At 48.8% G+C, this 57,671-nt stretch carries 43 protein-coding genes and 1 tRNA gene (1 of these 44 running past the window's edge); 15 read left to right on the forward strand and 29 right to left on the reverse strand.

Annotated features, from left to right (window positions below):
* The 9 genes from IM638_04225 to IM638_04265 form a co-directional block, all read right to left on the reverse strand.
* Positions 1 to 1,677: tail fiber domain-containing protein (locus IM638_04225; protein MCA6362218.1), on the reverse strand; the 1,677-nt coding region annotated here is incomplete at its 3' end.
* 260 nt (positions 1,678 to 1,937) lie between these two features.
* Positions 1,938 to 3,935 carry a tail fiber domain-containing protein gene (locus tag IM638_04230; protein ID MCA6362219.1) on the reverse strand — a complete coding sequence of 666 codons (1,998 nt, stop codon included), beginning with the start codon at positions 3,933 to 3,935 and terminating at the stop codon, positions 1,938 to 1,940.
* 277 nt (positions 3,936 to 4,212) lie between these two features.
* Complete coding sequence (locus tag IM638_04235) at positions 4,213 to 4,842, reverse strand: hypothetical protein (protein MCA6362220.1); 630 nt, start codon at positions 4,840 to 4,842, stop codon at positions 4,213 to 4,215.
* A complete protein-coding gene (locus IM638_04240) occupies positions 4,817 to 5,401 on the reverse strand; it encodes a sigma-70 family RNA polymerase sigma factor (GenBank protein MCA6362221.1) in 585 nt (194 codons plus the stop codon). The genes IM638_04235 and IM638_04240 overlap by 26 nt, the downstream gene beginning before the upstream one ends.
* A 119-nt stretch (positions 5,402 to 5,520) precedes the next feature.
* On the reverse strand, positions 5,521 to 6,180 hold the full coding sequence (rnc, locus tag IM638_04245; GenBank protein MCA6362222.1) for a ribonuclease III: 660 nt from the start codon (positions 6,178 to 6,180) through the stop codon (positions 5,521 to 5,523).
* 80 nt (positions 6,181 to 6,260) lie between these two features.
* Complete coding sequence (gene fabF / locus IM638_04250) at positions 6,261 to 7,514, reverse strand: beta-ketoacyl-ACP synthase II (protein MCA6362223.1); 1,254 nt, start codon at positions 7,512 to 7,514, stop codon at positions 6,261 to 6,263.
* A gap of 31 nt (positions 7,515 to 7,545) precedes the next feature.
* Complete coding sequence (locus tag IM638_04255; GenBank protein MCA6362224.1) at positions 7,546 to 7,785, reverse strand: acyl carrier protein; 240 nt, start codon at positions 7,783 to 7,785, stop codon at positions 7,546 to 7,548.
* A 93-nt stretch (positions 7,786 to 7,878) separates the two neighbouring features.
* The gene (locus IM638_04260) at positions 7,879 to 8,544 is read right to left on the reverse strand and encodes a nitroreductase family protein (GenBank protein MCA6362225.1); all 666 of its coding nucleotides are present in this window, start codon (positions 8,542 to 8,544) and stop codon (positions 7,879 to 7,881) included.
* A 95-nt stretch (positions 8,545 to 8,639) separates the two neighbouring features.
* Positions 8,640 to 8,804: a hypothetical protein gene (locus IM638_04265; protein ID MCA6362226.1), complete on the reverse strand. Its 165-nt coding sequence runs from the start codon at positions 8,802 to 8,804 to the stop codon at positions 8,640 to 8,642.
* A 135-nt stretch (positions 8,805 to 8,939) separates the two neighbouring features.
* Here IM638_04265 and IM638_04270 point away from each other — a divergent pair, with 135 nt between their 5' ends.
* Positions 8,940 to 10,040, forward strand: a complete 1,101-nt coding sequence (locus IM638_04270; GenBank protein ID MCA6362227.1) for a bifunctional 3-deoxy-7-phosphoheptulonate synthase/chorismate mutase type II — start codon at positions 8,940 to 8,942, stop codon at positions 10,038 to 10,040.
* Positions 10,041 to 10,179: 139 nt separating this feature from the next.
* A complete protein-coding gene (locus IM638_04275) occupies positions 10,180 to 11,280 on the forward strand; it encodes a type I restriction enzyme HsdR N-terminal domain-containing protein (GenBank protein MCA6362228.1) in 1,101 nt (366 codons plus the stop codon).
* Between the two features lie 2 nt (positions 11,281 to 11,282).
* On the opposite strand, the gene IM638_04280 is transcribed toward IM638_04275, so the two are convergent.
* Positions 11,283 to 13,382: a CotH kinase family protein gene (locus IM638_04280; protein ID MCA6362229.1), complete on the reverse strand. Its 2,100-nt coding sequence runs from the start codon at positions 13,380 to 13,382 to the stop codon at positions 11,283 to 11,285.
* A 125-nt stretch (positions 13,383 to 13,507) separates the two neighbouring features.
* Here IM638_04280 and IM638_04285 point away from each other — a divergent pair, with 125 nt between their 5' ends.
* Positions 13,508 to 16,168 (forward strand): T9SS type A sorting domain-containing protein, encoded by a 2,661-nt coding sequence (locus IM638_04285; GenBank protein MCA6362230.1) that lies wholly within the window; start codon positions 13,508 to 13,510, stop codon positions 16,166 to 16,168.
* A gap of 69 nt (positions 16,169 to 16,237) precedes the next feature.
* Here IM638_04285 and IM638_04290 read toward each other — a convergent pair whose 3' ends face one another.
* The 3 genes from IM638_04290 to IM638_04300 are packed head-to-tail and all read right to left on the reverse strand — an operon-like array spanning position 16,238 to position 22,496.
* Complete coding sequence (locus IM638_04290; GenBank protein MCA6362231.1) at positions 16,238 to 18,304, reverse strand: CotH kinase family protein; 2,067 nt, start codon at positions 18,302 to 18,304, stop codon at positions 16,238 to 16,240.
* Entirely contained in the window at positions 18,301 to 20,394 is a 2,094-nt protein-coding gene (locus IM638_04295; GenBank protein MCA6362232.1) for a CotH kinase family protein, read from the reverse strand. Before IM638_04295 ends, IM638_04290 begins: the two co-directional genes overlap by 4 nt.
* A complete protein-coding gene (locus tag IM638_04300; protein ID MCA6362233.1) occupies positions 20,391 to 22,496 on the reverse strand; it encodes a CotH kinase family protein in 2,106 nt (701 codons plus the stop codon). Before IM638_04300 ends, IM638_04295 begins: the two co-directional genes overlap by 4 nt.
* Before the next feature lie 102 nt (positions 22,497 to 22,598).
* Between IM638_04300 and recJ the strand changes: the two genes are divergently transcribed.
* Together recJ and IM638_04310 are read left to right on the forward strand one after the other, a co-directional pair.
* Positions 22,599 to 24,305 carry a single-stranded-DNA-specific exonuclease RecJ gene (recJ, locus tag IM638_04305; GenBank protein ID MCA6362234.1) on the forward strand — a complete coding sequence of 569 codons (1,707 nt, stop codon included), beginning with the start codon at positions 22,599 to 22,601 and terminating at the stop codon, positions 24,303 to 24,305.
* Between the two features lie 209 nt (positions 24,306 to 24,514).
* Positions 24,515 to 25,258, forward strand: coding sequence for a YfiR family protein (locus tag IM638_04310; protein MCA6362235.1), 744 nt, complete (start codon positions 24,515 to 24,517; stop codon positions 25,256 to 25,258).
* 98 nt (positions 25,259 to 25,356) lie between these two features.
* Here IM638_04310 and IM638_04315 read toward each other — a convergent pair whose 3' ends face one another.
* From IM638_04315 to IM638_04355, 9 genes are all read right to left on the reverse strand, one after another.
* Entirely contained in the window at positions 25,357 to 25,950 is a 594-nt protein-coding gene (locus IM638_04315) for a hypothetical protein (protein ID MCA6362236.1), read from the reverse strand.
* 280 nt (positions 25,951 to 26,230) lie between these two features.
* Complete coding sequence (locus IM638_04320; GenBank protein ID MCA6362237.1) at positions 26,231 to 29,293, reverse strand: T9SS type A sorting domain-containing protein; 3,063 nt, start codon at positions 29,291 to 29,293, stop codon at positions 26,231 to 26,233.
* Positions 29,294 to 29,420: 127 nt separating this feature from the next.
* Entirely contained in the window at positions 29,421 to 32,417 is a 2,997-nt protein-coding gene (locus tag IM638_04325; protein ID MCA6362238.1) for a T9SS type A sorting domain-containing protein, read from the reverse strand.
* Positions 32,418 to 32,713: 296 nt separating this feature from the next.
* Positions 32,714 to 33,439: a response regulator transcription factor gene (locus tag IM638_04330; GenBank protein ID MCA6362239.1), complete on the reverse strand. Its 726-nt coding sequence runs from the start codon at positions 33,437 to 33,439 to the stop codon at positions 32,714 to 32,716.
* Entirely contained in the window at positions 33,411 to 36,284 is a 2,874-nt protein-coding gene (locus tag IM638_04335) for a histidine kinase (protein MCA6362240.1), read from the reverse strand. The genes IM638_04330 and IM638_04335 overlap by 29 nt, the downstream gene beginning before the upstream one ends.
* A gap of 102 nt (positions 36,285 to 36,386) precedes the next feature.
* Positions 36,387 to 37,052: a hypothetical protein gene (locus IM638_04340; GenBank protein ID MCA6362241.1), complete on the reverse strand. Its 666-nt coding sequence runs from the start codon at positions 37,050 to 37,052 to the stop codon at positions 36,387 to 36,389.
* Between the two features lie 43 nt (positions 37,053 to 37,095).
* Positions 37,096 to 37,518: a DUF1761 domain-containing protein gene (locus IM638_04345; protein MCA6362242.1), complete on the reverse strand. Its 423-nt coding sequence runs from the start codon at positions 37,516 to 37,518 to the stop codon at positions 37,096 to 37,098.
* Between the two features lie 67 nt (positions 37,519 to 37,585).
* Positions 37,586 to 38,731 carry a hypothetical protein gene (locus IM638_04350; protein MCA6362243.1) on the reverse strand — a complete coding sequence of 382 codons (1,146 nt, stop codon included), beginning with the start codon at positions 38,729 to 38,731 and terminating at the stop codon, positions 37,586 to 37,588.
* A 33-nt stretch (positions 38,732 to 38,764) separates the two neighbouring features.
* Entirely contained in the window at positions 38,765 to 40,207 is a 1,443-nt protein-coding gene (locus IM638_04355; GenBank protein MCA6362244.1) for an aldehyde dehydrogenase, read from the reverse strand.
* A gap of 228 nt (positions 40,208 to 40,435) precedes the next feature.
* On the opposite strand from IM638_04355, the gene IM638_04360 reads away from it, so the two are divergent.
* From IM638_04360 to IM638_04380, 5 genes are all read left to right on the forward strand, one after another.
* Positions 40,436 to 40,609, forward strand: coding sequence for a T9SS type A sorting domain-containing protein (locus IM638_04360; protein MCA6362245.1), 174 nt, complete (start codon positions 40,436 to 40,438; stop codon positions 40,607 to 40,609).
* 60 nt (positions 40,610 to 40,669) lie between these two features.
* The gene (locus IM638_04365; GenBank protein MCA6362246.1) at positions 40,670 to 41,809 is read left to right on the forward strand and encodes a T9SS type A sorting domain-containing protein; all 1,140 of its coding nucleotides are present in this window, start codon (positions 40,670 to 40,672) and stop codon (positions 41,807 to 41,809) included.
* A 178-nt stretch (positions 41,810 to 41,987) separates the two neighbouring features.
* Entirely contained in the window at positions 41,988 to 42,293 is a 306-nt protein-coding gene (locus IM638_04370) for a helix-turn-helix transcriptional regulator (GenBank protein ID MCA6362247.1), read from the forward strand.
* The gene (locus tag IM638_04375) at positions 42,293 to 43,153 is read left to right on the forward strand and encodes a sulfite exporter TauE/SafE family protein (protein ID MCA6362248.1); all 861 of its coding nucleotides are present in this window, start codon (positions 42,293 to 42,295) and stop codon (positions 43,151 to 43,153) included. Before IM638_04370 ends, IM638_04375 begins: the two co-directional genes overlap by 1 nt.
* Positions 43,116 to 44,510, forward strand: a complete 1,395-nt coding sequence (locus tag IM638_04380; GenBank protein MCA6362249.1) for an MBL fold metallo-hydrolase — start codon at positions 43,116 to 43,118, stop codon at positions 44,508 to 44,510. The genes IM638_04375 and IM638_04380 overlap by 38 nt, the downstream gene beginning before the upstream one ends.
* Before the next feature lie 64 nt (positions 44,511 to 44,574).
* Here IM638_04380 and IM638_04385 read toward each other — a convergent pair whose 3' ends face one another.
* Together IM638_04385 and IM638_04390 are read right to left on the reverse strand one after the other, a co-directional pair.
* Positions 44,575 to 45,186 carry a polysaccharide deacetylase family protein gene (locus IM638_04385; GenBank protein ID MCA6362250.1) on the reverse strand — a complete coding sequence of 204 codons (612 nt, stop codon included), beginning with the start codon at positions 45,184 to 45,186 and terminating at the stop codon, positions 44,575 to 44,577.
* Between the two features lie 9 nt (positions 45,187 to 45,195).
* Entirely contained in the window at positions 45,196 to 48,657 is a 3,462-nt protein-coding gene (locus IM638_04390) for an MFS transporter (GenBank protein ID MCA6362251.1), read from the reverse strand.
* Positions 48,658 to 48,908: 251 nt separating this feature from the next.
* Here IM638_04390 and IM638_04395 point away from each other — a divergent pair.
* From IM638_04395 to rfaE2, 4 genes are all read left to right on the forward strand, one after another.
* Positions 48,909 to 48,981 (forward strand) — tRNA-Gln (locus tag IM638_04395).
* Positions 48,982 to 49,089: 108 nt separating this feature from the next.
* On the forward strand, positions 49,090 to 49,443 hold the full coding sequence (locus IM638_04400; GenBank protein ID MCA6362252.1) for an aspartate 1-decarboxylase: 354 nt from the start codon (positions 49,090 to 49,092) through the stop codon (positions 49,441 to 49,443).
* The gene (locus tag IM638_04405) at positions 49,443 to 50,456 is read left to right on the forward strand and encodes a flippase-like domain-containing protein (protein ID MCA6362253.1); all 1,014 of its coding nucleotides are present in this window, start codon (positions 49,443 to 49,445) and stop codon (positions 50,454 to 50,456) included. The genes IM638_04400 and IM638_04405 overlap by 1 nt, the downstream gene beginning before the upstream one ends.
* Positions 50,457 to 50,473: 17 nt before the next feature.
* Positions 50,474 to 50,950: a D-glycero-beta-D-manno-heptose 1-phosphate adenylyltransferase gene (rfaE2, locus tag IM638_04410; GenBank protein ID MCA6362254.1), complete on the forward strand. Its 477-nt coding sequence runs from the start codon at positions 50,474 to 50,476 to the stop codon at positions 50,948 to 50,950.
* A gap of 4 nt (positions 50,951 to 50,954) precedes the next feature.
* Here rfaE2 and IM638_04415 read toward each other — a convergent pair whose 3' ends face one another.
* Complete coding sequence (locus tag IM638_04415) at positions 50,955 to 53,075, reverse strand: hypothetical protein (GenBank protein MCA6362255.1); 2,121 nt, start codon at positions 53,073 to 53,075, stop codon at positions 50,955 to 50,957.
* Positions 53,076 to 53,212: 137 nt separating this feature from the next.
* Here IM638_04415 and radA point away from each other — a divergent pair, with 137 nt between their 5' ends.
* On the forward strand, positions 53,213 to 54,586 hold the full coding sequence (gene radA / locus IM638_04420; GenBank protein ID MCA6362256.1) for a DNA repair protein RadA: 1,374 nt from the start codon (positions 53,213 to 53,215) through the stop codon (positions 54,584 to 54,586).
* Between the two features lie 12 nt (positions 54,587 to 54,598).
* On the opposite strand, the gene IM638_04425 is transcribed toward radA, so the two are convergent.
* The 4 genes from IM638_04425 to IM638_04440 all read right to left on the reverse strand — a co-directional run.
* Entirely contained in the window at positions 54,599 to 55,933 is a 1,335-nt protein-coding gene (locus IM638_04425) for a hypothetical protein (GenBank protein ID MCA6362257.1), read from the reverse strand.
* A gap of 11 nt (positions 55,934 to 55,944) precedes the next feature.
* Positions 55,945 to 56,292, reverse strand: a complete 348-nt coding sequence (locus tag IM638_04430) for a hypothetical protein (GenBank protein MCA6362258.1) — start codon at positions 56,290 to 56,292, stop codon at positions 55,945 to 55,947.
* 140 nt (positions 56,293 to 56,432) lie between these two features.
* Positions 56,433 to 57,455: an LD-carboxypeptidase gene (locus IM638_04435; protein MCA6362259.1), complete on the reverse strand. Its 1,023-nt coding sequence runs from the start codon at positions 57,453 to 57,455 to the stop codon at positions 56,433 to 56,435.
* Between the two features lie 208 nt (positions 57,456 to 57,663).
* Positions 57,664 to 57,671: the 3' portion of a methyltransferase domain-containing protein gene (locus IM638_04440; protein MCA6362260.1), read on the reverse strand. It continues 757 nt past the right edge of the window; the window shows 8 of its 765 coding nt (coding positions 758-765); the start codon falls outside the window, past its right edge; its stop codon occupies positions 57,664 to 57,666.

Genomic DNA, 57,671 nt, shown 5'->3' on the forward strand with positions numbered 1-57,671 from the left:
GTTAAGCTGCTCAGAACGGATCTGACGGCCGTTGAGGTCGTAGATATTGAGCATGGCCACACCGGCATTTTCAACCACATTGAAGTTGATTACCGTTTGCTGGTTGAACGGATTGGGTACGTTCTGCTGCAGGTTACCCAGAGCAGGATTTACCGGAAGCTGATCCTGGAATGAACCCATGGGTACGGCATTGGTGCTGGCTTTGGTGAGTGCTGCCACCTGTGCTTCGAGGGTTTCGATGCGCTGCTGCTGGGTTTTGATGGTTTCCTGCTGTGCAGTGATGTTGTTTTGCTGCACTTTGATACCTTCCACCAGCAGCGGTGTGAGCGCGTTGTAGTTTACGGCATAAATTCCGTCGGTGCCCTGCACTACCGCTTCAGGAACAACCTGCTGCAGCTCCTGAGCAATGAAACCAATTTGCTGTGCACCCTGTTCGCCTTCTTTGGCTGTGGGGCTGTTGAAGGTGTAGCTGGTGCCACGCATTTTCATAATCCGTTCCATCGGGTTTTCAATGCTTTTCACATTGGTTTTGAGGTTCTGGTCAGAAAATGCCCAGAAACCTTCGGCACGCACACCACCGTTTACGTCGAGGAAGAAGTTGATGTTATTGCCGGCAGCAGGAGCCACGTTGGTTATACCGGCCGCAACAGGCGTGCTGGTATTAATACCCACACGGCCGTTGGCCAGAATGGTCATTACTTCGCGGCTGTTGCCGGCAACGCAGGGCCCGGGCTGGTTGTTGCGGAAATTAAATGTAAAACGCGACTCGGTACCCGTGGTGGCATTTACATTACCCGCATAGCTTAGATCCTGCCAGCTCAGTGCGGCATTTGAAGCATCTACCTGCACATTCACACCGGCCAACCCATTCTGGCTGCGGAAACCAATTACGCCGGTAGTCGGACAAACTGAACTTTCGAGCTCACCAATGGAAGCAAAAGACGCGGTGGCAGGTGATGTAAAGGCACCGTTGGTGAGAACCGAAATAGCGCGGATGCTGGCGCCGGGCAAAGCGGTGGGAGTGGCATCCACTACAAACGCTGCCGTACCCGGATCGGTATTAAAACCTACATAGCCACGCCAGTCGGCCACCATAATATCTTTCTGGAAGGTGGGCGTAGTGGTATTGGTATAGTCGGTAAGAATGCTGCGCAGATAAAATTTCTGGCGCGGCCTTACCTGTGTGGGTATGCTGGCATCATAGCCAAAACCCAGCACCAGATCTTTTGCGCCACTCGTATTATCAATGAGATTGAGATAAGCAGCCGATGCATTGCGGGTCATGGCCAAACCATACACGTTGTTAATCGGGAATGCGGCAGTGCCGGCTATTCCGAGGCCAATCCAATCGTTAAAGGCAAGAAAACTGCCAAACGTACCCGCTTCCACCTGCGAAATCTGGCCGTTGCGCACCTGAAGACGGGAGTTGGGTGTGGTGGTATTCAGTCCGAAAAATCCCTGATTGGGACCTGCTAAACCCACCAGCGTCATACGGGTTACGTTATTACTTTCGAACAATACATTCTGAGCATTGTTTGAACCCATGGCGGTTGCGGCAAAAAGGTTATTACCCCCCAGTGCCCACTGTGCTTCTGCCTGCTGCGAAAAAGCAAACATGGCCACTACCGAAGCAAAAAATGCCGTGTGGCGTACTTTGTTGTAGTTAATTTGTTTCATAATCCTGATTATTATGTGAAACATGAGGCGGCTCCTGAACCAACAGAAGCTGTTACACCCTACTGCATAACATCCCGTATTTGTTTAATGTTTTCTATTTAATTTGCAATAAATGCAAATTGCATAATTTTCATAGTACCGTAAAATACAGTATTTATCCCTATTTTAAAGCCAATGAAGATCTGTTAATATTTAAATACTTATAAAATAAAAATCTCCGCCGGAAAGCTTACCGGCGGAGATTTTGCTACCTGATTGCATTACTCGGTTACAATCATACGTTTGCTGTCGGCGGCTTTACCATCCACAATAAGTGCATAAATGTACATGCCGGGCGCCAGTTCGTTGGCGTTGATTACAAGCTGACCTGCACCACGCTGATTAAGCTGCTCAGCGCGGATCTGACGGCCGTTGAGGTCGTAGATGGTAAGCATGGCCACACCGGCATTTTGAGCTACCGTGTAGTTAATTACAGTTTGCTGATTGAACGGATTGGGTACGTTCTGCTGCAGGTTGCCCAGAGCAGGATTAACCGGAAGCGGTTCCTGAAAGCCTCCGGTGGGTGCAGTATTACCCTGCTGCGCGGCTAATTGTTTTTCGAGTTCGGCCACACGGTTGGTGAGGGTAACAATGGTATTTTGCTGCTCCTTGATGCCTTCAACCAGCAGCGGAGTGATGGAGTTGTAGTTTACAGCATACACGCCGTTGTTGCCTTGTACTACTGCTTCGGGAACCACCTGTTCAAGCTCTTGTGCAATGAAGCCAAGCTGTAATGTACCTTGTTGCCCTTCGGTATTGGAAGGTGCATTGAAAATATAGCTGGTACCTCGCATTTTCATAATGCGCTCAATGGGGCTTTCGATAGTTTGAACGTTTGTTTTGAAACGCTGATCCGAAAATGCAAAATAACCTTCGGCAAGTACACCACCAATTACTTCAAGATAGAAATTGGCACTACCTCCTACCGGAGGCACATTATAAATTCCGCTTGTATTAGGAATCCCCGGAGCTGTGTTAATACCAACCCGTCCATTAGCAAGAATAGTCATTACTTCGCGACTGTTTGCCGGGTTACACGGTCCGGGCTGGTTGTTGCGGAAATTAAAGTTCATTCGTACTTCATTGCCGGTAGTTGCACTTACATTACCCGAATAGTTTAAATCCTGCCACACTAATTCTGCTGTGCTGTTATTTACCTGAAGGTTTACACCGGACAGTCCATTTTGCCCTCTCATACCTACAACAAAATTAGTAGCGCATGAACTACTCACTAATTCACCTATTGACGCAAAAGAAGCAGTAGCGGGGGAGGTAAAACTTCCACTGGTTAATACAGAAATACCGCGAACCAATCCGGCAACTGCGGGCAGTACAGCAGGAGTTGCATCTACCGCAAAAGCAACTGCGCCCGGGTCATTTCCTACACCCACATAGCCATTCGGATTAATCACCATAATATCACGGTTTACCGGGGCTGATGTACCATTGGTGCGAATGCTTCTAATCCGTAAACGTTCTGAACTAAGCGTGGTTCCTTCATTACCAAAACCAATAATCATGTCTTTCACACTGCCGTTGTCCACCAGATTATAATATCCGGCAAATCCACCGCGCGACATTGCAAGACCATATACAGAAGTAATAGGAAATGCCGTTGTTCCGGCTACACCCATCCCAATCCATTCGTTACCGGCAGTAAACAACCCAAAACTACCCGTTTGCAACTGCGAAATCTGCCCGCCAAACACCTGCAGCCGCGAACTGGGCGCTGTAGTGCCCAAGCCCGTAAAACCATTGTCGAGAATAGTCATTAGCGCATTACTAGGGATACCGCTGTTAATTACAAATCGACCACCGGTTGCGAATGTGTTCAGGATATTGGCGGTACTGCTCACCCGCAGTTCACCAGCGGCATCAACCAATACTCTCGATCCTGCGGTAGTGGTTAAACTTGTTCCGAAAGCGGTACTTGTAACCCTTGAATTATCCAGCACCTCCAGCCGTGTGGCAGGGTTGCCAATTCCGATCCCGAAAAAGCCCTGATTTACACCGGTGGCTCCCACCAGCGTCATACGCGTTACGTTGTTGGTTTCGAAAAGCACATTTACGTTGTTGTTCGAACCCATAGCCTGAGGCGTCATAAGCGTATTGCCCCCAAGTTGCCATTGCGCCTGAGCCTGCTGCGAAAACGCAAACATTGCCACCACCGATGCAAAAAATGCGGTACGGCGTACTTTATTGTAATTTATTTGTTTCATAATCCTGATTATTATGTAAAACATCAGGCTGCTTCCGAACCGACGAAAGCTACTTAACCCACACGCATAACAACAGCATCATTCATCTTGTTGATTTAAGACTTTGCGAAAACTGCAAAACGCTACACAAATAAACCTTTCAAAATAATCAACACAACCAATCGCAACAAGCACTTGAAAGACTGTTGATAAAACAATTGATGTATATACACTATTGAAAAACAACGACCCGGCTTTATTCAAAGCCGGGCCTGTATTTAACCAAAACAAAAGGAAATTATCGCGGTGTCTGCACGTCTTCTGATGACTTGTCGTTGTTACCGGTACTTTCGGGTTTCTTGTTTAAATCGGCCGATGAATCCACCGCTTTGTGAATGAACGGGGTGAGCGACGGAGGCGACTGATCAGGTACGTGCAGCGTATCCATTTTTTCGCTGGTTGGATTTACAAAGCCGCGCAGCGGATCAATCTGATCGCCGAAGCGGAGATTGGATACATCTGGCTGGCTTTGGTTGAGATAGGTTTTTCGCTGAACACGAACGGGCAGTGCTGCCATAATACTTTCGGGCCGCACCGAGGGCGTATTATCTGCAATAGCGGGCGGTGAAGGTGTGTTTGTGTGCGAAGGCTGGGTGTATTTAGCGGCCGGTTTAGCCACTACCTCCTGCACGGCGGTATCGCTACGCGTAAGCAGCCAGGTGGCCAGCACAATGGCTCCTGTGGCACCAATAAGTGCCAGCACCGTATTCAGGCTGAACCGGAAACGGAAGCGGTTGTTTTTGGGCAGTTGGTTCAGCGAACGGTTCATGGCGTCCCAGTCGGCTCCGTCGTACGGAGTTTCATAGTCGCCCAGCCGTTCCTGCACTGCCCGGAAAAGCGGGTCATCGTGTAGTTGTCCGTTGTTCATCGGCAGATTTTCTGCTTAAATGCGTGAGTAATTTCTTGAGTTGAAACCGGGCCTTGGCCAGATTGGACTTTGAAGTCCCTTCGCTGATATTGAGCTGCTCGGCGATTTCCTTGTGCGAAAAATTTTCGAGCACATAGAGGTTAAACACCGTGCGGTAGGCCGGACTGAGCTGCTGAACTGCCTGAAGAATCTGTTCTTCGGAAAGCGCGGCAATCAAATCCTCCTCTTCCACCTCATCCGTATGATCGGGCACATCGCCGTCGCGCATGTGTACGGTTGACACGATGAGGTATTCATGCTTATTTCGGCGGAGGTGATCCACTGCGGTATTTACCACAATACGTCTCACCCAGCCTTCCAGCGATCCTCTGCCAGCAAAATTGCGGATGGTGGAAAACACTTTAATCATTCCATCCTGAAGCATATCGCGCGCCTGCTCACGATCTTTGGCATAACGCAGGCATACACCCAGCATTTTACCATAAAACCGCTTGTATAATGCCTCCTGACAGGATCTGTCCTGCCTGATGCAACCCGCGATCAGTTCATTTTCAGTCATACGTGCAGCTTGGCTCCGCCGGATTCTACGTGTAAAAGACGCTAAAAGGTACAACAGGTTGCCCCGGCCAACAGATAAAAATACGATTAAAAGGGGATAGACTTGAAAAGCCGGGGAGTTCAGAGCAGCCCCAGTTCAACCAGACAGGCGCCGGCGGCTTCCTGTTCGGCCCGCTTTTTCGATTGATGCTGGCTGCGGCCGTGTACTTTGCCATCGATGGTAATTTCGATCACAAACATGCGCTGCTGCCCGGTGCCGTTTTCCTCTACCAGATTGAAGCGAAGCTCTTTTTTGTTTTTCTGGCACCACTCAATGAGTTTACTCTTAAAATCGGTGTCCGTGCTTTCGATTTCATCAATATCGAGGTGGTGACGGATAATTTTTTCGTTGATGAAGCGGGCCGTGAAGGCATAACCCCGATCGAGGTAAATGGCCCCGATGAGGGCTTCAAACACATCGCCATTTATGGAATTGCTTCGGCCGGTAAGTCCGCTTTCGGCTTCGATGAATTTATCAAGTCCGAATTTTACGGCCAGTTTGCCCAACTGCTGCCGGCTCACAATGCGCGAGCGGAGTTTGGTAAGGAAGCCTTCGTCGCGGTAGGGGAATTTTTTGAAGAGGTAATCGGCAATTACGGCACTCAGTACGGCATCGCCCAAAAACTCAAGCCGTTCATAGCTTTCTTTCTGTTCATTGCGGTCGCGGGCCTGATTGGCGGCCGAACTATGCGTGAAGGCTTTACGAAATAGCGAGAGGTTGCGGGGATAAAATCCCAGCATATTGCGGAGGGAACGGCAGAACGCCTTATCATTTCCGCTTGTGAACAGAATGATTCTCAGTGCAGTAATCACTGGCGCAATTAAGCAGAATACTTCTTAAACACAGCTGCGGCATTATGGCCGCCGAAGCCGAATGTATTGCTGATTGCCGCACGAACCACACGCTGCTGGGCTTTGCCGAACGTCAGGTTCAGACGGGCATCGATTTCCGGATCAGGGGTGGAGTGATTGATGGTGGGGGGAACGATGTCGTTTTGTACCGCCAGCACCGTGGCGATTGCTTCAATTGCTCCGGCAGCACCAAGCAGGTGGCCGGTCATTGATTTGGTGGCGCTGATGTTCATGGCATAAGCCTGCTCACCGAATACTTTCTGAATGGCCTTGAGTTCGGCTACATCGCCCAATGGAGTAGAAGTACCGTGGGTGTTGATGTAGTCGATGTCTTCGGGCTGAAGTTCAGCATCTTCGAGGGCATTGCGCATTACAAGTGCAGCGCCGAGGCCTTCGGGATGCGGTGCAGTGATGTGGTGTGCATCGGCACTCAGGCCGCCGCCAACCACTTCGCAATAAATTTTGGCACCACGTGCAAGAGCGTGGTTCAATTCTTCAAGCACCAGTGAGCCACCACCTTCACCAAGTACAAAACCATCGCGGTCTTTGTCGTAAGGACGCGAAGCCGCTGCAGGATTGTCGTTGCGGGTGCTCATTGCCTGACAGGCGTTGAAACCACCCACTCCGGCTTCATTCACGGCCGACTCAGAGCCGCCGGTTACAATTACGTTGGCCTTACCCAGGCGAATGTAATTGAACGCATCAATAAGTGCATTGGTGGAAGAAGCACAGGCCGAAACCGTGGTAAAATTGGGGCCGTGAAAGCCGTAGCGCATGGAAATATGCCCGGCGCAAATATCGGCTATCATTTTCGGAATGAAGAACGGATTGAAACGCGGCGTACCATCGCCTTTGGCAAATGCAAAACACTCGTCCTGGAATGTCTCCAGTCCGCCAATGCCCGACCCCCAGATCACACCTACACGGGTGCGGTCAATGGTTTCGGCATTCACACCGGCGTCGCGCACGGCCTGATCGGCCGCGGCGATGCCATAATGTGAAAATGCATCAAGCTTGCGCGCTTCCTTGCGGTCGAAATACTCTTCCAGATTGAAGTTCTTCACTTCGCACGCAAACTGTGTTTTGAATTTCGATGCATCAAAACGGGTAATCGGGGCTGCGCCGCTTACTCCCGCCAGCAGATTTGTCCAATACTCCTGAACATTATTGCCCAGCGGTGTTACTGCGCCAAGGCCTGTTACAACAACCCGTTTTAACTGCATACGTTTACTTCAAAAGTTGAATCCAGTAGGATTACTTGGTAGCGTGTTCCTGAATGTAGGTAACAGCGTCACCCACAGTGGCGATTTTCTCAGCCTGATCGTCAGGAATAGCAATGTTGAACTCTTTTTCAAATTCCATGATGAGCTCAACGGTATCAAGCGAGTCAGCACCAAGATCGTTGGTAAAGCTGGCAGACTCGGTTACTTCGCTGGCTTCAACACCGAGTTTGTCAACAATGATGCTTTTCACTTTTTCAGCAATATCAGACATTGTATTAGGTTTTTGGTTATAGTTTGCGTGCAAAGATAGCCGGAGGGGACGAAAAACAAAACCTTTTTTGCCTTTCGGCTGATAATCAGCCTATTACTTATAGACAAAGCAAATCTCTTCCAGACTTTTACGCTTTAAATCGGGAACAAGGCAATTTTCGGCCACGTAACCAACCGGAATAAGCAGGAAAGGCCGCTCGTTTTCGGGCCTGTTGAGCAATGTGCTTAAAAAGTTCATCGGGCTTGGCGTGTGCGTAAGTGCCGACAGCCCGGCCTGATGAATAGCCGCAAGCAAAAACCCGCAGGCCAGTCCCACCGATTCATTTACATAATAATTGTTCTTTTTACGTCCGTTTACCTCTTCATACGCCCGCCTGAACACCACAATAAGCGCGGGTGCGGTTTCCAGAAAAGGCTTCTGCCAGTCGGTCCCGAGCGGCGCCAGATCATCGAGCCAGTCTTGCGGCATACGGCCGTTATAACTTTCATATTCTTCCTTTTCTGCCGCTTCGCGTATCCGGCGTTTCAGCTCGGCATTGGTAACAAGACAAAACGACCAGGGCTGTTTATGTGCGCCCGAAGGAGCGGTGGATGCCGTAAGGATAAGTTGTTCGAGCACCCCTTCCGGAATGGGATCGGGCAAAAATTCGCGCACCGTGCGGCGGCTGTCCATATAATGATAAAAACGGGCAGCACGCTCCTGCATTTCAGCAGGCAACAACCGGGGGCGCGAATAAGGAATGTGCGGATAATCAGACATTATAAAAATAACGGCAGGGTGAATAGCATGACCTGCACATCAGGCACAAGTTCGTAATTATCGGGAGAATTGAAAAAAGGGGAATCGGCAAGGGGTTAGCCGTGAGCGGGGCATTTTTTGCAGCGCTTCTTCTCTTTCCAGGCTTTGCAGCACTTTTTTTTCTTCTTCAGCTCAATGGCAAATTGCTGCCACGAACAGCCAAAACAGGCAGGCGTAGTGTTTTCGGGAGAAATAGCCGGACGAAGCAGTTGAGGATTCACGGTGCAAAGAACGGCCAGCCTGCCGGGAGCGACAATACCCAAAAGAGGGTAAATTGATCCCGGCAGACACTGCAATGCTAACTTTGCAAGCCACCGGGTACAACACTTGCCGTGTTTACCTGTTATTTAGATACTATGCCTGATACCCGTCTTGACCTCGATCTTGAACCCGTAAGCCACTGGTTGCCTGCACGGTGGAAGAAAATACTGATTACAGGGCCTTGCGGCGCCGAAAGCGAAGCACAGGTGCTTGAAACAGCCCGTGGTATTGCCGCACACGGACAAGCCTCATTATTCAGGGCGGGTGTGTGGAAACCGCGTACACGTCCGGGCGCATTTGAAGGCATGGGCGAAGCGGCGCTGGAATGGCTGAAAATGGTAAAAGCCGAAACCGGTTTGCCCGTAACCGTTGAGGTAGCTACGGCCGCACACACTGAGCTGGCGCTCAAAGCCGGCATTGATGTGTTGTGGATTGGTGCACGCACTACGGTTAATCCGTTTTCGGTACAGGAAATTGCGGATGCGCTGGCTGGCAGCAATGTGCCTGTACTGGTAAAAAATCCGGTTAATCCTGATCTCATGCTCTGGTTTGGCGCCCTCGAACGGCTTAACCGCGCCGGCATCCGCAAACTGGGCGCTATTCACCGTGGCTTCAGCACCGGCACCAAAACACAATACCGCAATGCCCCGCTCTGGGAAATGGCCATTGCCCTTCGCAGCGCCTGCCCTGCCCTGCCCCTGATTTGCGATCCCAGCCACATCAGCGGCCGCCGCGATCTGATTGAACCGGTGTCGCAGCAGGCACTTGATCTGGACATGGACGGACTGATGATTGAAACGCACCGCGACCCAGCTACTGCGCTCAGCGATGCCGCACAGCAACTCACGCCCACACTGTTGCAGCTGCTGCTTCAGAAATTAGTGGTGCGCGACAAAGGCTGCAGTGATGCCAATTTTGGTCATCAGCTCAACTCGCTGCGCACGGTAATCGACGATATTGATGCCGAAATGGTGCAGGCGCTTGCCCGGCGTATGCAGGTGGTGGAAGAAATTGGCAGCTACAAAAAAGAGCACGGCGTTACCATACTTCAAATCGAACGCTGGCTGCATATCCTGCAAACACGCACCGCACAGGGCGAAGCACTTGGCCTTGATAAAGATATTATTGCAGAACTCTGTCAGCTGCTTCACAAAGCATCCATTCGCAGACAAACGGAAGTGATGAACAGGGGGTGATATCTGACTAATACAAACTATACACAAATAATTTTTTTATACTTAGTAATTAAACAATAAAATAGTCGTATTCATACTTAATTGAATATTATCGGAAAAACGGTAGTATTGTAGAAAATAACCTACACAACTACCCACAATGGATTTCAAAGACCAGATCAAACAGATCGGCGAACGCGCCGTAAAACTCCGCGACCAGATTCTAACCGAAGAGGCAACCAAAAACGCATTGGTCATGCCAATGTTGCAGGCATTGGGCTACGACATATTCAATCCACTAGAAGTGGTTCCCGAATTTATTTCTGATGTAGGTCTTAAAAAGGGGGAGAAGATTGACTATGCAATAATGAAAGATAATCTTCCCGTGCTGCTCGTTGAATGCAAGCACTGGTCAAAAAACCTTGACCTGCACGATGGACAATTGCTCCGCTATTTCCACGTATCAAAATCACGTTTCGGTGTGCTTACCAACGGAATCGTTTATCGTTTCTATTCCGATCTGGTTGAGACAAATAAAATGGATGAAAAACCGTTTCTTGAATTTTCGGTAATTGATATTAAAGAGAATCAACTTGAAGAACTCAAGAAATTTCACAAATCCTATTTCGATATCGAAAACATTATCAGCGCAGCAAGTGAATTGAAATATATGAATGAGCTAAGAAGCCTCATTTCCGCCGAGTTTACCAATCCCGGCGAAAATTTTGTACGTCATTTTGCGAAACAGGTTTATCCCGGTATGATTACAGCAAAAGTACTTGATCAGTTTACTACACTTACCCGAAAATCAATGCAGATCTATATTTCGGACATTATTACTGAACGCCTCAAAACAGCTCTTTCCAATGAGAATGAAACGGTAAAATCAGAAACGATATCAACTGCTGAAATACCCGAACAAAAATCAAAAATTACAACCACCGAAGAAGAACTTGAGGCCTACCTGATTGTAAAATCTGTATTGCGACTGTTGATAAGCCCTAATCGCATTCATTACCGCGATGCACAATCGTACTTTTCGATTTTGCTGGATGATAACAACAGGAAACCGGTTTGCCGATTTTATCTCGAAGGTGAAAAGAAACAGATTTCATTCCTTGATGCGCAGAAAAAGGAAACGAAATACGAACTAAAATCACTGAACGATATTTATTCGTATTCCGAACAGCTTACTTCAGCAGCAGTCATGTACGACCAGACAAAAGAAGGTAATCAGGATCCCGAAAATACAGGGAACTGATTTCAATTCCCTTTCACCACCCGCTGCACACGCACCACATTACCGGTTTGCACACGCAGCAGATACACACCCGCAGGCAGCTGCGACGCATCAATGCTTACTGTTTGCAAACCTGTGTTTAGCTGCTGCAGCGGCGTAATAAGCACTGTGCGCCCCGCCAGATCGGTAAAAGAAATTTCTACCGGCGATGCCTGTGCAACATCAAGCTGCACATTGAGCAAGCCCGTAAACGGATTGGGATAAACCGTCACACTGCCCTGCGGTGTGGCGGTTTCGTTTACCGAAGTAAGGTTACAGCCATTCATATTGCCGGGCATATTGGCATCAAGAAACGCCAGACGCAAACGGATAAACTGCTTCAGCCTGTCAATCTCTTCCTGATACGATTGTGCAGGCGGATCCACTTCGGGCGCTCCGGTGGCCTGCCCCATGTGGCCCCAGTAATCGTAATGCCGCTGCTGCGCTTCGTTTACCAAAGCAGCTACCGAATCCATATAATTGAACAAATAGGTGGTATCTAATACAGTTTCGCGAAGTTCAAACCAGCGGCAGTGGAGCTGATTGGCGAAATTGGTGTCCTGCAACAAACGCACATACCACGCCGGCGAATTCACATCGGGCGAACAGTCGTTTACCAGATAAGACCAGCCGGAGCCATCAGTCATTTGCGAATTTACACAGCCCGGAATATTCTTCCACGCCCAGTCGAAATCCCAAACCGGGCCGGCTTTCATTTTACCGATGGTGCCGTTTGCATTATCTTTTTCCTTATAATAATAACAGCTTTTCTTGTGCCCGTCCACATTGCGAGAAAGTTCATTTACAATCCAGTAATCCATAAATGAGCGCACACTGATGTATTTGCGGTAGCCCACAGCCGTATCGGCAAAAGCCGCTCCGTAGAGTGCAGTTTCGTAATCGTTTACGAATGTCTGAATGTAAGTTTGCTGCTGGGGTACAAGGTCGGCCGGATCGGGATATACATACACCATGTGTACATCCATGTTCGGGTAGCCGATGGGCGAAAAACCAAGCTGCCAGGAATTGGCATTGTCCCAGTAATCTGTTTTCAGCATGTAACCGCCTGATACATCGGGCCAGGTGGTTTCGTTCGGATCGAGACGGGCAATATCCACGCGGTTTGCATCGCGTTTAATTGTTTCGCAAAGCAGATATACGCCCTGATATTCGCCGTTGAGCACCACTTCAACCAGCCTTGCGCGCGGGGCATAGTGGCCGGTTTTGTCAAACACATCAAACGCCAGCAAATTACGCATAAACGATTTGTCGTTGTAGTTGGCCAGCAGCGCCCAGTCGTTTTCCGAGGGCATTCCCAGCAACGGTACATTGAGTGAGTTGCCATTCACATCACGCGTTTCAATGCCGTAAGGTTTTTGCGGGAGAATGGCCGAATAGTTGCCACGAATATCAATTCCGATTTTCCCGTTATAATCGTTAAACGGATCGGTAAGGTAGTTGCGCACACTGGGACCGTTGTAGATAATTCCCATATCGGCCATAATTTTCGGGCCCTGCGGGATGGGCTGGTTGTTTGTGTTGAGTACAACAATAGGCAGATTGGAAGAAGAAAAACCCAAGTTGCTGGCCGGATTGTTGCCAAACGTGAGTGACCAGCTGATTACATTGCCCACATCACCGCCATATAAATCAGTGATGCGCAGTGTCCAGTTTCCGTTGCCGTTTTGTCCGTTGTTTATACGCCCCATGAAACCCTGCGGAACATAGCTGCCGGTAAACGGAGGCGAACCCAGCGTGATGCTGGTGGAGGCAGTTTCGTTAAAACAGGTATTGGTGAAATTATCGCCCGACCCGCCCTGCTCGCGTGAAAGCGTGATGGTAGTGCTATCAGGCGCAAGCAATTCAATGAGCAGATCACCGTCGTAGGTATGCGTGAGATTGATGCACACGGTTTCAAGACCAAATGCAGCCGTGTCAATGGTAGCCGGAGAAAGGCCTGACACGTTACAGTTAAATGAATTTACGGCCAGGTCATTAATTGCGCCGCCGGTGCCGTTGTAGGTTTGGGCACGAAGCGGAACTAAACAGCCAAGACAGAGAATGAACGCGAAAAGGTGTTTCATGAGCAGCTGAAGTTGTGGAAAGGGAGCTATGTAAAGATAAGATTATGCAAATGTGAATAGTTGTTTCGCATAATTTTTCTTATTTTCACTGCTACATCTCCCACTCTTTTATAAATCATTCTCTCATGAAACGCATATTACTTGCTATTGCTGTGCTTTTTGCTGCCGTTCAGGCCAATGCACAAAAACCATTTGCGGTAAAAAATCCGGGCGATGCACGTTCGTTCAATGAACACCAGCGGCAATACAATGCCTGGAAAGACAGCACCGATCTTCGATCAGCCAAACACTGGAAGGCACACGCCCGCTGGATGGCTGATGAGCAACTGCATCTCGGTGCTAATGGTGAGCCGGTTGATCCTTCAGGTTACATTGCCGCCGCTGTTGATCATTCGGCGCAGCAGCAGGCTATGCAGAATGCGCGTTTCAGCAGCACAGGCTGGTATCCGTTCGGACCCAATGCCGTGCCGCAAAACAACACGGGCTACATGGAAAACGGCATTGGCCGTATAAACTGCATTGCCTTTCATCCTAGCGCTGCCAACACCTACTTTGTGGGCGTGGCGCAGGGCGGTGTGTGGAAAACTACCGATAACGGTAATACATGGACGCCCCTCACCGACAACCTTCCGATTACACGCATCAGCGATATTGCCATTGACCCGGTGAACCCGAACACCATGTACATTTCGGTTGGCGATTATGCCTATATCGACTTCGGCAACCTTGTGTTCGGGCGAAAGCGCCACTCGCATTACGGCATTGGCGTGTATAAAACCACCGACGGCGGACTTACCTGGCAACCTACCGGACTTACGTACCAGCTTACAGATGGCGATGCTTCACTCATACGCAAAGTACTGGTGCATCCGTCAAACACCAATACATTGCTGGCCTGCGGTGTGAGCGGCATGTTTCGCAGCACCGACGGCGGCGCAACATGGAGCACGCAGCTCGACTCGCTGTTCTGGGATCTTGTGGCCGATCCTACACAGCCCAATGTAGTGTATGCCGCCACCGGCTGGCTCAGCTTTTCAAACATCGGCAATGCTGCCATCTATAAATCAACCGACTTCGGTGTAACCTGGACCATGCTTAACACCGGTATTCCGGCCACGGGCTCGGTACAGCGTATCAAGCTCGCCGTAGCGCCATCAGACAACAACCGCATTTACGCCCTCGCTGTTGATCAGTTTCGCGGCTACTACGGTATGTACAAATCATCCAATGCCGGAAACACGTGGACGTTTTTGCCACCCACGCTGAACATTCTCGAAGCCGGCGAAGGCTCCGGGCAGGGCGGACAAGGCACATACGATCTTGCGTTGCTTGTGCATCCTACCAATGCCAACACGGTGTACACAGGCGGTATCAATCTGTGGGGTTCGGTTGATGGTGCCGTTTCGTTTAACCCGATCAGCCACTGGACACTTTACTACGGCCCCACATTGCACGGCGATATTCATTTCCTCGAACGGCAACCCCTTACGGGAAATATTTTCTGCTGCAACGACGGTGGCATTTACCGCACCACAAATGTGCAGATCAGCACATGGAATGATGCCAACAATGGGGTGCCCTGGCCCACGCAATGGACAAACATCAGCAACGGCATGCAGGTTACTTCGTTTTACCGCCTCTCTGCACCAAGAAACGGACTCGTTAACGTGGTGGCCGGCGCGCAGGATAATGCCACTTTTTATTACGATGGTTCGGCATGGTCAACCGTTTATGGCGGCGATGGAATGGACAACCTGATGCACCCCACTTCGGCATCCACGTTTTTTGCCTCGTCGCAATACGGCTATTTTGACCTGACTTACGACGGACAAAATTTTGTGGGCATTCCGCTTACGCAGGGCGGCAATGGCGAATGGGTTACACCTATTACACAAAACGGGGCAGGAACCGTATATATCGGCTTCCGCGATGTAATGATGAGTACTGATTTCGGTAATTCGTGGACTCAAATCTCTAGCTTCCCGCAGCAGTTTTATACGCCCGAAATTTCGGCCATTGCAGCATCCAACAGCAATTCACAAACCGTAATTGCATCTACACGTGTACGCTACGAGTACAGTCTTCCGTCGGCGTTTTATATCACTACCAACAACGGTAACACATGGACCACAATTACCGGGCTACCCGATTCGCTTTATTGCACGGGACTTGAGTTTGACGAAAACAACAGCAGTATTGTGTATGCCTGCTTTGCCGGTTTCAGCGCCGGAAACAAAGTGTTTAAAAGCACAAACGGTGGCGCAAGCTGGACCAACATCAGCTACAACCTGCCTAATATTCCGGTAAACTGCATCAAATATATTCCTGCCAGCGGAGGCAAAATGATAATCGCCACTGATATTGGTGTTTATACCTTACAGCCCAATGCCACACAATGGCAAAACGAAAGCACCGGCCTGCCCAACGTAATTGCCAGCGATATTGATATTGATCCCAGCACCAACACCATTTACCTGAGCACATTCGGCCGTGGTATCTGGGCTGCGCCGCTCAGCGGATTTACATCCGTAACCACGGTTAGCATGGCTGCGCCCGAACTTTATCCCTCACTCAACAATGGTTTGTTTACCATTCAGCTTCCTGAATCGCTCGCCGGACAGGCGCTCACGCTTGATGTAATTGATGTGATGGGTCGAACAGTGAACACACAGCCGCTAACCGGCAGCAGCCGCCACGAGCTGAATCTTCTGCTTGCGCCCGGCCAGTATGTTGCCCGTATTTCGGGGAACAATTATGTGGGCGTGAAACAGTTTGTAGTACAGTAAACGTTACTACACAAAAAATGCCGGTCAGTACGTGCTGTCCGGCATTTATTATTTCAATGATTTTACATGCTATTCAGACTTCAGCACCTGCTGCGTCCAGATATTATTTCCGGCTGAAATGCGCAGGAAATACACGCCCCCGCTCATTCCGTCAGGCACGGTAAACTGATACATACTACCCGAAGAAACCGGAGCAAGCTGTGTGGCATATACCGTTTGTCCCAATGTATTGATGAGTTGGATTTGCACCGGCGCCGAAGGCGTGAGGCCCAATGTAAAGCCGAGCGACTGTGTAAACGGATTGGGGAATACATTGCCCGATAATGAAGTATAATCGGGCAAACCGGTGAGGTTACAATTTGGATTACCCGGCAAATTACCATCGAGCCATACGCCACGCTGCTGAATCCAGAGTTTAAGTTCGGCAATTTCCCCGGCATAATCGGCCGGAATAGGCGAAGGATTAGGCCATACATAAGTGCCAAGTATAGGCCATACCTGAAAATTGCGCTGCTGGCTTTCGTTCAGGTAAAGCGCCATCGAATCGCAGTAATTATATAGTCGTTGCTGACTGAGAATTGTTTGGCGGAGCTCCTGCCAGCGGCATTGCACTTTGTTTGCAAAAGCAGTATCCTGTACCAGACGCGCCCACCACGTAGGCACATCTTCACCGCCAGGACAAAGCACCGTAGTATTGTAAGCCCACCCGTTTATCTGATCGCCGCCACAATAGTCGGCGTTATGCCAGCTCAGGTCATAATCCCACACCGGGCCGATTACCAGCTTGCCTCCGTCTGAATCTTTTCGTTTATACAGAAACGTAGATAGCCGATAACCATCTACATTCTTGCTGAATTCATTGATGATGAAATAATCTACAAATGAATTCACATCAATATACTTTGCATAACCCGTGAGCGGATCGGCAAAGTTTGCACCGTCAAGCGCTGTTTCAAAACTATCCACGTAGCTTTGAATATAGGCTTGCTGCTGAGGCACAATATCATCGCCATTCGGATATACATACTGAATAAACACCGAGCCGCCCGTCGATCCCGGATAGCTGCTGGTCCAACCGGGCGAGTTTTGTCTGTCCACTTTAATGATATACCCACCGGTGAGTTCATCACCAGCGATATCAGTTACCTGAAGTTTGGCAATATCCACTCTGTCGTTGTCGCGTTTTACTTTTTCTATAAACAGGTAATTACCCATGTACTCGCCATTGAGCACAAGTTCCACGTGCTGCGTACGGGGTGCGTACCAGCCCATATCGCGTGCAAGCTGGTAGGAAAGTGCATTGTTCAGCAATGATTTATCGGCATAATTTGCCGCAAGAATCCAATCACTTTCTTTGGGCATACCAAACATCGACGAATCAATATCATTACCGTTTACATCCCAAAGTTCGATGCCGTATGATTTTTTGGGCATACCCTGCGAACTTGCCCCGCGCAATTCAATGCCAATTTTTCCATTGTAATGATTAAAAGGATCGGTGATGTAGTTACGCGCGGCTCCGTTCCAGATCACTCCCATATCGGCCATAATTTTAGGCTCATCTGAAATCGACAGGCTGTTTGTATTGATTACGATAATGGGTAAGTTGGAGGAAACAAATGGAATATAGGCGGCGGGATTGTTTCCGAACGTGATGCTCCAGCTTATGAGCGTGCCGTTATCAGCCGGATAGGTATCGGTAATGCGGAGCATCCAGGTACCGTTTCCGTTCTGGCCGTTGTTTACGCGGCCCATCTGCCCCATTGGTTTAAACGTGCCGGTAAAGGGCGCAGTGCCCTGCGTAATGGTTTGCGTGGTATTCTGATTGAAACAGGTGTTTGTGTAATTATCGTCTGAGCCGCCCTGACCTGCCACCAGCATGCCCGAAGTACCATCGGGCGCAACAATGTAAATTTCAAGGTCGGCATTCCAGGTATGCGTGAGGTCGATACACACGGTTTCGAGACCGAATGTGGAGGTATCAATTGTTGACGGTGAAAGCCCGCTCACGGTGAGCGGATAATCGGTGGTGGCGTAATCGTTTATGGTTTGATTAGGGCTGGCGGTAAAGGTTTGAGCCTTAACAAGGCTCGCCAGAATAATCAACAGCAGTGCAGCAATACATTTTGGTCTCATTGCGGCGTCTTGATTAGCAGTTGTGTATGAAGCGAGGTGTGTTCACCGTTTATACGGATGAAATAATTGCCTGGTGCAAGTGTGGCAAGATTAAGCGTAACTGAATTGGCACCGGCAAAAGCCTGAAGCGAAACCGGCTGTACTACTTCGCGGCCGGCAATATCGCATACGGTTATTTGCACACGGTCGGCAGCAGGCAGTGTGAATGTAGCCGTGGAAAAACCATTGGCCGGATTGGGATACAACAGCAGTGAGCCGGCGGATGATGAGCTGTTTACCGAAAGTGGATTGCAGCCCGCAACAGTACCCGGCAAATTATTATCCAGCCACAGCATGCGTTCATTGGTCCACCATTTCAGCGTATCCACTTCCTCCTGATAATTCTGGCCAATGTAATAGTTGGGCCACACGTACGAACCCATAATCGGCCACACGGTAAAATTCCAGCCCTGCGATTCATTCATATAAGCAGCCGTAGAATCAATCCAGTTGTTGAGATATGCCTGACTGAGCACTGTGCCGCGAAGTTCTTCCCAGCGGCAGCGCACCTGCTGCATAAAGATGGAATCCTGTGTCATACGTTCAAACCAGAACGGATTGAGCCAGTAATCGCCGCCGCATACATAGTTGAAGTTATATTGCCAGCCGGTGTAATCCTGTCCATTACAAAAATCCACGTTCCCATACGTAAGGTCGTAATCCCAGATGGGTGCCATTACCAGCTTCCCGCCTTTACTGTCGCGGTCTTTATAGATGTAGAAACTCTTGCGGTACGCATCAATACTTTTCGAAAGTTCCTGCACGATAAACGCATCCACGCATGAATTTATATCTGCGTATTTGCGATAACCCGTTTGCATATTCATAAATCCGGGGCCTATCAGCGCGGTTTCAAAACTATCCACATACGCGCGGATATAGGCTTCCTGCTGGGGTACAATGTCGGCGCCATCGGGATAATAGTAATTGATGTAAATAGAATCGCCGGCGGGCCAGGGCATGTAGTTTGAATTCCAGCCCGGATCGCTGCTGCCCGAATTTTTATCGAGTTTGAGAATGTATCCGCCGGTAAGCTGGTCGCCGCTGATGTCGGTAGGCTGCAGTTTTGAAATGTCTATCCGGTCGCCATCACGTTTCACTTTTTCCATGAGGATGTAAACGCCCAGGTACTCGCCGTTGATGATGAGTTCAACCGGTTTGCAGCGCGGCGCATACCAGCCCATCTGGTTAAAAATGTGAAACGTGAGCATACCGCGCATGAGCGTTTTATCAGTGTACTGCGCGCTTAGCACAAAATCTGCTTCTTTCGGAAAGCCGCAGAGTGCGCTGTCGATATCGTTTCCGTTTACATCGCGCAGCTCAATATCGTACGACTTTTTCGGGAAACCGCCCGAACTGGCTCCGCGTGTTTCAATGCCCACTTTTCCGTTGTAGTGGTTAAACGGATTATTCAGGTAATTGCGGTTACCATCGCCGTTCCAGATTACGCCCATATCAGCCATAATCTTTGGTTCGTCGGGGATGGCCTGTGAATTGGTGTTGATGACAAAAATGGGCAGGTTTGATTCGGTGATTGAAAAGAAGTTGGCGGGATTATTTCCGAATGTCATGCTCCAGCTGATGAGCGTGCCGTTGTCGGCCGGATACGTATCGGTGATGCGGAGTGTCCAGGTGCCATTTCCGTTCTGGCCATTGTTTACGCGGCCCATCTGCCCCATTGGTTTAAATGTGCCGGTAAATGGCGCCGTGCCTTGTGTAATGGATTGCACCGTGTACACATTGAAACAGGTGTTTGTGTAGTTGTCGTCTGATCCGCCCTGTCCCGCAACCAGCATGGCAGTAGTGCCATCGGGCGCAATGAGAAAAATGTCGAGATCGGCATTCCACGTATGCGTGAGGTCGATACATACGGTTTCAAGGCCGAACGTAAGTGTATCAATGGTTGCGGGCGAAAGTCCGCTCACGGTGAGCGGGTAATCGGTGGTGGCGAAATCGTTAATGGTTTGATTGAGTGTGACTGAAAACGTTTGAGCCCGTGTGCTGCCCGCCAGCGTGAGCAACGCCAGCAATGCAATCAGTTTTAGTTTCATTGCGGAGTATTGATTAGTAATGGTGTGTGAAGCGAGGTGTGTGTGCCGTTTATGCGGATGAAATAATTACCGGGTGCAAGTGCGGCGAGATTAAGCGTAACGGAATTGGATCCTTCAAAAGCCTGTAATACCTGCGGCTGCATTACTTCACGGCCGGCAATATCACACACGGTTATTTGCACACGATCAGCAGCAGGCAGGGTGAATGTGGCTGTGGAAAAGCCATTGGCCGGATTCGGATACACCAGCATCGAAGCCGCGGATGATGTGTTGTGTACTGAAAGCGGATTGCAGCCGGCGAGTGTACCGGGCATGTTGGCATCCATCCAGTTACGGCGTGCGGTAATCCACTGCTTGAGTTCATCCACTTCGCCCTGATAGGTTGCGGGCTGCGGCGAAGGATTGGGCCACACATATGTGCCAAGTATAGGCCATTGCTGGAAATTGCGCTGCTGCCCTTCATTGAGCCACGCGGCGGTAGTATCGCACCAGTTGTGCAGGTAGGTTTCGCTGAGTGTGGTGGTTTTGAGTTCTTCCCAGCGGCAGCGCACTTTGTCGCGAAACGCCGGATCCTGCATGAGCCGCGTCCACCAGAAAGGCACCTGCCAGTAATCGCCGCTGCACACCTGCCCGAACTGATAAGCCCAGCCTGTAGTATCGCTGCCGCTGCAATAGTCGGCATTGCCCCAGGCAATATCATAATCCCATGCCGGGCCGATAAACAATTTGTTCCCTGCCGTTATTTTCTCTTTGTAGAGATATGTACTCAGCCGGTAGCCATCCACATTGCGGCTTATTTCATTGAGCAGAAAATAATCCACAAACGAATTCACATCAATATACTTTGCATAACCCGTAAGCGGATCGGCAAAACTGGCGCCGTTCAGCGCAGTTTCAAAACTATCCACATACGCCTGAATGTAGGCTTCCTGCTGCGGCACAATTACATCATCGGCCGGATATTCGTACTGAAAGAAAATGGTTTGCCCGTTGGGCGCCACATCAGGCGCATAGTTTGATGTCCAGCCGCCGCCACCGTTACCGGTGCCTTTATCCACTTTAATAATATATCCCCCTGTAAGCTCCGGCCCCGAAATATCGGTTACCTGCAAATTGGCAATATCCACCCGGTTATTATCGCGTTTTATTTTTTCCATCATCACATACACACCCTGATATTGCCCGTCAATTACAAGTTCCACATATACCGTGCGTGGCGCATACCAGCCCATTTGCCCCGCCAGATGATAGGAAAGTACATTGTTCATGAGTGATTTATCCGAATAACTGGCACTCAGAATCCAGTCGCTTTCCTTGGGCATTCCCAATATCGACGAATCAATTTCGTTTCCGTTTACATCCCACAATTCAAGTCCGAAACCTTTTTTGGGAAACATCTGCGAACTTGATCCGCGCACTTCAATTCCTGCTTTCCCGTTGTAATGGTTAAGCGGATCAGTCATGTAATTGCGGGCATTGTTTGCATTCCAGATAATCCCCATATCCACCATTATTTTCGGATCGTCGGGAATGGTCTGGTTTCCGGTATTGATAATTACGATAGGTAAATTGGAGGAAGTGAAATTGAGATTGGCAGCGGGTGTGCTGCTGAATGTGACACTCCAGCTGATGAGGGTTCCGGTATTGTTCCCCGTGTTGTTGTCGTCGTAAATGCGAAGGCGCCAGTTGCCGTTGCCGTTTTGTCCGTTGTTGAGCATGGGCATATTGCCCTCCGGTTTAAACGAACCGGTAAAGGGTGCTGTGCCGTTGATGATAAGATTCTGCACATCCCAACGGAAGCAGGTGTTGGTGTAATCATCATCCAGATCACCATTATCGGTGGTGAGTTCTACGATTGTGCCATCGGGCGATTCGACGTAAATATCGAGGTCGCGGTCTTTCGTATGTGTGAGATCAATACATACCTGTTCGAGACCGAAGCTGCTGTTGATGACAGCCGGTGTGAGACCTGATACGGGGATAATGAAGTAAGTGGTATCCAGGTTGTCGGAAATGGCTCCACCGGTTCCTGTGAACGTTTGTGCACCAAGCGATGCAACAACGGTTAAAGCGAGCGAAGTAGTAAGTAGTGTTTTGTACATAGGCGGTAACTGGAACTAAGTTAAGAAATTATTATGCGACAGATCAGAATGTTAGACGCGGGTAAAGAATCAAAAGGGGGGAGTTGTGCGTAATTTCACGCCGTGAACAACCGGTGGACTCTTTTGCCGCATCCGAATCCTGCGCAGGCGCACCTGCTCAGCATTGATCTGGGTGTGCCGCCGTTAATTGCGCGTTTGCTGGTGCAGCGCGGCATTCACACGTTTGAGGAAGCCCGCCGTTTTTTCCGCCCCGCACTCACCGATTTACACAATCCGTTTTTAATGTGCGACATGGATAAAGCGGTGGATCGCATTGAACGCGCCATTGCTGCCGGCGAAAAAATTCTGGTGTATGGCGATTATGACGTGGACGGTACCACAGCTGTGGCGCTGGTGTGGAGCTACCTGCAAAGCCGCGGTGTGCAGGCCGGCTTTTACATTCCCGACCGGTACAAGGAGGGCTACGGCATTTCGTTTACCGGCATTGAGTATGCGGCTGCGCATGGCTATTCGCTTATTGTGGCGCTCGACTGCGGTATTAAGGCGGTGGATAAGGTGGAGTTTGCCAATTCGCTGCGCGTTGATTTTATTATCTGCGATCACCACCGCCCCGGCCACACACTGCCGGCTGCCGTGGCCGTGCTTGATCCGAAACGCAGCGACTGTAATTATCCTTACGACGAGCTTACGGGCTGCGGCATTGGCTTTAAGCTGGTGCAGGCACTCGAACAGCAGCGCGGCCACACAGCGGATACCCTGGCCCCCTACCTCGATCTGGTAGCGGTGAGCATAGCGGCTGATATTGTGCCCATAACCGGTGAAAACCGCGCGCTTACCACCTTCGGGCTGGAGCGGATTAATGCTGCACCCCGGCCGGGGTTTGCGGCTATTCTTAAACTGGCAAGGCCACGGGGCGCCATCACCGTAAATGACCTCGTGTTTTTGCTGGCGCCGCGCATTAATGCGGCCGGACGAGTGCAGCACGGTACAAAAGCGGTAGAACTGCTTGTGGCCGGCAACACCACGCAAGCCGAAGCTGAAGCCGAAATCATTCAACGCCACAACACCGAACGAAAAGACCTCGACGTGCAGATTACACGCGAGGCACTTGAGGAACTTGACCTGAAGTCAGAGTGGACCGGCCGCAAATCAACCGTGCTGTTCAACAGCAACTGGCACAAAGGCGTGGTAGGCATTGTGGCTTCGCGGCTCATCGACCGCTACTACCGGCCTACCATTGTGCTTACGGCGGTTGATGGCGTGGCAACCGGCTCGGCCCGCTCCGTGCGCGATTTTGACGTGTACGAAGCCATTGAGGCCTGCTCCGATCTGCTCATTCAGTTTGGCGGACATAAATACGCCGCCGGCCTTACATTAAAAACCGAAAACGTAGAACTTTTCCGCGCCCGTTTCGAAGAAGTAGTAAGCCGCACCATCACGCCCGATCAGCTCATCCCGGAAATTACCATCGACGCACCCCTCCCCCTCAACGATATCGACCCGAAAACAATCCGCCTGCTCAGGCAGTTTGCTCCCTTCGGACCGGGCAACATGAATCCGGTATTTCTGGCAAAAAGCGTGGCCGACAGAGGTTGGGCGCGCATGGTGGGCAACAATCACCTCAAAGCCGACCTCATTGACCCCGCACAGCCCAACCGCATTTTCCCCGCCATCGGATTCGGGCTGGGCCAGCATACAGCTACCCTGCAACGCGGCAATCAGGCCGATATTTGTTATTGTATTGAAGAAAATACATGGAACAATACGGTTTCTCTTCAGCTCAACATAAAAGATATCCGCCCCGCCTGAAATAAAAGCACTTCCGGGAAACAATGGATTAGTTACATTGTTTTAAGTAAAAAACGGGGGCTTGAGACACTTTTTTTCAGGTAGAAACACCCATTCTTTACCTATCCCGCATCAGAAAAACGGTACTGCACCGGCATCTGAGAATAACCGGACATACGGGTAACCATATTTTAACAAAACGGCACATTGGGTTTGCATATATTTGCCGAATGAAGAATTTGAATCGCGGCTTGCACTTGTTGTTCCTGCTTTGCATAGGCGTAGCAGCCGCATCGTGCGTGTCAAAAAAGAAATACAATGAGACACAACAGCAACTTACTCAGCAGCGCGAAATAAGTCAGAATTACCGCCTGCGTATAGATACACTTCAACAACAGGTTGTGCTGCTCACCGATAGTGTAAAAGAGCTCGACAGCCTGCTTGAAAGTGAAAAGCAAAAGTTAATCGCAAGCCGCAATGCCAACCGCCCAAAAGCCTCGGGGCCGGTTAAAAAAAGCAGCCTCACAAAAGAAGAAGAGTCAGGCAAAAAAGCTGTCTTCATGCTTTCATTTGCCCGAAACGTAATCTGGCCGGCCAACTTTATGCCCGGCAAAATTGTAATTGGTGTGGTTGATGATGATAATTTATTTTACAGCCAGCTCCGCAAAACGCTCGAGGGTAAAACCGCCGGAGGAAAACCCATTGAAGTAAAAAAGTATCCGGCTGCTGCCGTTGCTCCCTGTCACATTCTCTACATCGCGCACGATCAGATTGGCAATTTCCAGAAAATAAAAACAGGCTTAAAATCCAGCCCCACACTGCTCGTTACCGAAGAAGGTGTATCCGGCTATACAAATTCCCACATCAATTATTACATCAACGACACCAAGGTTCAGTATTCACTCAACCAGCCACTCATTGATAAGGCCGGATTGAAAATTACACAGGACCTGATCAAGTTTGCAGATAAGTAAGATGTCACATCAGCAAAAAAAGAGACTGTATGGCAACCACCTGCAGTCTCTTTTTCATTCAACCAAACATCCCTGCACAAGCCGTATGAAACCGTTTATTATTCACTGTAGCTTTCCAAAGCAGAACGCTCAACCCGCCAGGCCTTCACAGGAAATCGGGTAAGATGTGAAAACTCAGCAATAACCTCGCCTTTAAATGCGGTATCACTTGCAGACGCAGGCACCGTGCCAAGAATTATCTGCTTCGCTATCCGCACTTTTTTGACTACAGCGGTTGAATCGGAAAAATAATCAACCAGACCTCCGTCCTCCACAGGTCTTCCCGCTGCAACCGGATCTGGAATAAGCAATACGTATTGATCTTGCTCTAACCTATTTACCTGCACCGTAATAATTGCCAGCCGGCTATCCGTAAACATCAGAAAGTCGCCGGGGCGAGCGTGCTGAAACTCATCTTTTAAGCTGTACGCACTCACCGGAACCTGCGCATCTTCACTGAAGTATTCATTTAATTCGGGCGAATCAGCCAAAAGCTCTTGCATTGCGGCATTTCGGTTACGGATTTCAACCGCAGAAAAAATCAGAAAACCTACCAGCGCGGCACCCACCAGCATCAGTCCGGTAAAAGAATACCATGGTGTTTTAGGCTTTACTCCATATTGCTCAAGCCAGCTTTTTACCTGCGGCGACATTTCGTAAAGCTGTCCGTTTTGCTTCAGCGCCCACACTTTTCCAATACTGAAAAACGGGATCCAGAAAAGGTGAAAATATTTCTGCCGTATCTCTACTTCCACATCATGTGTAAAGTTTTGTCCGAACGGAAACTGATGAATGGGTGCTTTGAAAAGTGTAAAGGAATTCCAACCGTAAACAATCATAATTGAAGGAGAAGAAATTAGTTGAAGAAGAAAGTACTTCCCCCCTTTGGAGAGAAGTACTTAAACCCTACTCAATCAGGCAAATGCCATTCTGCTATTCGCGTATGAATTTCTCGGTAAATACAGTTCCGTTTCGTTCTATACGCAGCAGGTAAATACCGGCAGGCCACCCGGCCACATTCAGTACGGAGCGGTTTGCAGCTGAAACATCGCTGTACACAAGCTGACCGGATGTATTGTACACGTCGATGCGCACTGTTGCTTCGGTTTCCGAGTCGAATACTACATTAACTGTATGCTGTGCAGGATTGGGGAACACAGCGGGAGTTGGTGTTAGCACAGTTTCAATGGCAGGTTCATCGGTCTCCGCTTCACGAAGTGAAAGTCCTCCAACTGTGCGGTAGCGCCACACAAAACTGTTAAACGTATTGGCTGTGGAAGTGAGCGGCGAGTTGGCTGCAATATCGTTTTCCATTTGGACTGTGCCTTTGTAAGAACCACTTACATACACATAATCCGAATTTGCCGCAACCCGTGCCGGTGCTACAAAATCGCTCGCACTGTTGTTGACATAAGAATGGTTGCGCCAGTTTGATGGTGCATTGTACACTCCATTCACCCGAATCTGAGCCAAGTACATGTGCGGATTATTCGGAACTGTGGTGGCGAACGGACTACTCTGAATATAGAAGTTGGATCCTTCCCAAAATCCAGTGAAAAACAAATCGAAACCATTATACGCAACATCTACTCCACGCGTATTACCGTCACACTGAAAATAGCGCGCCCAATTACTGGCCGGAGCAGAATTGCTTATCAGTATGCCGTATGCACTCGAAAACGAGGCATTACCCGATATTAACTTACCCGTTGAAAATGAATTATTCGTTGTGGAAATGTAGGTGCCGGTTAACACGATCTCATTGAGTGTTAATACTGTGACACCGGTGCCTGATGATACGGCTGAAACTGCGGATGGATACAAATCTTTGGTTTGGGAAGGGAAAATACTCGGAGCTGAAAGATTATTCACATCACTCATCGTGGCCACAAAAGCCTCGTTCACGCCCACATTGCCCGAACCAAATGGCGTGGTTGAGGTATTCCAGTAAATATCCTTGTCGAAAGCACCAGTTACTGAAATCGTACTTTTGAAACTACCTATATCATTCACAACGGCCGATCCGGTTGAACGCAATGGAACAATCCATACACTTGCAAATGCGCCGGAACCATTCACTACATAAGAAAAAATCCGAACCTTGTTTTGTGTACTGGTTGTTTCATTCACCGCCACATAAACCCGGTTCTGACTACCGCTGGGGGTGGATACTCTCGACTGTGTAATGTGCGAGGAGGCGTGTGTATAGGTTGCATCGTTGGGTATAGTGAGTACATTTTTAAGGCATCCGGTGTAATCATAAACGGCTATGTAAATTCCAGCACCACTTATCGTATTCGTTGATGTACATACTGAAGTTGCGGGCGAGCTCAAACCTGAATAAAAAGTAATTTGCCCACTGTAACGACCGGTAAGCATCACAAAACCTGACGATGTACCTACGTTCATTGATGTACAGGTGATTGAGCCGTTTGGCGTGACGGGAACTGCTCTGGCTACCCATTCAAGACCGCTGCAATTATCATATTTGGTGAGATACACACTGCCAAGTGGCATACCGGTAATTGCAATATTCTCAAATGTGGTGCCTTGCTTGTATTCTCCGGCCGAGTACACATCATTATTCCCATCAATATCTACCATTGTACTTCGGTCGTTGGCAAGCGTGTTGAGTGTGGTTTTAGGCCATTCGGAAATAGTTGCGGTAAACGTGGGTGATGTTGTAAATGCGTCAATATTGTTGGGCAGTGATGCATGTGCATCAGTAGCTATGGAATTTGATATTTGAATTGACATGGGTTGATAGCCGATGTTAGCACAGCCAATTTGATTCGGATTTTGGATTACATCAATAAATTGTTCGCCTCTGCGGGTGCGCACAATGCGGTTATCGGGTGTAAGCTGAAGCTTTGATAGCTTGGAAGAAGTTGCAAACGGAACCGTTGTATGATATTCACAGACCGAATAACTAAGCCCAAAATTACACCCGGGCGATCCTAGCGAAAATTGCATCAACACCTCATCAGCCAACTGGCTGGATGTAGCGGGTCTTACACCTGTGGCATAAAGAATACTTGAGTTCGGGCTGAAAGATATACTCCACGGAGAATATCCGGCTGCCATATCCAGTACGGCCAACAGCGAAAGCTGTCCTGTGGCATTATTGAATGTATAAAGCCATACCTTGCCATTAGCAGCATCGGTCCGGTTTGTTATCGCTATATATTTCCCATCAGGTGAGCATCTGATTTCCTGAACAAAATTATTTCCTGTCACATAATCCGATTCAAACCCAGCATCGCTGATTACTGGTGTGGCACTCACTAATAGGGGTGAACACTGATAGGCATATATGCTACTGTTGGTTGCACCGGCCGGATTATTGAACGCCGGAACCGGATTAATGATGGAAGCCGGTGCTCCTGACGGTACAATTACAGGTTTTACAATTACCCAGAAATCAACACCATTGGCATGACGAACCGCCGTAATACCCTCTGTTGTGTGTGATCCGAAAGTCCCCACCGAAGAACCCATTCCTATTCCGGCAGTACATCCACCCGTATTGGGGAAATAGTCATGGTAAACCAGCCCGTTATTCGTTATATTGGTGGAAGATGAACTCCCTCTGTCAGACACGGTAAAAATACGAAACGAAGGTACCATACCTGTTGTTCTTGGAAGGATTAATACGCCCTGAATGGCACTGGTGTTATTCGGATTTCCCTGAAGACACCCTGTAGTGCTAATTGAATTTTGCACGTTAGTAATATTCTCTCCATCTGTGTAAAACCACAAATTACCCGTTGCATCACACCATGAAGCGGCACTCATCAACGTATTGATTCCTGGAGTTACGGCAAGTGGCCCCGACGGGGCATTGAAATTATACCCGGCCTGACTGCCAAATGCCCATTGGTTGTATTGCTGAGCAACTACATTTTGATTGGGGATAATACACATCAATCCCAACAGGAAGAGCAGAATGGGCAATCTATAATATTCAGGCTGATTGTTTTTGCAAAATGTTTTCATGTGTCGGTGAATTTATTTTTTCTACTCATTATCCAGCTATCCATACATTATGGAGTGTATGGATAGCTGGAATAAAAATGCTGAATCAATGAAATGCGTTAGCAAAAGCACATTTTTCGCCATTCTGCTATTCGCGTATGAATTTCTCGGTAAATACAGTTCCGTTTCGTTCTATACGCAGCAGGTAAATACCGGCAGGCCACTCGGCCACACCGAGCTGTGAATTGTTTGAATTAGTAGTTTCTGTGTAAATGAGTTGACCCGATGTATTGTACACTTCTATTGTTGCAATTCCCCCAGATTCGTCACCAAAAGCAATATTAACTGTATGCTGTGCAGGATTGGGGAACACAGCGGGAGTTGGTGTTAGCACAGTTTCAATGGCAGGTTCATCGGTCTCCGCTTCACGAAGTGAAAGGCCTCCAACTGTGCGGTAGCGCCACACAAAACTGTTAAACGTATTGGCTGTGGAAGTGAGCGGCGAGTTGGCTGCAATGTCGTTTTCCATTTGGGCTGTGCCTTTGTAAGCACCATTCACATAAACGTAATCAAGATTAACTGCTATACGCGCAGGTCGTATATAATCAGTAAGATCATTGGTAGTGTATGAATGGTTGCGCCAGTTGGTAACAGAATTAATCACGCCGTTTAATCTTATATTAAGCACATACATGTGCAGCTTTAGCGGAACGGTTGTAGGCATAATGGTACCTTGAACCTTAAATGTTGTCCCCTCCCACAAACCGGTAAGGTAGATGTTACTGTTGTTGAATGCCACATCTACTCCTTGTGTATAACCATCACTCTGAATGTATCTTGCCCAGTTCACAACCGAATTTGCACTATTGATACGCACGGCATAAGCGCTGGAAAATGGCCCGTTTGCAGGTATGGAAGGGCCTATACCAAATACATTTGTTGCTGTATTGGTATAGGTACCCGTAAGAAAAATATCAGTAAGTGAATATACTGCCACACCTGTTCCTGCAGAAGTTGATGCATTTAATGCCGGTTCAAAGCCTTTTGTAAATTGTGTAATCACATTGGGCAATGAGGGCACGGAATTTACATCGCTAAGCCCGATTATAAATGCTTCGTTTACACCTGATGCACCGGTGGCAAAAGGCGGTGAGGTATTCCATGCAACATTTCCCTGAAATGTTCCGGTAAGCGCTACAGTATTTTGAAAACTGCCAATATCGTTTACTACAGCTATAGCAGTAGAACGTACCGGAGCAACCCATGCGCCCGAAAATGACGCAGCTGCATTTACCACAAATGCAAACACCTGTACTTTATCTGAAGTAGTGGTGGTTTCATTTACCGCTACATATACGCGATTCTGCGAACCGGTTGGCATGGATACGCGTGCCTGAGTGATGTGCGAGGATACGTGAGTGTAGGTCGGATTGTTCGCTATTGTTTGAACATTCAGCAAACAGCCATTGTAATCATACACCGCAATATAAATACCTGCGCCATTTATGGTCATTGAAGAAGAACAAACGGAAGTGGAAGACGGTGTTACTGCCGATGAAAAAACAATTTGTCCGCTGTACCGGCCGGTAACCATTACATGCCCCAAAGACGAGCCAATACTCATTGAGGTGGTGCTTAATGTACCATTGGGTGTTAGCGGCACACCTTTAGCTACCCATTCAAGTCCCGAACAGTTATCGTACTTTGTAAGATACATGCTTGTTGACGATCCCGTCATTCCGGTAATTGTCAGATTGTCGAAGGTGGTGTTAAGTTTAAATTCGCCTGCTGAATACACATCATTGAAGGGATCAACATCAACCGCTATGGCTTTATCGGCCGTATTGGTATTTGTGGTTGTTTTGGGCCATTCGGTTATTGCAGATGTGGATTGCTGGATGTTAAATGCGTCAATATTGTTGGGCAGTGAATTATGTGCATTTGCAGCCGAAAACGAAATATCAATCCAGTTATCCTGATAGCCCATAAAATTACAGCCTGCAGCATTCGGATTGTTAAGTACATCAATGTTGTCGGAGCCTTTTCGAGTACGAATAATTCGTCCTTCAGGAGTTAATTGCAACTTTGAATACATAGTCTCCGGGAAGGGAGATGTTGTATAATAATCACAAAACGGAACCGGTGTTCCTAATGCACAAAGCAAATTACCTAAGTCAAACTGACGCAAAACCTCACCATCACTTGCATTAATTAGTCCTGTGGCATAAAATACCCTTGAGTTGGGACTAAAGGAAATACTCCACGGACTATAACCGGATGGCATAGGCAAAGTTTGAATAAATTGCATCTGGCCTGTAGCATTATCAAAACTGTAAAGCTTAATATCGCCTGAAGTAGGGCTGATCCGGTTTGTGATCGCTACTAATCTCCCATCAGGAGAACATCTAATTTCCTGTTGAAGATTAACGCCCCCCATAAAATCCGAAGCAAAGCCTGCGTTGCTCACAACAGGTGTGGCGCTTGGTCCGTTTGCGGTAACCAGATAGGCATATACACTTGAGTTGGTACCGCCCGGAACAGGATTTGTAGGGTGCGAGGAACCAATGAGCGCCCCAGGTGTACCCGGTGTGAAAATTACAGGCTTTACAATCACCCAAAAATCCGTACCGTTGGCATGACGGGCTGCTGTAAGCCCCTCTGTGGTAAACGACCCTTTATAATTCGGCACAAAACCTAGCGAGGTTCCCCCACATGATGTATGGCTAGTTGCATCATAACAATCCCAAACCAATCCTGTATTAATACTACCTCGGTCGGATACGGTAAAGATATGAAACCTGTCTGCGGCACCCTGATACCCGGGAACGATAAGTGCACCTTGAATTGCACTTGTATTATTAGGATTTCCATCGAACCAGCCCAAACCGGGATTTAAAGGCCCGGCAGGAATCTGTGTATTGTAAATATCTCTCCCGTTTGTATAAAACCACAAATTACCGGCATTGTTACACCATGATGCTGCAGATTCAGTAGTGGATATTAAGGGATTAGTGGGAAGCGGACCGTTTGTATTGTTTACATTACTCGCGCCACTCCCGAATGCCCATTGCTGATACTGATTTTGTGCTTGCAATCCGATACAATTCAACACCGAGCAGATGGCGAGAATAGCGAATGCAGGCATAAATCCATGCAATTTTTGGAAAAAGCGATTTACAAGTTGTTTCATAGCGTTGTTGGTTTTTGAACGTTACACACATAAGCGGGGATTGGCTATTTATGCGCATTAACAGAAAACTGCCAACAGCTATCATCACCGGGAGGATGTGAAAATAAAAGGCAATTGCGAATGGGGATGAATTCGCAAAATGGGTGCTGGCGTCATTTCCGTTAGACGCAAATATCCTGCTTGCATGCTGCGGGAAGCTGTGGGTGTAACGAAACCGGCACTGCGTGTAACCAACGGCAATAAACTTGTAATTAACGGCCACCGCGCTTCATAAACTCCATAAATTCAAGTTTCTTCCGGCGCGAAATTTCTATGTGCATACCATTGTTCAATTCTACAAATCCGCCATCGGTTTGTAAAATGCGTACGACTTCATTAATATTTACAAGCCATGATTTGTGAATGCGGAAAAAGCCATACGGCTGCAACTCCTGCTCAAACTCGCCGATGTTTCGGGTTACCACTACCGGGCGCTGATTGCGCAACACAACTTCCGAATAACGCCCGTCGGCTTTAATACAGATAATTTCTGCAGGGGGATAAAAACGAACTTCTGAGTTGGTAATAATTTTCACCCGGAACGACTCGCCCGGCAATGCTGTTTTCACAGTATTCATTCGAACAATTATACGATCAACTGCTCCCCTTAACTCATCAATAGCAACCGGCTTCAGCAAATAATCGTCAACCGACTCGCGCAAGGCGCGTATGGAATAACTCGGATGTGCGGTAACAAAAACAACCTGTGTCTGTGGTAACCGAATATGCTCAAGCAGCTCAAAACCATTCGCAACCGGCATTTCCACATCGAGGAAAACAACATCGGGCTGCTCGGTTTTTACAAGGCTTATTGCCTGAAGTGCATTGGTGGCTGTGCCGCAAACCTGTATTTCGGGACAAGCTATTTTTAGCAGTTGCTGCATACCGGAAATTGCGTCCGGTTCATCATCAATGAGTATTGCCCTGATTGCTTTCATTGCGCTGTTCATTATCCGATTTTGAAAATGGCACATTCATATACACACGCGTGCCGGCCGGCTGCTTATGTTCATCCGTCAAATCCTCCGTTTCGAAATAGTACGGAACAGATGTAAGATTACATAGCGTCTTCAGTCGCTCGGCTGTAATTCCGCTGCCTGCCGACTGATGATTAATTTCCCTTCGATGTTTTGAGGCTTCGCGCCCCACACCATTGTCTTCAATAATTATCCGAAGCCACGCGCGTTCTTTGTGAAGCGATATGGTGATAAGTCCTTTATGACTGATTCCGATTATGCCGTGGCGAACCGCATTTTCGGCAATTGGCTGCAGTAAAAGCGGAGGCACCTGAATAAGCTGTAAATCGATATCAGGATCCTTTACAATTTCAAAATCAAAGCGATTGTGAAACCGTGTCTTTTCAATTTCCAGATAAAGAGCCAGCGACTCAAGTTCTTCATGCAAACTAATCCAGCCGCTCGATACGCTTTCGAAATTGCTGCGCATGAGTTTGGCAAAACGACTTATGGTTTGCAGGGCTTCGGTTTGATTGGAGTTAAGCACATTACTTTGAATGGTATTGAGTGCATTGAAAATAAAATGCGGATTCATTTGCGCAGCAAGTACCTGCTGCCGGAATTCCAGCACCTGCACGCGAAGTTTATTCCTGCGCCGGATACGGTTTATCTGAAAGCGCACCAGCAGAAATGTGAGCAAAATGAAACTTACCCCTGTTAACACGATAAACCACCACGTGCGCCAGAATGGCGGGTGAATGGTAAAAGAAAACACAGCCGGCATATCGCTCCAGACCCCGTTTTCATTCTGCGCATACACTTCAAACTTGTATTGCCCGTGCGACAAAAACGGAAAAGTAAGTTCGTGCGAGTTGGTATAAATCCATTCGTCAGAAGGTTTAAGCCTGTAACGATAACGCACATTCCCGCCCAAACGATAGGACAAACCTGCAAAACTGATTTTGATATTTACCTGATCAGGCCCGAAGCCATTTTCAGTTTGTGCAAAAATCGTTGAATCATTCACAACTATTTTTCTGATGAGCACAGGAGGCGGTGGAAGTTTTTTCGAAAGGCTGCTGGTACTGCAACGAATAATATCCTGCCACCCTTTCAACACAAATGCCCCTTTCGATACCATGGGCCATTGCTTGCCGGGCGGCGCAAACAGATTGAAAAGTGTATATGGAAACACATGCACTGATTTCCCCATTACATGTATTGCACAAATCCCCTTTGATGTGCCTGCCCAGATCAGCCCTTTATCGTCAACCATCACCGTATGCACCAGCATCGAGGGTAAACCTTCTTTTAATCCAACTGAAATAATTTCCTCCGAGTCATCAATAAGAATTCCTTTACCCAGTGTTGCCATCACACGTCTCCCGTCGGGCAAAACGGCAATCGAATTAATGCGCACATTCAATCTTTCATCACGATGATTTTCGGAAAATAAACTATCTCCCTTCCGTAAAAGCAATCCGGTAATCGAGGCAATCCAATGCCGGCCCGATGAGTCAACACACATATCCGTAGGGCGTATGCGCACACCATCTCTCCAATGAAAACGACTCAATGCAGCCGGCTGGTTAAGGGCAGCACTCCACGAGCTAATGACATAAATAGAGGTATCAGTCACAGGCAAAGCCCCAAGAAAATTGCCCAGGTTCAAATACTTCTGCTTCACATCCCGGCTGCTCATCTCAATCTCACTCAACCCGATGAATGAGCAAAACAAAATCCGGTTGTGCGTTTCGTCAGCCAGAAGCTGATTACCTGTACCCGACAGTTCACATACATTACTGATCTCCTTTCCATTATCGTACACCAGGTTGTTCTGTTCGTCCACATAATACAATACATCATGATAAAATGTCATCAACGGAAAAACCATTGCCGATAAAGCACGTCTTTCACACACTTTAATATCCACATCGGGCAAATACAGAATACCCGTATTCTGTGTGCATAACCAGAAACCGCCTTCGTGATCTTGTCCAACTGATATTACAGACTCTCCCTTCAGCCAATACTCAGGCGTTTCGTGAAGCGCCATTCCCGGCCTGTGATAATACACGCCTTCCTTGGCACCCGTCCAGAAACCACCTTTGCTGTCTTCAAACAAACAAATTGGCTCTTCTGCATACCTGCAAAAGGAGCCCACCCCTTCTTCAAACTTCAATACTTTAGTACGATAAATGAGCATCACATTCCCATCTCTGCGTTTCAATACATCTACTCGTCTGCTGAAATTGAAAGTAATTCCAACTGACAAAATCCGGTCCTTGCCATTCACACGTGAAACAATTTTACAATTTGTCGTTTTCGACTGATCAGTGTATAAATCTTTAATCCCAATCATTACCTGGCCTTCTCTGTTTTTTTCCATGTGTAAAACCTGATCGGCTTCAGCATGTACACCTCTCCATCTGGAAATAATGCCGGATACCGAAACATGGATAATGCCCGACGAAAGAAAACCAATATCAATTGACCCGTCCCTGTTTACGTGAAAAGTGAGAATGATTTCGGACCCTCTCAGGAAATTAGAAAGCTGCCGGTTAAATTTATATTCATACACGGTTCGGTTTTGCATGTAGCATAAGCGGCCGTTAAGTGTAACCATCCATATCTTACCTTCCCAATCTTCGCGCAACTGAAAAACCGTATTATCAGTTAAGCCATCGGCCACGGTATATACATCAAACTGGTAACCGTCATAACAGGCAACACCTCTGTCGGTAGCAAACCAAAGCAATCCGGTACGATCTTTCAATACGTCATACACTTCGTTTGACGGAAGTCCGTTCCGCATATCGTATCTCACAGTTGCAGGTTGATATGCGTAAAGTCTGGTTACTGTAAAAAGCAGAAATAACAGAAATATACGGGGCATAAAAAGAGCTTCTGGTTTACTGTCTTGAGTTAATTATCGGACTTTCTCTGCTTTGGGTTTGTATTTTCCAATTACCAAAAGCACCACAGGCACACCAATTGCGGAAGGCAACAACCAAAGCCACAAAGGCGGAATAAAGGGAAACCAGTTATCATTATTCACTAAAAATGCCGTAGTGGAGGCAATGTAGCTGATTGACATGCCGCGAATGTGCATACGCAGCCAGTGTTTGGAGTCGGGCGCTTTTCGGTTGAATGTACGGTAGTAATCGTAACTCACAAACAAGCCAAGCAAACCAAATACCAGCGCCACAATTCCGAATGCACCGCCTGAAAGCATAATGCGGAGGCCCCAGCCAATAATACCCGCACTCATGGCTGCATTGCCAAGCACAAGCAACCAGTCGCGATAATCAGGTGGTTGTGGTGAGGTAATTTGTTTGCGCGATAAAATACGATAGCCGCGTGCTGCTGATTCGAAGGTGATGAATGCAAGAAAAAAGAAAAACCATTTGTGAAACAACGCACCCACCAGCAATGCCGTGGCGCAGGATACTACCATTGACCAGAAATAAATTTTCCCGAAAATACGATGCAATCTTCCACCTTTTGAAGAAAACATGGCCAGCAATCCGGTAAGTAATGCCGAAAAGCCAGCCACAACATGCACAATAACAAGAATACGGTGGAGCGTTTGCATAAAAAGCCACCGGACAACTTGTCCGGCGGCTATAAATATAAGATTAATGCCAGATGGAAATGATAATGCCGCACAACACTGCACCCACAATATGGTAGCCGGCATCAATGCACCACAATTTAACCGACTTACCGAGATAGGCATAATTTATTGCCGTACAGGCGCCCATAAGCGCACCGCAAAGCAAACCTATTTTCAAGCCACTCATCACCGTTTGCGAATACAATGCGGAAACAAGAAACGCCGTAAGCATTGCCACGCCAATGGTTAACACCACCGTAAGCGACATAATTACGGGCATTTGTTTTTTTGCCTTTTCGGGATCAATGTTAATGTTGTGGCCTGCAATCCATGCGTTGCCAAAAACAGGACGCTGATACCATACTGCACCTACTGCAAAGTAGGCTAAACCGGCAACGATAATAGCCAGCCAGTTGGCGTGTGAGAGGAAATGACTGAGGAACATCTGTAGTGCGTTTTGGTTTGTAACAGCAAGGTAAATCAATTCGGTTTACCTTGCAACAATTCAAACCCTAATCAAAAAACGCACTCACACGCGGATCTGCAGCCATATCAGGATTCAAAATGAAATAACCATACAAATCATTTTTATCAAACGCTGCCTGATCAATCATTTCTTTGGCTGTTTCTATTGCCTTGTCTGTATTATCCTGCCGCACGTATAATTTCAGCAGAAGTGAATATACTACCTGCCGGTGTTCGTTGCCCGTGGCTTTTTTTGCACGCAGTAAACTTGCTTCAGCTTTATCTATTTCATCAACGGCCACATACAATGGCGCGCGCAACAAATCGATCATCGGATCTTTCAGAATAGCTTCTGCCTGATCGCAGCATTTGAGGGCTTCGCGGGCATTGCCGCAATACGCATAAACCCGATACAACAAGAGACAGCGGGCATTTTTTGTTTTCGAAAATCCTTCCGTGCGCTTACGCAAACGCTCAGCCCGCATCGAATCGCCGGTAACTGCACAAACCAGCATTTCATACTGCTGAACCGTTATGGTTTCCTGCACCGGCGATGGAAGACTACGAATAATGTTCATCGCCTCAGAAAAATCACCCTGATAAAGATTAATCTGAACAGCCCTGATACTGTTTGCGATCGCTTCTGTATTGATGTTCAGCGCATCATTGCCCGGAAGCAGCTTGTTGTCATCAACAAATACCGAACGGTAAAAATCAACGATTGTTTCCGAAAACGACATACCCGTATTAAATAACATCAGGTCTGAAATAAGCAACCCGCTCGCGCCGGGCACTACATCAACAGAAAGATATTCGGTAAGGTTGCTGTGAAACGAACGGAAATAGTAGGTAGCGGTATCGCCATTTCTGACTGTATGCAAATGCTTGAAAAACTCGCGGTCAGGACGTTCAGCAAGCGTAATGATGACATTGTTTACTTCCTTTTGGCACTGCTTGCGCGCATCTTCGGCAGCCAGCAAACTGGCCTTTACCTGTTTCACAAAATTATCCTGAATATGCTGCATGTGAAAATGAGCCATCAGAAATGAAGTATCAGCATTACGGATCGCAAAGCCAAGACTGTCGGCAAATTTTGTGTAATCGGCTTCTGTGAACGTGCGCGGTGCGGGTGCATTGCTGCACGATTGAAACAGCAAAACAGCCACAAATGCAAAAACGAGTGTGCGTAACATTACTATGCGTTGAAATTTATTGTATTAATATTTCTAAAGTTTCACGCACACGTTTTTCGCTTCCGTGAAAAACCGGAGTGCCTCAAACCCGCCCTCACGGCCTACGCCCGATTGTTTTACGCCACCAAACGGCGTACGCAAATCGCGCAGCAGCCAGCAGTTAATCCACACAATGCCGCTTTCGAGTTTTGCGGCCACGCGGTGTGCGCGCGTAAGGTGTTGTGTCCACACGCTTGCGGCAAGTCCGTAGGGTGTGCTGTTAGCCATCATCAGCACTTCTTCCTCCGTATCAAACGGCATGATGGTTACTACCGGCCCGAAAATTTCTTCCTGATTGGTGCGGCAGTTGTAGCTGAGTCCTTCAATAACGGTGGGCGCAATGTACCAGCCGTTGCTCAGTTCGCCATTCATCATTACACGATGTCCGCCGCAGAGTACAGTGCCGCCTTCTTCTTTGGCAAGCTCTACATACGAAAGTACTTTTTCCATGTGCGGCTGCGACACTACTGCGCCCAAACGTGTGTTATCCTCGGCCGGATTGCCGGGCACGAGTTGTTTCACACGCTCCACAAATGCCGCTTTGAATTTTTCGTAAATCGGGCGCTCGATAAAAATGCGTGAACCGCAAAGGCAAATCTGCCCCTGATTGGCAAACGACGATTGCACGGTTGTTTTAAGCATCTGATCGAAATCGCAATCCGCAAAAATGATGTTCGGATTTTTGCCGCCGAGTTCGAGCGAGAGTTTTTTAAACATGGGAGCGGCTGTAGCTGCAAGTCCGGCTCCGGTTTTAGTGCCACCGGTAAACGAAATGGCTTTTATTTCAGGATGCTCCACAATGGCTTGTCCGGCACGGCCGCCCAGGCCGTGTACAATGTTGAGCACACCCGCAGGCAGTCCGGCTTCGATACAAAGTTCGGAAAGCATAAATGCAGTCATCGGTGTAATTTCCGAAGGTTTTGCCACTACACAATTTCCTGCAGCAAGCGCCGGTGCAATTTTCCACGTAAACAAATACAGCGGCAAATTCCACGGCGAAATGCAACCCACCACACCAATTGGCTGACGCATGGTGTAGTTAATTGCGCTGTCTTCCATCACATGCGACTCGGCCGCAAAGTGCATAATAGCCGTGGCAAAAAACTCAAAATTGCTGATGCCCCGTGGAATATCCACCGCACGTGCCAGCGACACCGGCTTGCCATTGTCTTTTGATTCGGCCTGCGCCATTTTCTCCATATCGCGGCGTATGAGATCAGCAATCTTCAACATGATCTTCGCACGCTGCTCGGCCGGCGTAGCCGACCAGCCCGGGAATGCAGCTTTAGCCGCTTCCACAGCCGCCTGCACATCGCGGCTGTCTGAATCAGGAATAAGTGAATAGACGTGGCCGGTGGCAGGATGGTGGTTGTCAATATATGTTCCGCCTACAGGCGAAACCAGCTGGCCGTTTATGTAGTTGGCAAGGTGTTGCATAGTGAGGGTAAAGATAGGGAGAAGATGTTTTCAATTTTATATTCCTCCTGCCACCAAATCTTCCCGTGTATAAACTGCTCCACCCGCCTGCCTAATCACATTTAAATATCAAAATACTGAAATGCGCGCTTTTCAAAACGTTTGCTTTGCAGCGCAATCAACTCAACATCCTTGCCGCTAAATACTACGAAACAGGCTACGCTATCATGGGAATTTACAGACGAAACGATGGCTGTTTTTACGCTCTTTAATGCACAGGGACAGCAAGTTTCATCTCAGGTTCTTACTGCTCAAACAGGAACATTAGAAATTGATATTGCTAATTTGTCCGCAGGTGTGTATTTCTGGAACATTACTCAGAATAACTCCATTGTTAAGACCGATAAGTTGATAGTGTTTTAATTAATACATAAAAGGGTCTGATGTTCAAATCATCAGACCCTTTTATGTAATTTTATTCGTATGGGACGATTAGAGACCTCACTTACTTTCTTTTTTCTGCTGCTTCTGCGAATTTGTTCATCGCAGAATTTGGTATTAAATCCCTCTTTTGAAAGCTACGATTCTTGTCCCAACTATGCAGGGGGTATAAACTCTATCTCTCAGTGGAATGAGATAAACTATTATTATTCTCCTGATTGTTATAATTCTTGTGCAGACAGTGGCGAATATGACTCGCCATACAACTTCTTTGGCTATCAAAAAGCATCACATGGAACTAGTTATGCCGGGATAGTAACATGGGTGAATAGTCTAGCTTCGTTACGTGAAACAGTTTGCGGTAGATTAGTTGATTCACTCCCTCCAAATCACATCTATTGTATTGCTTTTTATGTAAATTTATCTGATAGTAGTGATTATGCTATTAATAGAATTGGGGCATTACTTAGTGATTCAGCTTTTGACATTGCTACAGATCCACCTAACTGGATGTATGATATAGATCCAAGTATAGAATCTGACACCAATCTAATTCTCAATGACACTTTGAATTGGATAAAAATTGAAAATAAATACACATCTCAGGGGGGAGAAATTAATATTATTATTGGTAATTTCAGAACAAATTCTGAAACAGAAGTAGAATATATAAACTATTCTAATATACTTAATAATGAAGCCTACTACTTCATCGACCAAGTCTCCGTAGAAGAAATAAAACCCGCCCACGCAGGCAGCAACCAAACCATAACCTCTGGCCAGCAAGTACAACTAGGCAACAATGTAACCGAAGATGCCTCCTACCAGTGGCTGCCAGCTACCGGCCTTTCTGACCCCACTGCGCCAAACCCAATTGCACAGCCGTTTAGTACCACTACGTACACCGTCACCAAAACACAATGCAGTGCCGTAACAACCGATGAAGTGACGGTAACTGTAAATACCAACCCGGCCATTGTGGTGCAGGGAACATTCACGCTTCCACAGTTGTGCGCAGAAAATTCTACTGCGGAAATTTTTGATGCACGTGGCAGAAAGGTGTCTGCTTTTGCTACCTCACAAGAAGAAGCTTTAGTTGCACTTGCTCCTGGCATGTACTTTTTGCGTTTTCAATGTGTGAATGGCGATGTGATTGTGCGCAGGTTGGTGGTGCAGGAGTAGCTGCAAAGAAGCTGCCCTCCTGCAATTTCACACCAACTGCCTGAACGGAAACGACGGACGTTTTTACGATGTAAACACACAAATTGCGTAAAACAGATATTCCACCAAAGTAACACCCGTCACACAACTATTCCCAAATCCCCCTTACCTTTGTATCGAAATATCCACATATCTCGATATGTCGTACCCGGCAACCGATACCGAACACCTCACCCGCCAGGCCGAGCTCCTGAAGGCACTCGCCCATCCGGTGCGGCTGGCTATGCTGGAACTGTTCAGTCTGGAGGGGGCGCTTACGGTGACTGAAATACACTGTCGGCTTAGGTTGGAGCAGGCGGCGGCATCGCACCATCTGGGTATTCTCAAAAGCCGTGGCATTGTGGCCGTGGAACGCGAAGGGCGCAACTCGGTCTATCAGCTGCGGCATGGCTGCCTTTCGCAAATTCTCTTCTGCCTGAACCAATGTAACCCGCCCGCGAAATGATGGTGATTCTGGCATACGCGGCGGCGGTGGTCATGGGCGTGCTGCTCGGGCTTATTGGTGGTGGGGGAAGCATTCTTACCCTGCCGGTAATGGTGTACATGCTGGGCATTCCGGCCACTGAAGCTACTTTTTACTCGCTGTTTGTGGTGGGGCTTGCGGCGCTAACCGGCTCGGTTGACTATGTGCGCAAGCAATATGTGTGCTGGCGCACGGTGCTGTTTTTTGGAGCACCCTCGCTGGTGGCTACGTGGTTTTCGCGCAGTGTGTTGTTTCCGGCCATTCCGGTGCAACTTAGCTTTGGCAGCGTTACCATAAGTAAGGATGTGTTTTTGCTGCTGGTGTTTGCGCTGTTTATGCTGGCTGCGGCATCGAGCATGATCAGGCCGCCCAAGGTAATCCGCAAAGATGAATACACCGAGGCCCGGCGCTACCGCTATATGCTTATCCTGCTTACCGGTGCGGGCGTGGGACTTATTGTGGGGCTGCTTGCGGCTGGCGGCGGTTTCCTGATTATTCCGGCGCTGGTTATTCTGGCCAACCTGCCCATGAAAATGGCGGTAGGTACCTCGCTTGTGCTCATTTTCATAAATTCGGGTATTGGTTTTGGCAGCCAGCTCATGGAAGGCGCTATGCCCGATTGGCCGTTGCTTTTGCGTTTCACTGCTTTTGCTGTGGTGGGCATTGGTGCCGGGCTTTGGATTGCGCACCGCGTATCAGGCGCAAAGCTTCGTCCGTTTTTTGGCTGGTTTGTGCTGGCTACCGGATTGTTTATCATTACCAAAGAATACATACACTACAGAAATACCTCCCAAAACAACGCACATGTACATCGAACAGCTTTATACCAACTGCCTCGCTGAAGCGGCTTACTGGATAGAGTCAAACGGCGAAGCAGCCGTAATTGATCCCATCCGCGAAACGGAACCTTACCTGAAAAAAGCCGCTGAACGCGGTGTGAAAATTAAATACGTGTTTGAAACACATTTTCACGCCGACTTTGTTTCCGGCCACATTGATCTGGCTAAAGCAACCGGCGCAACCATTGTCTTTGGTCCCGAAGCCTACACCGGCTATGCCGTGCACAACGCCGCCGATGGCGAAGAATTTAAAGTGGGCAGCCTCACCCTGCGTGTGCTGCACACCCCCGGCCACACGCCCGAATCGTCGTGCTTTCTGCTGTTTGACGAACACGGAAAAGAGCACGCCGTATTTACCGGCGATACACTTTTTGTAGGCGATGTAGGCCGGCCTGATTTGCTTGATGGCAAGATGACCAAAGAAGAACTTGCTTCACTGCTGTTCGATTCGCTGAACACCAAACTCAAGCCGCTGGCTGATGAGGTGCTGGTGTATCCGGCACACGGCCCGGGCTCGGCCTGCGGAAAAAATATCGGCAAGGAAACCTGGTCAACCATTGGTCAGCAGAAGCGCACCAACTACGCCATGCTGGAAACCGACCGTGCCAAGTTTATTGAAGTGGTTACTGACGGGCTTGCAGCGCCGCCGGCCTATTTTTTCAAAGATGCGCAAATCAATAAGCACGGTTACGAAAGTATTTCAAATGTGCTTGAGCGCAATGTGAAACCACTTACCGCGCTTGAAGTAAAAAACCGCATTGAGCATGGTGCACTGGTGCTGGATACGCGCAGTGCCGATGAATTTGAAGCCGGCTTTATTCCCGGTGCCATAAACATTGGTCTCGACGGCACGTATGCCGTGTGGGTGGGCTCGCTCATCAGCATCAATGCGGAGCTGGTGATTGTAGCGCCCGAAGGCCGCGAAAGCGAAGCCATTCTGCGACTGGCGCGTGTAGGCTACGAAAACGTGGCGGGTTTTCTGCAGGGCGGCGTTGCCACCTGGCAACAGGCAGGCATGCCGGTTGATACGGTAAACTCCGTAAACCCCGATGCGTTTGCGGCGCAATACAATGCTTCGCATCCGCATGTGGTGGATGTGCGCCGCAAAGGCGAATTTGAAGGCGGCCACATCGAAGATGCCGAAAACGTATGTCTAAGCAAATTCGACAAGCCCGAAACACTCGAAGCCTTGCGCGCCGCACAGCCGTTTATGTTACACTGCGCCGGCGGCTATCGTTCCATGATTGCAGCTTCTATTCTCAAGGCAAACGGAATTCACCAGTTTACCAACATCCGTAAAGGCTGGTCTGCCCTGCGCAACGAAACTTCGCTGCCGGTGGTAATGGCCGAAACGGTGTAATACAGATACACAAAAAAAACCGGGACATACTTATGTTCCGGTTTTTTTATGCAGGAATAATCGCTTACAGTAATCCGAATTTCCAGCCTTCCCCCAGCATGGTTTCAAGGTAACGCGGCAAGGCATAAAGCATGCGCGGCGCGGCTTTCAGACTATCGTGAAAAACCACAATGGAACCGGGACGGCTGTAAAGCAGGGCAAGATTCAGGCAGGCATCGCCGCCCAGCCTTGTGTCGAAATCACAGGTGAGCACATCCCACATTACTACTTTGTAATGTTTGCGTATGGCGTGATGCTGTGAGCGACGCATACGTCCGTGGGGCGGGCGAAACAAGTTACTTTGCACCACACCCGCACATTGCTGCACATTGCGCAGGTAGCTCATGCGCGAGTGCTTCCAGCCGTCGTAGTGATTAAACGTGTGGTTGCCCGTGCTGTGGCCGTCGGCCAGCATCTGCGTAAAAATTTCTGGATGCTTTTGTACGTTATCGCCCACGCAGAAGAAGGTGGCGCGTACATCGAACTGCTTTAAAACGGCCAGTGCCTCGGTGGTTACACCGGGCACTGGTCCGTCGTCGAAAGTAAGGTAAATGGTTTTATCGGTAGCGGGCATTCTCCACAGGGCTCCGGGATAAACCTGCTGAAGCAGGCGTGGCGGGCGCACCAGTGCATTCATGCCGTGCGGTTATTTTCCGTTGCCACCCTGTTTGGGTTTGTCGCCCGCGGGCACAGCAGGTGCGGCAGACGGCGCAGCAGCGGGCTGCGCAGTACCGTTGCCCTGCACGGGTGCAGCAGGCATTTGCCCCGGTTGCAGTACCGAGTCCTGAATGGCTGGCGGCAGTTGCATTTGCGGGCGCTGCGGTTGCTCATAATTATTAAAATCAATGCCCATATCGGCCGCTTTTTTAGCAAGCTCGTTCGCTATTTCCGTTTGGCCGTTGTCGCGGGCGTTGCGATAAAGGATGAAATAGCTAAACTCGAGACGGCTCAGTTCGCGGTCAGCATCTTCGCCGGCGTTTTGTGCTTTAAGCATTATCCGGTTGGTATAACGGATTTCCTCTTCGAGATAAGCAGCAAGAGATTTCGAGAGTTTGTTGGCTTTTTGAGGCGCACCGCCACGGTAGTATTGCTCTACCATGTAGGTCATTACCGGCTCATAGGGCACATGTTTCACCGGCATCCAGCGCTGGCAGCTGTCAAGCAGCGTCACCGCCTTGTCTTTCATGCCATCGTCAATAAGGAAACGTGCAAGCGAGGTAATTTGCAAACGCTGGTTGGTGGTAAAACGACGGTTGTTTTCGTCCATGTAAATAGACACCGTAGTATCCTGCAGCCCGCCCCATTTGAAATCTTTCATAATGGTGTTGTACATTTTTTCGGGCTGGCAGCGCACTACACCGCCTGCAAACTCGTCTCTGCGGTCGCCGCGCATGGGAACAAGACGGTAGGCGAGGCCTTCGAGCTGGAAGTAATCATCGAGGCCGAGGTAGCTGTCGTTGCCGGCAGTTACGGCAAAGTACATCGGGCGTTTCCATTTTCCGGTAGCCAGCAGGTCCATCATCATCAGCTCTGATTTGAGCAGGTATGATTTGTTGATGGTCCACTCAATGCGGTCGAGCACAAGGCTGTCGGGCATGTTGGCCGGAATGGCTCCGGTGGCACGCGCAGCGGCTTTGTCCACTGTGAGGTAGAATTTACGTGTGGGCAGGCGGTAAAGGGTGTCGATAAAGGTTTCCTTGTCGTCGTCCTGATTACGGCGCAGTTCAAGTGCCTGCTGATCGCGGTTGTGAATCAGGCGCATGGCTTCGCTCACATCCATAGCGGGAGCTTTTGCATCGCCAAGGAAAACCTGATCGCCAAGTCCCTGACGGGTGTCGTTTGCGGTGAGCGAGAACGGCAGCGCGTCAGAATCATAAGCCTTGCGGCGTGCCTGATCAATGTACCAGTCGGTATTAAGCAGGCTCAGGTTAAGCACGCGTACATCGGTACGATAGCCTTCTACTTCCTGACAATACCAGAGCGGGAAGGTGTCGTTATCGCCATTGGTAAACAGAATGGCATTTTTGGCGCACGAAGAAAGGTAGTTCTTGGCGAAGTCGCGTGCAGTATAACGGTGTGAACGGTTGTGATCATCCCAGCCCTGTTTGGCCATGATAAACGGCACACCTGAACCAAGCACGGTAGCCAGGCCTGCGCCTGCAATGCCCGCCACTTTTGCGCGTGTGCTCAGCAAATCATAAATGGCATACACGCCCATACCAATCCACATGGCAAAGGCAAAGAACGAACCCACGTAGGCGTAGTCACGTTCGCGCGGCTGCAGCGGATACTGGTTGAGATAAAACACAATGGCTAAGCCTGTAAACAGGAACAGCAGCAGCACTACCAGCGCACTGCGCCAGTCGCGGCTGAAGTGGAAGAGCAACCCGATAATGCCCAGCAGCAGCGGCAGGTAGAAGAATGCGTTGCGGGCTTTGTTGTTGGCCAGACGCACGGGCTGGTTTTTCATTTTGCTGCCGTCAAGTGCCGTAATGCCCGACATCGACTCGCCGTACAGGCCGGGCTGGTGGCCCTGAATATCGTTCTGGCGGCCTACAAAGTTCCAGCCGAAATAGCGCCAGTACATCCAGCCCATCTGAAACTTAAACATGTAGCGCAGGTTGGCGCCCATCGTAGGTACATAAAGCGGCTGCGGATCTTCGGTATTGGCCGTTTTCGGATCTACATACGGTGTTTTGCGGCGGTTTTTCTTTACGTTGCCCCAGTACTCGTATTCCGGCACGTGGCTGCGGTTGTTCATTTCCCACATACGCGGCAGCAGGGTGCTCAGCTCCTCGTCGAAATTGTAAATCGACTGCTTGCGTGAGTCCACAATGCCATATTCGCCGGTAACTTCGTTGCGGCCATATACAGGCACACCATCGTCGGCCGGATTCTGATCGTCGAGCATGGCATTGTAATACGGGCCGTAAAGCAACGGCCAGTCGCCATACTGTTCGCGGTTAAGGTAAGAAAGCAGGCTGATGGCGTTTTCCGGGTTGTTTTCATCCATCGGTGTATTGGCCTGCGAACGGATAACAAGTACGGCAATGGTAGAGTAACCGATAAGCAGCACGGCAAACGACATAAGTGCGGTGTTAAGCACGCGCAGGTTGTTGCGGAAGTAGTAAATCAAACCGCCTGTGGCCGCCGCTGTAATAAAGATCATTCCATATTTGGTGTAGATTAACCCACCCAGAAATGCAAACAGGAAGAAAAGACCTGTGCTTACGTAGAAAATCTTGCGCACTTGTGCCGAGCCGGTTACGGTGTAGTAAATACCCGAAACCACAAAGCCGATGAGCAGCAGCATGAATATGATTGTGCCCGAGTTAAAGGGCAAACCAAAAGTATTTACAAAGAAAAGCTCGTAGTTGGCAATGCCGCTTACAATACCGGGAATGATACCGTTTTGAATGGCGCCGAGCAGAATAACTGAAATTACACCGGTGAGGAGTACGCCCTGGGTGCTGGGTTTGTATTTCTTGAAATACACCACAAACACAATGGCCGGAATAGCCAGCAGGTTAAGTAAGTGAACACCGATGGAAAGGCCAACCATGTAGGCAATAAACACCAGCCAGCGGTCGGCACGGTCGCTGTCGTCGGCATCCCAGCGCAGAATGGCCCAGAATACCACGGCCGTAAAGAACGACGACATGGCATATACTTCGCCTTCAACGGCCGAGAACCAGAACGAGTCGGAGAACGTGTAGGCCAGACTGCCGATGGCAGCCGAGCCCAGTACGGCCCACATGCGGCCACCTTCGAAAGCCTGCCCCATGGCATTTACCAAACGGCGGCCCAGCAGCGTAAGCGACCAGAACATAAACAGGATGGTGAATGCCGAAGAAAGCGCCGACGACATGTTTACCCAGTAGGCCACCATGCTTTCATCAGCAGCCATGAGCGAAAACGCACGGCCAATGATAAGGAAGGTAGGCGCTCCGGGCGGGTGACCCACTTCCAGCTTGTAGGCGCAGGCAATGTACTCGCCGCAGTCCCAGAAACTGGTGGTTGACTCAATGGTAGAGCAGTAGGTGAACGCGGCGATGAGGAAAATTCCCCAGCCAAAAATGTTATTCAACAATCGGAAACTTAAGTTCATAGGATTGAATAAGGTTACAACGGGTTGTAGTTGTTCGACGGCGAAGATAGGCAATCTGAACTATCAGAATGTGCTAAAATGCAGGGTTTACACGATAAAAAATGTAAAAAATGTCGCTTTTTCACGTTCTTTCGGATCCAGCCTCTGAGGCTGCACACGAAATTTTTAACCCAAAAATTTGGTCGAATCAATTCTGGCACTTACTTTTGTCGTCCGAAAATAAACCGGATTGTATTTTTATCTGGTTTTACTGACCGATGGTGTAACTGGCAACACGTCTGGTTTTGGTTCAGAAGAGTCTAGGTTCGAGCCCTAGTCGGTCAACAGATTCCCTCCGCATTGCTGCGGAGGGTTTTTTGTTTTTCGGGCGGCGGCTTTGCAAAATTTTCTCACCCGCGTATCCGCCCCAAATCACTTACCTTTGTCCACGTCATGCTCATACAAGTGATGAAATCCAAGATCCACCGGGTTCGGGTAACCGAGGCGGATCTCAATTACATTGGCAGTATTACCATTGATGAAAATCTGATGGAAGCCGCCAACCTCCAGGAAAACGAAAAAGTACAGGTGGTAAACATCAACAACGGCGAACGGTTAGAGACGTATGTCATAACCGGTGCGCGCGGTTCGGGTGTAATCTGCCTCAACGGGCCGGCGGCGCGTAAAGTAGCCGTGGGCGATATTGTAATTGTAATCGGCTACGGCCTTATGGAGCAGGAGGCGGCAAAAAGTTTCCGCCCCGCCGTAGTGTTCCCCGACGAAGTCACCAACCAAATCCGCTCCTGATGGCCGAAAGCAGCCGCCTGCGCAGTGCGATACGCATCGGGATTTTTCTGCTTATTGGCGGGGCGCTGGTGGTATTGCCGTTTCTGTGGTTTACACCCGAAGAAAAGGCCGCGTTTTTCGATGCCGTAAAGCGGGCCGATTATTTCTGGATGGTGGTAGCCATTGGCATTGGCTTTCTGGCGCACCTGAGCCGCGCGGTACGTTGGCGAATGCTCATGGAGCCGCTCAACCACCATCCGCGCCTGAGCACCACGTTTGCAGCGGTTATGATTGGCTATTTAGCCAACTATGCCGTGCCGCGTTTGGGCGAAGTATCGCGCTGCGGTGTGCTTAACCGCTACGACAAAGTACCTTTTACTGAGTCGTTCGGCACTGTAATCGTGGAGCGCCTTTTCGATTTGCTGACCATGGTGCTTATTTGCGTAATTACGCTTATTCTGCAATTCGATAAGCTCTCGCTGGCGGCCGATCAGTTTTTGTTTTCCAAAATCCGCGCCTTTGGTGCCGGCATTCTGCACAGCCCCACAAAACTTATCATTCTGGCGCTGGTGCTGGCGGCGGGTGTGGCGGGCTGGCTGTTTATCCGCAAACGCCTCAAAGGTGCGCTGGGCGATAAAGTACGCGGCTTCGTAAAAGGCTTTACCGACGGACTCAAAGCCGTTCGCCGGCTGCGCAGTCCGTGGCTGTTTCTGATGCATTCGCTCTTTATCTGGGCCATGTACTGGATGGCGCTCTTTGTGTGCTTTTTCTGCTTGCCCGAAACCTCGCATTTCACACTCAACGATGCACTTATACTGCTCATCTTCGGCACTATCGGCGTAGTGTTTACGCCGGGCGGACTTGGCGCTTATCAGGGTCTTGTGGCGGGCGTGCTGTTTACGCTTTACAAATTCCCCACCGAAATAGGCACCGCCTTCGGGTGGATTGCCTGGGTGCCGCAGCTGTTGTGCGTGCTGTTTTTCGGACTGCTTTCGATAATTATGCTTCCGCTGCTAAACCGCAAAAACACATGAGAGCACCCGCCGATCTGATGAGCCGCAAAATAATGACCCGCGAAGCACTGGCTCCGCTGCTGGAGCAGATGCGCTTTTTCGGCCGTAAAGTGGTTTTCACCAACGGCTGCTTTGACCTGCTGCATCTTGGTCATGTCGATTACTTAGCTAAAGCAGCTGCGTTTGGCGATTATTTTATTGTTGGCCTCAACAGCGATGCATCGGTGAAACTGCTCAACAAAGGCGCTGCACGTCCGCTGCAGGACGAACGCTCGCGCAGCCACATTCTGGCCGCGTTGCAGGTAGTAGATGCGGTGGTGCTGTTTGACGAGGAAACGCCCTACGAACTCATCAAAGCCATACAGCCCGATGTACTGGTGAAAGGCGCCGATTACAAAGTAGAGCAGATTGCCGGACACGATATTGTGCTGGCACGCGGCGGAAAAGTAGAACTTGTTGAGTTTGTGCCGGGCTATTCCACATCGGCCATTGAGCGCAAGATTAAGAGCGAATAAGTGTTTACTGAAACACCTTTATCTCCATATCATCCCACCACACTGTTTCACCATTGTTGTCATAATTCCACAGGAATATTTTCACCCTGTCTTCTTCAAAATCATTCGGGATTGAGAATTTTATCGAGAGTTTTTCCCATCCGTCAGGCGTTTTCTCATAGGGTTTATCAATAGAAATATTGATTTTGCTGCTTTTCAAATTCAGACTTCGGCTGTATGTATTCCCTTTGCACCAGATACTTACTTCGTAATTAAACCCTTTCGCAACAGCTAATTCTAATCCGCCGGCATAGGCTTCTTTTGATGAAAAGGCGAGTGATGTTTTTCCGCTTCGTGCCTGTGTGGTGGTTTTTAAATTCGCATTGCCTATGTAAATACTTTTCTGTGAAGAAGTGAACACAGAGTCGCCAAGTGTGGTTTCAAAATCAGAATTGATTGTGGCTATAAGATTAAATCGTTTTCCGGCACGCGTGGTGTCAGAGGTAATCAGCCATATTTCTTCTTTTGTTACAGGATGCCGGTACACTCTTTTGGTTTCTACGTAATTCCCGTTCGCGTCGGTAAATTCTGCCAGTTTTTTAAGTTCCGGATAGGCCTGCAGCGTGTCGGAAGAATGGATATAGAATAAAAACCGGGGATAGCGTTTGGTGAAATCACTGGTTAAGGCGGTTTCTAAAAAGTTGTCGTACTCGCCATTTGAGGAATTGAAGATCCAGCTATCGGGATAGTATTTGAGGATACGCGCAGCAAATTTCATACGAATATCGCCCGAAAAGGCCAGACCAAAGCGGAATCCACAAATTGGTGAAGGGCCATTGCAATAGGTGCTGCTGAATATTGCCGGTAATTTCCCCTGCGCATTAAACGCTTCAATTACTTCGGCTGAATGATCCTGGGGCTGAAAATTGAAATTATAATATACACGATGCGGATACAGCAGCACAACCGAAAAGACGCACACAGCCGGAATAAGTAATGTATTACGCGCAACCAACTGCAGTTTTAATTTAAGCTGCGGCCAGATTGAAAATACTGTTAGCAGTGCAGTAAGCAAAGCCAGCCCGCTGAGTATTTGTACCGAAATCAGATAATGATAGGCAAATTCTTTTGAGGCCATCGCGAGATTGGCCGCCGCGGCAATAAGAATACCGCCCAGAAGCCTGAATTTTAAGGCGTTTGGTGCCATCCATTTTTTATAACGGATAAATCCGGCTATTAAAAGTAGGGCACAAACAATTAATAGAATAATATAAATTTTGTTATGCAGATAATGCGTATAAAGATTGTTTGTAAAATCGTTTTTATTTACAAATCCTTCTTCTCCTGAACCGTATCTCCCTTTATGGGTTAGTATTCCGAAAAGGAATTGAAAAAAATGGGCGATTTTATTTTTGGCCGGAAGTACGAACAACGCAGTGCATATAAATGCACCGGTCAGATAAATTAGTTTGTAGATATTTCCGCTGAGGAGGAATAAGGGAATTGCAAAAAGTACAACTGCCGGAAATTTTGTGACAGCCATAAATGCGGTGACTATCGAAAACGCAATGGCATATCTTATTTTTCGTGCATGTGTAAGCTCCTTACAATAAAGCATGTGAATACATATTCCGCTCAGGACAATACCGCCACTGATCAGAAAAGCTTCGGGCATGAGTAAGGTGAAATAGATAATCAGAAACTGCGAAAAAAAGAGCATACACTGCATGAGCAGCGCCACTCCCATTTTTTTGCCCGAATGTTTCCACACAAAAAAGCCAAGCCACATCAGTAAAAGTGTATTTATAATGAACATGCCTGTGCGTCCGGCCATGATATACACTTCCGGATTTGCTACCACATCATCAACAACCGACGGCGCACTGCGGAAAAGATAGACTATACGTATAACCACCGCCTGAAACACCTGCACGGTGGTACCCGGGTTATCCGTATGCCCGATATCGAATGAACCGGTGGCGAGTGTGAGGCCGTTCATGAGATAGGCATAAGCCGGATCGGAACTTGTGTAGTGGCTGATGGGGTGCTGTTTAATATGCATCACGCCCAAAACCGCAACCACAGCGGGCAGGAGGAACAAAAACAGTTGTTCGCGCTTGAGATTTATGAACGACAATAGTTTCATATCAGGTGCGAAAGATAACGAATCTCTGGTAAGCTGTACTGCGTAATTACGGGTGAGCTATGCCAAAAACCTGTTGATGAATTGGTTCCGGCGGCGATGCAAAAAGGTGTTTTCGGCAGTATCTTCGTAAGCACATTATGGCCAAAACCAAGTCTGTTTATTTCTGTCAAAACTGCGGTGCGCAGTCGCCCAAGTGGATTGGTAAATGCCCTTCGTGCGGGGAGTGGAACACGTATGCGGAGGAAATTGTGAGCAAGGTTTCACATCCTCAGGCTCCGGCGTTTGTGAGTAAGTCGTCGGGCGGGCGGGTGGCCAGGCCGCAGTTGCTGAGTGCTGTTACCGTGGGCGAAGAAGTGCGGCTGCCGGTTTACGACAAAGAGCTGAGCCGTGTGCTTGGCGGCGGACTGGTGCCGGGTTCGCTCATTCTTTTTGGCGGCGAGCCGGGCATTGGCAAATCCACACTCATGCTGCAACTGGCCGTAAACCTCAAAGGCATGCGTGTGCTGTATGTGTCGGGCGAGGAAAGTGAACAGCAGATACGCATGCGCGCCGAGCGTATTGGCATTCATAATCCCGATTGTTTCATTCTCACCGAAACGAGCACGCAGCATATTTTCCAGCAGATTGCTGAAATAGAGCCGCAACTGCTTATCATCGACTCGATACAAACCCTGCATACGGCACATGTAGAATCATCGCCGGGCAGTGTGTCGCAGGTGCGCGAGTGTGCGGCTGAGCTTTTGCGCTATGCCAAAGAGTCGGATGTGCCGGTGTTTCTCATCGGCCATATTACCAAGGAAGGTTCGCTGGCCGGGCCCAAGGTACTTGAGCACATGGTGGATACCGTGCTTCAGTTTGAAGGCGACCGCAACCATGTGTATCGTTTGCTGCGCACCGTGAAAAACCGTTTCGGCAGCACTTCCGAGCTTGGCATTTATGAAATGCAGGGCAGCGGCCTGCGCGAAGTAAGTAACCCTTCGGAAATTCTCATCACCGCGCGCGAAGAACCGGTGAGCGGAGTAACCATAGCCGTACTGCTCGAAGGCATGCGGCCCATGCTCATTGAAACGCAGGCATTGGTAAGTACTGCGGCCTACGGCACACCGCAACGCTCAAGCACCGGTTTCGATTTGCGCCGCTTAGCCATGCTGCTCGCCGTACTCGAAAAACGTTGCGGCTTCCGCCTCGGACAAAAAGATGTATTCCTGAACATAGCCGGCGGCCTCAAAGTAGAAGACCCCGGCATTGACCTTGCCGTGGTGTGCGCCGTACTTTCCAGCAATGCCGATATTCCCATTGCTCCCGGCGTGTGCTTTGCCGCCGAAGTAGGCCTGAGCGGCGAAATACGCCCTGTAAACCGCATTGAGCAGCGCATTGCCGAAGCCGAGAAATTAGGCTTTAAGGAAATTTATATTTCCAAATACCACAAAGGCTTAAAGCCCGGCGATTACGGCATTAAGCTGCATCAGGTGGGGAAAATTGAGGAAGTGTTTGGCGGGTTGTTCGGGTAATTATGTAACACACTAACGCAAACCATCTTTCACATCCTGCACGCGCGGCCCGCCAAACGCATAGGTAATGCCCAGCCGCGAGCCCAGCGACGATTGCTGCTGCTGCGTTTCAGTGTTAATGGTGAAATCATTGCCAAACGTGTAAGTAAGCAGCATATCCTGCGTGAGCCGGTAATTGGCCGTGAGCGAAGTTTTGAAATCCGCATTGTATTTCAACGTCACCTGTCCGCTGCTGCCTGAAGATGATGCGCCAATCACTTCCCACTGAAAACGCTGAATGAGTTCGGCATTGATGCTCCAGCGCTCACCTTCAATCATTACCCTTCCGCCAAAATCGAAATTATTGAAACGCGAAAGCGTATCAAATTTAGAAGAAAGAAAACGCGCCAGCCCTCCAACTTCGAAATGCCCGTTTTCGGTGCGATACGTGCCGGTAAACCAGATTCCGAATTTGGGCACTTTTGAAAACGTAATATCATTTCCCGGAAAATCAAGCAACATGGCCGCCGCCATTTCCACACAAAGTCCGTAGCGTTGTGTAAGCGATTCTACAACCTGATTGTAATTCGACATAAAATCAGCCTGCTCAGTAATGGCAATCATGGCCGCATTAAGCTGAGTAAAAATTTCGGTGTTTGATTTTCCTTCGGCATACATCTGTACAGCTATCTCGCGCAGGTTCTGTTCAATCATGGCATTCACCACGCCTGTATCAGCCAGATGATTACTGCTTTTGAGTGATTCGGCACAGCTTTTTTTGAGCGTGCTGATCAAACTGTCGGCACTTTTGAACTTGTTTTTTCCGGTTACCTGGAGTTGTTGAAGTGCGGTGGTAACCGTGAGGATATTGAGCTGTGTGGCCAGCAGTGCCCTGAACGCATAGCGCCCTTTTGAGGTAGGTTTAAATTCGGCCAATTGCGTGCGGTAACCCAAACCCATACGCGGATTTGTTTTTGAGGTATCGTTGTAGGTTTTGAAATCGCCGGTGGCAAGCGAGAACGAAGAGTTGATGCGCAGTGTATTCCAGTTGAATCCGTTGTCTTTTCGACCGTATATAAATGAGGGTGAGTTGGACGGATTGATTTCCCGGAGCGTAAAGAAAGGATTGAATTCAACGGCAATGTTTTTGGGAATCACAAATTTGTTGTCCTGAAAAAACGAGTTGGTGAGATTGGTTTCCAGTTCACGCCATGATTTCGGTCGTGAAATTTCGGTGGGTTGCACGCCAAGAATGGTAAAGCCCGGTGAAGACGGTGTTTTCAGTTCATCAAGTTTAATCTGATCGGTGCTTTTTTGTGCGTGCAGCGAAACAGAAAGAAGGAGAAAGGCGAGGAAAAATGATTTCATGTGAAAGGGCGCTAAATGAAAATGACGGTGATCTTGAACTGAATACTTTCTCCCTGATAGCTGGTTGTGGCGGTAAATGATTTCGAATATTTACCGCATTTTACAATCACGGTCATTTTATTGCTTTGCGTATCAAAATCAGTTACCAATGCCTGGCAATACATTTTTTTGCCGTGCAACTGACTGCCTTTTCCAATAGATACGTTTTTTATACTGCCCACCTGCGAGCCGCCTGCGGGTGTTATCAGTGAACAGTCGCCGGTTTGCGGCGATTCAATGCTCATGGACACTTTTTGCTCCGTGGCCTCATCCTCGGCGGCGAGGGTAATTGTCCAATCGAAATCTTCTGTTTTTGACATGGTTCGGGTTATGCACAAGTGAGTAATTGGTTTGGTGCTTTGCGAAAAGTTTGGCCGAAATAATAAACGGATGCTTCCGCAAATGACACAGCCAAATTACAATTAAATGCAAACTATTTACGCCGGGCTGTAAAACCTGTTCAGCTCACTGCACTTTCGAGGAGCGTAAGCGTGCCGTTATCGGCATCGAGTGTGCAGGAAACACCCAGGGGCAGGGTGAGTTTATCGCGCACATGTCCAAAGGGGAAACCGGTAACTACCGGGATGCCCAGATTGCCAAGTTTTTGCTGCAGCACTTCGGTAAGTGTAAACGATTTGTCGGGCTCTTCGGCGTCGCATTTGGTGCAGGCGCCCCACACAATGCCGCTGAGTTTGCGCAATGCGCCGGCCAGTTCGAGTTGCGTGAGGAGGCGGTCTATGGCGTAGGGTTCTTCTTCGGTTTCTTCGAGGAAGAGGATGGCGTTGGTAAAGTCGGGTTGCCAGGGTGTGCCCAGCAGTGCGCAGAGTACGGTGAGGTTTCCGCCCAGCAGGATGCCGGTGTTTTTACCGCCGTGTAAAACGCCATGATTTTGACCGGGTAACAAGCGCAACGTGTGCGGGCCTGTTTGGGTGGTGAGTTGCAGGAATTGTGTAGTGGTAAAACCTTCCCAGGTGGAATTGCCCACCGGGCCGTGAAACGTAACCATACCGGTGTGTGCCTGAAAGGCAAGCAGCAGTGTGGTAATATCGCTGAAACCGCTTAGCACTTTTGGGTTTGCCGCAGCTTTTTGCAAATCGAGCAGCGGGAGCAAACGTGCGCAGCCCCAGCCGCCGCGCATGGCTACGATGCCGTGTACATTGCGGTTTTCGAAGAGTTGTTGAAGTTCGGCAGCGCGTTGTGCATCGGTGCCGGCGAGGTAGCCGTGGCGGAGTTTGAGCGTGTCGCCGTGCATAACGCGAAAGCCGGCCGCTTCAATGGCCAGCGTGGCCTTTTGTATGCTTTCGTCGTTAAAGATGGCGCCGGCAGGCGCAGTGAGTGCAATAAAATCGCCTTTACGCAAACGCGGCGGCCTGAGGAGTTTGCGTTCACTTTGCGGCTGCGCGCGAAGCGCGGGCGTAAGTGCCGATGCGGCGGCAAGCGCCAGTGCGCGTTGCAGAAATAAACGACGGTTGCTGCGATGCATGTATGTGAAGATAGCAAATTGCGCGCCGCATTGCTTTGCCTGTACACATAACGGGCTGGTATTTTATTGCACCGGACGGTTTGGGTGCATAGCCCGGGGTGTAATGGAAATGCAGCCTTGCAGTATGTATTTTCATTACCATGCTGCATTGCAATGGAACACCGGAGCGAACGTTCTTTTGAAATACCTGTGGTTCGCTCCTCCTCTTTTATTTTC

Source organism: Bacteroidota bacterium (assembly GCA_020402865.1).
Taxonomy (GTDB): Bacteria; Bacteroidota; Bacteroidia; order Palsa-965; family Palsa-965.

Coding starts and splice junctions, on each gene's coding strand:
- IM638_04230 (MCA6362219.1), bottom strand. CDS start 3,935: ATGAAACAAATAAATTACAATAAAGTACGCCGTACCGCATTTTTTGCA.
- IM638_04235 (MCA6362220.1), bottom strand. CDS start 4,842: ATGAACAACGGACAACTACACGATGACCCGCTTTTCCGGGCAGTGCAG.
- IM638_04240 (MCA6362221.1), bottom strand. CDS start 5,401: ATGACTGAAAATGAACTGATCGCGGGTTGCATCAGGCAGGACAGATCC.
- rnc (MCA6362222.1), bottom strand. CDS start 6,180: ATGCTGGGATTTTATCCCCGCAACCTCTCGCTATTTCGTAAAGCCTTC.
- fabF (MCA6362223.1), bottom strand. CDS start 7,514: ATGCAGTTAAAACGGGTTGTTGTAACAGGCCTTGGCGCAGTAACACCG.
- IM638_04255 (MCA6362224.1), bottom strand. CDS start 7,785: ATGTCTGATATTGCTGAAAAAGTGAAAAGCATCATTGTTGACAAACTC.
- IM638_04260 (MCA6362225.1), bottom strand. CDS start 8,544: ATGTCTGATTATCCGCACATTCCTTATTCGCGCCCCCGGTTGTTGCCT.
- IM638_04270 (MCA6362227.1), top strand. CDS start 8,940: ATGCCTGATACCCGTCTTGACCTCGATCTTGAACCCGTAAGCCACTGG.
- IM638_04275 (MCA6362228.1), top strand. CDS start 10,180: ATGGATTTCAAAGACCAGATCAAACAGATCGGCGAACGCGCCGTAAAA.
- IM638_04280 (MCA6362229.1), bottom strand. CDS start 13,382: ATGAAACACCTTTTCGCGTTCATTCTCTGTCTTGGCTGTTTAGTTCCG.
- IM638_04285 (MCA6362230.1), top strand. CDS start 13,508: ATGAAACGCATATTACTTGCTATTGCTGTGCTTTTTGCTGCCGTTCAG.
- IM638_04290 (MCA6362231.1), bottom strand. CDS start 18,304: ATGAGACCAAAATGTATTGCTGCACTGCTGTTGATTATTCTGGCGAGC.
- IM638_04295 (MCA6362232.1), bottom strand. CDS start 20,394: ATGAAACTAAAACTGATTGCATTGCTGGCGTTGCTCACGCTGGCGGGC.
- IM638_04300 (MCA6362233.1), bottom strand. CDS start 22,496: ATGTACAAAACACTACTTACTACTTCGCTCGCTTTAACCGTTGTTGCA.
- IM638_04310 (MCA6362235.1), top strand. CDS start 24,515: ATGAAGAATTTGAATCGCGGCTTGCACTTGTTGTTCCTGCTTTGCATA.
- IM638_04315 (MCA6362236.1), bottom strand. CDS start 25,950: ATGTCGCCGCAGGTAAAAAGCTGGCTTGAGCAATATGGAGTAAAGCCT.
- IM638_04320 (MCA6362237.1), bottom strand. CDS start 29,293: ATGAAAACATTTTGCAAAAACAATCAGCCTGAATATTATAGATTGCCC.
- IM638_04325 (MCA6362238.1), bottom strand. CDS start 32,417: ATGCCTGCATTCGCTATTCTCGCCATCTGCTCGGTGTTGAATTGTATC.
- IM638_04330 (MCA6362239.1), bottom strand. CDS start 33,439: ATGAAAGCAATCAGGGCAATACTCATTGATGATGAACCGGACGCAATT.
- IM638_04340 (MCA6362241.1), bottom strand. CDS start 37,052: ATGCAAACGCTCCACCGTATTCTTGTTATTGTGCATGTTGTGGCTGGC.
- IM638_04345 (MCA6362242.1), bottom strand. CDS start 37,518: ATGTTCCTCAGTCATTTCCTCTCACACGCCAACTGGCTGGCTATTATC.
- IM638_04350 (MCA6362243.1), bottom strand. CDS start 38,731: ATGTTACGCACACTCGTTTTTGCATTTGTGGCTGTTTTGCTGTTTCAA.
- IM638_04355 (MCA6362244.1), bottom strand. CDS start 40,207: ATGCAACACCTTGCCAACTACATAAACGGCCAGCTGGTTTCGCCTGTA.
- IM638_04360 (MCA6362245.1), top strand. CDS start 40,436: ATGGCTGTTTTTACGCTCTTTAATGCACAGGGACAGCAAGTTTCATCT.
- IM638_04365 (MCA6362246.1), top strand. CDS start 40,670: ATGGGACGATTAGAGACCTCACTTACTTTCTTTTTTCTGCTGCTTCTG.
- IM638_04370 (MCA6362247.1), top strand. CDS start 41,988: ATGTCGTACCCGGCAACCGATACCGAACACCTCACCCGCCAGGCCGAG.
- IM638_04375 (MCA6362248.1), top strand. CDS start 42,293: ATGGTGATTCTGGCATACGCGGCGGCGGTGGTCATGGGCGTGCTGCTC.
- IM638_04380 (MCA6362249.1), top strand. CDS start 43,116: ATGTACATCGAACAGCTTTATACCAACTGCCTCGCTGAAGCGGCTTAC.
- IM638_04385 (MCA6362250.1), bottom strand. CDS start 45,186: ATGAATGCACTGGTGCGCCCGCCACGCCTGCTTCAGCAGGTTTATCCC.
- IM638_04390 (MCA6362251.1), bottom strand. CDS start 48,657: ATGAACTTAAGTTTCCGATTGTTGAATAACATTTTTGGCTGGGGAATT.
- IM638_04400 (MCA6362252.1), top strand. CDS start 49,090: ATGCTCATACAAGTGATGAAATCCAAGATCCACCGGGTTCGGGTAACC.
- IM638_04405 (MCA6362253.1), top strand. CDS start 49,443: ATGGCCGAAAGCAGCCGCCTGCGCAGTGCGATACGCATCGGGATTTTT.
- rfaE2 (MCA6362254.1), top strand. CDS start 50,474: ATGAGCCGCAAAATAATGACCCGCGAAGCACTGGCTCCGCTGCTGGAG.
- IM638_04415 (MCA6362255.1), bottom strand. CDS start 53,075: ATGAAACTATTGTCGTTCATAAATCTCAAGCGCGAACAACTGTTTTTG.
- radA (MCA6362256.1), top strand. CDS start 53,213: ATGGCCAAAACCAAGTCTGTTTATTTCTGTCAAAACTGCGGTGCGCAG.
- IM638_04425 (MCA6362257.1), bottom strand. CDS start 55,933: ATGAAATCATTTTTCCTCGCCTTTCTCCTTCTTTCTGTTTCGCTGCAC.
- IM638_04430 (MCA6362258.1), bottom strand. CDS start 56,292: ATGTCAAAAACAGAAGATTTCGATTGGACAATTACCCTCGCCGCCGAG.
- IM638_04435 (MCA6362259.1), bottom strand. CDS start 57,455: ATGCATCGCAGCAACCGTCGTTTATTTCTGCAACGCGCACTGGCGCTT.